Consider the following 53740-nt stretch of genomic DNA (forward strand, 5'->3'; position numbering starts at 1 on the left):
CTGCTGACGCTGGCGCGCTCCCCGCGCGCGGGCGGTGTGCTCGGGGCGCTCGGCGCACTGGTGAAGGGCTGGCCCGCGCTGGTGCTGCTGGGCACGCCCCGGGGCGCGGCGACGCGGAGCGCGTGGACCTGGGCGGCGGGCGCCGGGGCCGTCGTCCTGGGGCTGCTGTCCCTCGCGTTCCGGCATCCGCTGTCCTTCCTGGCGGAACAGGGCGGGCGCGGGGTGCAGATCGAGTCGCTGGGCGGCACGGCGCTCAACCTGGCCCGGCACGCGGGGTGGTCCGGCCGGCCCCATTACCAGTACGGCGCCATCGAGTTGGTGGGTCCGTACGTGCCCGTCGTCGCCGCCGTGTCCCTCGCGCTGACGGCGGTCGCGTTCGGGCTGCTGGTGCTGTGGCGGGTGCGGGCGCGCCGCTGGACCGAGGCGACGGCGGCCGACGCGGCGCTGTGCGCGGTGCTGCTGTTCACGGTGACCAGCCGGGTGATCAGCCCGCAGTACATGGTCTGGCTGATCGGGCTCGCCGCGGTGTGCCTGGTCTCGCGGCACACCGGTCAGCGCCCGGTGGCGGTGCTGGTCCTGGCGGCGTCGGCGCTGAGCACGGTGGTGTATCCGCTGTGCTACGGGCAGGTGATCGGGGGGAGTTGGGCCGGCTGTCTGCTGATGCTGGGCCGCAACGGGCTGCTGACGGCCGCGGCGGTGCTGTCCTTCGTCAGGCTGTGGCGGGCCACGGCCGCACCGAAGGTAAATGGTAGGCAAAGAACACAACCTTGCCCTGATTCCGACCGTCTACCAAACCGAGCACTAAGCATCTCTTAACGGAGTATTACCGAACATTTCTACGCTCCCGGCCTGTGGACCCCATGCTTCCCGACTCGCCCGCCCAGTCAGAGAACACAGAGAACACACAGACCCCACAGCGCACTCCGCGCACCGGCGCCGTCGGCGTCGTCGTGATCGGCTACAACGACCGTGCCCATGTGGCCGACGCCGTGCGTTCGGCGCTCGCGCAGGGATCCTCGGTCGCTGAGGTCGTCGCGGTGGACGACCGGTCCACGGACGGCAGCGCCGAGTCGCTCGACCGGATGGCCGCCGACGACGCCCGGTTGCGGGTGATCCGGCGGGACGTCAACAGCGGTGGCTGCGGCAGTCCGCGCAACACCGGGATCGACGCGGTGACGGCGCCGTACGTGATGTTCCTGGACAGCGACGACGTGCTGCCGCCCGGCGCGGTGGACGCGCTGCTGGCGGCCGCCGAGGGGGCGGGTGCCGCGGTGGCGAGCGGGCTGTGTGTGCGCCGGGAGCTGCCCTCGGGGCGTGAACAGCCCTGGCAGGAGCCCCTCTACACGGCGCACTCCGTTCTCGCGCGCCCCGCCCAGCGGCCGCTTCTGGTCCACGACACGCTGTGCGTCAACAAGCTGTACCGCACCGACTTCCTGCGCGAGCACGGCATCCGCTTCCCCGAAGGCCGGTTCCTCTACGAGGACTTCGTCTTCACCGCCCGGGTCCTGGCCGCGGGCCCGCGCATCGCGCTGGTGCCGGACCGCGTCTACGTCTGGCATGTGCGCCGCGCCGCCGAGCGGCTGTCGCTCTCCCTCGACCGGGGGCACATCGACAACTGGGAGGCGCGCACGCGGGCGTGTGCGCTGGCGTACGACACTCTGCTGGCCGCCGGTCAGAAGGAGCTGGCGCGGGCGGCGCGGGCGAAGTTCCTCGACCATGACGTGCGGATGTACGCACGGGAGCTGGGCCTGCGCGACGCGGAGTACCGGCGCGCCTGGTGGGCGCACACCCGTGCGTACCTCGGGCGTTACGACGCCGCCGACTGGGAGCAGGACCCGGGCTCCCCCGGCCGGCTGCTGGGCCGGCTGCTCCTGGAGTCGCCCGAGCCACGCGATCTGCCCCGGCTGCGGGACCTGGCCGCGCGTCCCGGCCGGCTGCTCCCGCCGTACGCCCGTACCCCGGACGGCGCCCCGGTCTGGTCCGCGGACCTGCCCCAGGTGTCCCTCGCCCCTTTCCTGACCGATCCCGTCGAGACGCTCCCCCTCGCACTGGACGCGGAGGTGCGCCCGCGGGCGGGCACCGGGGCGCTCACGCTGCGGCTGCACGAGCTGTACGGCAGGGTGGCGCAGGCGGGGCCGCGCGAGGTGGAGGTGCGCTGGGAGTCCCGGGACGACGCGCGCACCCGGGGGCGTACGACGGCCGCCCTCGCCCCCGCCGGGCCGGATCTCTGGTCGGCCGAACTGCCCCTGGACGTGGGCGCGTTCGGCGCGGGTGTCTGGGATCTGCGGCTGGCCGTGCGTTTCGCGGACGGCGCGGAACGCGAGGTCACGGCGGCCGCCCGGACGGGGGCCGGACGGTTGCGCCGACGTGTCGTGCCCGACCTCCGGCACGGCGTGCTGCTCGTACAGCCGTACGCGACGCACTCCGGCGCGCTGGCGCTGCGCGTGGCGACGGGGGTGCGCGGGCTCGCCCGGATACTGCGCGGACGGCTGCGGCGGCTGCTGCGCTGACGTGCGGCGGGCCGCTTGCCCGTACCGTGTCCGGAACTACTGGGTCGTCCGGAACTGCTGGGTCATCTGGATCTGCTGAGCCGTCTGGAACTACTGGGTCTGGAACGAGACCGGGAAGAGAATCAACGTGTCTGTCCTCATCGCCGGTGGAGCGGGTTACATCGGAAGCACCGTCGCGTCGGCCTGTCTGGACGCGGGCATCACCCCGGTGATCCTCGACAGCCTGGTCCGCGGCCGTGCCGAGTTCACCGAGGGGCGGGTCTTCTACGAGGGCGACATCGCGGACGGCGCCCTGGTCGACCGGATCTTCGCCGAGCACCCGGACATCTCCGCGGTGGTGCACTGCGCGGCGCTGATCGTGGTGCCGGAGTCGGTGGCGGATCCGATCGGCTACTACGAGGCGAACGTCGCCAAGAGCCTGGCCTTCGTCGGGCATCTGCGGCGCAACGGGTGCGACCGCCTCGTCTTCAGCAGTTCGGCGTCCATCTACCGGGCCGAGGACGGCTCGCCCGTCACCGAGGACTCGCCGCTGGCGCCGCAGAGCCCGTACGCGCGGACCAAGGCGGTGTGCGAGGGGATGTTCGCGGACATCGCCGCGGCCGGGGAGATGCGGGTGCTGTCCCTGCGGTACTTCAACCCGGTCGGCGCGGACCCCCTGCTGCGCACCGGTCTCCAGCTCAAGCGGCCCAGCCATGCGCTGGGGATGCTGATCCAGGCCCATCAGGCGGGGACGCCGTTCCCGGTCACCGGCGTGAACTACCCGACCCGCGACGGCACGGGCATCCGTGACTACGTGCATGTGTGGGACCTCGCGGCGGCCCACGTCGCGGCGATCGAGCGCTTCGACTCCGTCCTCACCGCGTCCGCGCCGTCGATCGCGATCAACCTGGGCACGGGCTCCGGTACGACGGTCCGCGAGCTCTGCGCGGCCTTCAACAACGTCGTGAGCACGCCCCTGGCCACGATCGACACGGATCCCCGGCCCGGGGACGTGGCCGGCGGCTACACCACGAGCGACCGCGCGTCCCGCCTGCTCGGCTGGACCCCGGCCCTCTCCCTGGAAGAGGGCATCCGCTCGGCCCTGGAATGGATCCCGGTCCGCGACAAGATGCTGCGGGACTGAGCGGGGACGCGCCGTAGGGGGCGCGGGGCGTATGCCGGGGGCGCGCTGTAAGGGGCGCAGGGCGTACGCCGGAGGCGCGCCGTAAGGGGCGCAGGTCGTACGCCGGGTGCGGATACGCCGTGGCTCGTCGCGCAGTTCCCCGCGCCCCTGAGGGAACTGCGCCTACCGCCCGCCGAGAACGGGGCGGCGCTGCGCCCCGCCCCCCCCTCACAACGCCTTCAGCGCCCCCGCCGTAGCCCGTGCCAGTTTCTCCAGGTAGCCCTTCGGCGGCTTCGGGGAGCGGATGACCACCGAGCGCCAGTAGAGCGGGCCGGAGATGAGGTCCAGGGCGAGGTCGGGGTCGAGGTCGGGGGTGAGTTCGCCGCGGGCCGTCGCCGCCGCGATGACCTTGCTGGCCACGCCCTCCTGACCGTCCCGCAGCGCCTTCTGGAACGCTTCGGCGATCTCGGGGTTGCGGGCCGCCTCGGCCTGGAGGTCGGGGATGATCTGGGAGGCCACGGGGTGGCGCAGCGCGCGCGAGGTCACCTCGTAGAGGAGCCGCAGATCGCCCTCCAGGGAGCCCGTGTCCGGCGCCGGCAGGCCGAGGACCGCCATCGCGGAGACCACGTCGAGCACCAGGTGCAGCTTGGAGCGCCAGCGCCGGTACACCGCCGTCTTGCCGACCCCCGCCCGCCGCGCGATCCCCTCGATGCTCATGCGCGCGTAGCCGACCGCGGCCAGTTCCTCGAAGACGGCCGCCCGGATGGCCTCGGTCACATCCGGACGCAGCACCGCGGCCCCGGCAGGGGTACGGCGGCGTGCGCGCTGCGGCGGTTCGGCGGCGGGCCCGGCGGCGTTCGTGGTCATGGCATCCAGCATAGGGCGTTACGACGAAACGGTTGCGTTGCGACGTCACCACGTTCTACGCTCACGTCACGACGATACGGTCCCGTCCCGTCGTAAGAGAACGTGAAGAGAAACGTAAGGAAACGCCGGACGACGGGACCGGCCCGCCCTGGTTCCGGACACAGTCGGAGCCGTGGCACCCCCCTCCCCCCGAGCGAAAGCAGCGGATGTGAGCCAGGTCCTCGACACACCGCCCCCGATCCAGGCCCCGGCCGACGACCTCAAGGCGCTGGCCGCCCGGCACGGCCTGTCGGTCAGCGGCGCCCGCCCCTCCCTGCCGGAGTACATCCGCCAGCTGTGGGCCCGGCGCCACTTCATCACCGCCTTCGCCACCGCCAAGCTCACCGCGCAGTACAGCGAGGCGAAGCTCGGCCAGGTCTGGCAGGTCATGACCCCGCTGCTGAACGCGGCGGTCTACTACTTCATCTTCGGCGTCCTGCTCGGCACCAAGAGGGGCGTCCCGGACTACATCCCCTTCCTGGTCACCGGCGTGTTCGTATGGACGTTCACGCAGAGCTCGATCCAGGTCGGCACCCGGGCGATCTCCGGCAACCTCGGCCTGGTGCGCGCCCTGCACTTCCCGCGCGCCGCCCTGCCGATCTCCTTCTGCATCCAGCAGCTCCAGCAGCTGCTGTTCTCGATGGCCGCCCTGGTCGTCATCCTGCTCTGCTTCGGCGTGCCGGTCAGCGCCTCCTGGCTGCTGGTGATCCCCGCCCTGATCCTCCAGTTCACCTTCAACGCCGGCGTGGCGATGATCATGGCGCGCTGGGGTGCCAAGACCCCCGACATCGCCCAGCTGATGCCGTTCATCCTGCGCACCTGGATGTATGTGTCCGGCGTGATGTGGAGCATCGACAAGCTCACCAAGAACGACCATCTGCCGCACGTCGTCACGGTGCTGCTCCAGACCAACCCGGCCGCGGTCTACATCGACCTCATGCGCTTCGCGCTGATCGACAGCTTCCACTCCAAGCAGCTGCCCCCGCACGTGTGGCCGATCGCCGTCGGCTGGGCCCTGCTCGCCGGTGTCGGCGGCTTCATCTACTTCTGGAAGGCAGAGGAGACGTACGGCCGTGGCTGAGCAGAGCGAGCGGATCCAGCAGACCCCCCAGCAGCCCCAGCAGACCCCCCATCGGACCCAGCAGACCGGGCAGAGCATGCAGAGCGAGCGGATCCCCACCGTCGTCGCCGACAGCGTCGACATCGTCTACCGGGTCAACGGCACCGGCACCGGCCGCGGCTCCGCCACCGCCGCCCTCAACCGCATCATGCGCCGCAAGCAGGCCGACAAGGCCGCCGGCGTGCGCCGGGTGCACGCGGTGAAGAAGGTGTCGTTCGTCGCCTACAAGGGCGAGGCGATCGGCCTCATCGGCACCAACGGCTCCGGCAAGTCCACCCTGCTCAAGGCCGTCGCCGGCCTGCTGCCGGTGGAGAGCGGCCACATCTACACCCACGGCCAGCCCTCCCTCCTCGGCGTCAACGCGGCGCTGATGAACGACCTCACCGGCGAGCGCAACGTCTACCTCGGCGGCCTCGCCATGGGCATGTCCCGCGAGCAGGTCAAGGAGCGCTACCAGGGCATCGTCGACTTCTCCGGGATCAACGAGAAGGGCGACTTCATCACCCTGCCGATGCGCACCTACTCCTCCGGCATGGCCGCCCGGCTGCGCTTCTCCATCGCCGCCGCCAAGGACCACGACGTCCTCCTCATCGACGAGGCCCTGGCCACCGGCGACCGCAGGTTCCAGGTGCGCTCGGAGGAGCGGATCCGCGAGCTGCGCGAGACGGCGGGCACCGTGTTCCTGGTCAGCCACAACAACAACTCGATCCGCGACACCTGCGAGCGGACGCTGTGGCTGGAGCGCGGCGAGCTGCGCCTGGACGGCCCCACCGAGGAGGTCCTCAAGGAGTACGAGGCCTTCACCGGCGACAAGGCGAAGAAGCCCGCCCCGAAGAAGGCCGCGTAACGCGCTCACAAACCCCTCACCACATGAAGGTGTCCGCGAGGGCAACCAGGGACCCGGGACGTCTGTCTAACACCCGGGTCCCTTTCTTCTTACCCCGAACGTGGTCATCCCTTTCATCCGCTTAGTGACAGTATGTTATGAAGGGTGATCCTCCACCGACGAGCCGAAGGAGTCCATCGCGATGCCCCAACTCAGCGTCATCGTCTACGGACCCAACGCGCAGGGGCATCTGACGGAACTGCTCGACTCCCTGGAAGCGCATCCCCTGTCCGACGCCGAGGTCGTGGTCGCCGCGGTCGGTGACTGGGCCCGGGAGGCGGCCGAGGCCCACGCCCCCGACACGGTCGTGGTCCCGCTGCCCGCCGGCACCACCGACGCGGCCGCGCGGGCCGCCGGCGCCGCCCGCGCCAGGGGCCGCTGGCTGCACTTCGTGCACGCCAAGGACGGACTGCCGGCCGGTGCGCCCCGCCTGATCGCCGAGCGCGCCGCCGAGCTGGACGACTCCGTGGACGTCCTCCTCCTCGACCACCTCACCACCACCTGGCAGGCCGCCGCCCGGCCCTCCCGCGACGGCCGCTTCCTCGCCGCCGTCGGCCGCGCCGCCCTCCCCCTGGAGGAGGCCGTCGACCTGCTCCGGCTGACCCCGCTGCTCGGCAACCGCGCCCTGCGCAGGGAGTTCTGGGCGGCCCACGAGGAGCGGCTGACCACCGACGACGAGCCGCGTGCCGCCCGCGCCGCCCTGCTGTGCGCGGGCCGCGTCGCCTGCCTCAACCAGGTGGCGTACGAGAACCGTGAGCTGCGCCCCGAGAGCCTGCCGCCGCTCGCCCCCGAGGACCGCTTCGAGCTGGTCGAGCGCTATGAGTCGCTGATGCCGCTCGCCCGCGAGCGGCGCGCCCCGCGCGTGGTGCTCTACGACCTGATGATGCGCGACCTGGTGCGCACCTTCGCCGGTGAGAACCTGCCCGACGAGGTGGCCCGCGAGTTCTTCCGCCGCGCCTCCCTCGCGGCGGTGCGCTGGCGGCCCGAGCGCCATGAGCGCCCGGCCGGCGTGGAGGGCGTACGGCACGCGCTGCTGGAGGAGGGCGCGTACACGAAGTACCGCGCGTTCCAGGCCGCCAACCGCACCCGCCGCGCCGCCCGCAAGGCCGTACGCGCCCGCAAGCGGCAGGTCGGCGCCAAGCTGCGCGAGCAGCAGTACCGGCGCGCCCTGAGCCGCCCGATCGACCCGGACCTCGCGGTGTTCGCGGCCTACTGGGAGCGCGGGGTGGCCTGCAACCCGGCCGCGATCGCCGCCGAGCTGGCCGAACTGGCCCCGCACATCCACCCGGTGTGGGTGGTGTCCAAGGACAACACGGCCCTGCTGCCGCCCGGCACCGACCATGTGGTGCCCGGCACCCGCCGCTACTGGGAGGTGCTGGCCACCGCCAAGTACCTCGTCAACAACGTCAACTTCCCCAACGCGGTGGTCAAACGGCCGGACGCGATCCACCTCCAGACCCATCACGGCACCCCGCTCAAGCGCATGGGCCTGGACCAGATCGAACACCCGGCCGCCGCCAAGGGACTGGACTTCGACGCGCTGCTGGCCCGCATCGACCGCTGGGACTACAGCGTCAGCGCCAACAGCCACTCCACCCGGATGTGGGAGCGCGCCTACCCGGCCCGCTACACCTCGCTGGACCACGGCTATCCACGCAACGACGTCTTCTACACCAGCGGCGCCGACGCGGTCCGCGCCGCCCGCGCCCGGCTCGGCATCGCCCCCGGCAAGACGGCGATCCTCTACGCCCCCACCCACCGCGACTACGAGGCCGGCTTCACCCCCCGCCTCGACCTCGCCGAACTCGCCGACCGGCTCGGCGAGGACACGGTCCTGCTGGTGCGCGCCCACTACTTCTACGGCGGCGCCACCTCCCCGCTGACCGGCCTGCGCCGCTCCGGGCGGCTCATCGACGTCTCCTCCTACGACCCCGTCGAGGAGCTGTGCCTGGCCGCCGACGCGCTGGTCACGGACTACTCGTCGATCATGTTCGACTACGCCAACCTGGACCGCCCGATCGTCGTCTACGCCGACGACTGGGAGACCTACCGCACCACCCGCGGCGTCTACTTCGACCTGATGACCGACCATCCGGGCCAGGTCGCCCGCACCCAGGAGGAGCTGACGGAGATCTTCCGCTCCGGCGCCTGGCGCGACGAGACCGCGGCCAAGGCCCGCACCGCCTTCCGGCGCCGGTTCTGCGAGTACGACGACGGCCGCGCCGCCGAACGGGTCGTACGACGGGTGTTCCTGGGCGAGCCGGAGGACGCCCTGCCCCCGGTGCTGCCGATCGAGGACCGCACCCCCGCTCCGACCCCCGAGGAGGCCACGGCATGACGACCCCGGCCACGACCCCCGACGTCACGGTCACCGTCATCGTGTTCAACGACGCGGACCGCCTGCCCCGGGCGGTCGCCTCGCTGCGCGCGCAGACGCACGCCAATATCGAGATCGTCATCAGCGACGACCACTCCACCGACGACACGCCCGCGGTGGCGCGCCGTCTGGAGGCGGAGGACCCGCGGGTGCGCTATCTCCGGCTGCCGGAGAACAGCGGCGGGTGCAGCGCGCCGCGCAACCGGGCCATCGAGATCGCCCGCGCGCCCTATCTGATGTTCCTGGACAGCGACGACGAACTCCCGCCGCAGGCCGTGGAGTTGCTGCTGGCCGCGCACCGCGAGCGCGAGGTCGACTTCACCATGGGCGCGGTGCGCCGGGTACGGGTGGACAACGGCCGTCGTACGACATGGATGCCGCACCTGGTCGCGGAGCGGCGCACGGTCGAGGGCATCGAGGCGGACCCCCGGCTGCTGTTCGAGCACCTGTCGACCAGCAAGATGTACGCGCGTTCCTTCCTGGACCGGCACGAACTGCGCTTCCCCGAGGGCATCCACTACGAGGACCAGCTGTTCTCGGCCCAGGCGTACTGCCTGGCGAAGGCGTTCACGATCATCCCGGACCCGGTGTACGTCTGGTACATCGACCCGTTCGCGGCGGCCGCGTCGGCGTCCATCTCCAACCAGCGGCACAAGGTCACCAATGTGCGCGACCGGGTCCATGTGCAGCGGCTCATCGACGACTTCCTGGTGGCGAGCGGGCACTCCGGGCTGCGCGAGGACAAGGACTTCAAGTTCCTCAAGCACGACTTCCGGATGTACGCGGGCGATCTGCCCTACCGGGACGAGGAGTGGCTGGCCGCGTTCGCGGACATCATGAACCCCTACCTCGACACCCTGGCCCCGGGCGCGTTCGCCCGGCTGCCCCGGCCCGAGCGGGTGGTCCTCGAACTGCTGCGCTCCGGACGCCTCGCCGACGCGCGGCTCGCGGCGCGGGGGCTGGGCCAGGAGGTGGCGCCGCGCCAGGTCACGACGGACGCGGCGGGCGTGCCGTACTGGGGCGGGAGCGTCCCGGACACCGAGCGCGGCCGACGTGAGCTGTCCGTCGCCGACCTGGAGCTGGAGACCCGGCCGTTCCCGACGGCGCAGTTCCGGCACGAGATCACGGACGTGAGCCGGGGCCCCGGGGCGACCCTGACGCTCGCCGTCCGGACGTACGACCCCGGGCTGCGGCTCCCGGTCGGGCCGCAGCGCGCCGGTCTGATCGTCTCCCCCGGCGGGCGCCGGATGACGGTGCCCTTCCGGCTCGACCCGGTCAGCCCCGGTGTCTTCGAGGGCACGGTGCGGCTGGATCTCTCCGCCGCGCGGATCCCCCTCCAGGGTTTCCAGGGCATCCGGCATCCGCTGGTCCGCCTGAACCAGCAGGGCCTGTGGAACTCCGGGGTCCTGCTGGCCCCCCTGGACTTCCCCCCGGCCACGACCCGCGTCGACTACCGCTCCGGTGCCTCGCCGCACGCGGTCACGGTGGAGCCGGAGGGCCGCAACCCCGGCCGCCTGCAGCTCCGCTGGGAGCCGGTGGGGGTGACGGCGGTGATCCGGCCGGTCCTGCACAAGGTGGCGCGGCCGCGGGTGCGCAAGGCGGCGAAGCTGGTGGCGAGTCTGCTGAAGTAGCGCCGTCGGGCTTGAGCTGCGTGGGCGGCTGCGACTGCGTCGTGGCCGCTCGCGCAGTTCCCCGCGCCCCTTACGGGGCGCTCCAGCTCAGGGCACTACCCGGTAAAGGACCTGCTCTCCGGGTCCCGTCGTCACCTTGCGCAGGCCCGGTCCGGCCAGGTCGGCCGAGGCGACGACCCACCGCACGCCGTACTCCCGCAGGATCCCCCGCCGCTCCGCCGCCGACGTCCCGCCCGCGAAGAACCGGTCCACCGCCTCCGCCCGCCGCGCCGAGTCCCGCAGGAACACATCCGGATAGCCCGGCGCCACGGTGTACCCCCCGTAGGCCGGGATCTGCCGCGCCGCGATCGTCCGCGCCATCACCACGTCCCCGTACCGCACCCACGGGGTGATCCAGTGATAACCGGTCCACGGAGTCTCGTACTTGTCCGCGAGCGCCGACGGCAGCGCGGACCGCCCCGTCGCGTACCCGAGCGTCCCCGCCTGCCCCCAGAAGCCCGCCGCCAGCGCGAGCCCGAGCACACACGCCCAGCCGGCCCGTACCGCCCGCCGCCCCGCGGACACCGTCTCCAGCGCGGCCGCGAGCTGCGCCGGGATCAGCGCGGCGGGCATCGCGCGGCCCCAGGAGTAGTGCCCGGTCAGCCCGCCCGCCGCGACGACCAGGGCGCCCAGCGCGAAGAACAGCGCCAGCGCGTCCCACCGGTCGCGCCGCAGCCGGAGCGCCAGCGCCACCACGCCCAGCAGCACCAGCCCGAACCGCGCGAACAGATGCTGGTAGAGCGACTTGTGGATGGCCTCCAGATCCGCCCCGGCGGAGAACAGCGAGAAGAAGTCGTAGTACGGCCACACCCACAGCAGCATCGCCCCGAGCAGCAGCCCGGCGCCGAGCCGGAGCCACACCTGGCGGCCCGGACGGGCGGAGACGACCATGGCCAGCGCCCCGAGCGTGGCGACGACGCCCGTGAACTGGTGGCAGAGCAGGATCAGCGCCCACAGCAGCCCGAGGGCGAGCCACCGCGCCCAGGACGCCCGCTCGCGCAGCGCCCGGGTGAGCCAGGCCCAGAAGTGGAAGCTCAGACCGAGCGCGAACACGCTCGGGTAGGAGATGGTCAGGGCGAGCGAGTGCAGCCCGATGAACCCGCTCCAGTTCAGGACGGCCGTCCCCCACAGCAGCACCAGGCTCAGCAGCGCGAGCGCCGGCGCCGCGCGATGGGCGCTGAGCGTCCGGACGTACCGCCAGACCCCGGTGACCAGCAGGGTCAGCCCGACCAGCGCCCCGATGCGCAGCACCACGAACACCGACAGGCCACTCACCTTGGCGAGCGCGCCCAGCAGCAGCATCCACGGCGAGTAGTAAGGACTCGGTGTGTCCGCGTCGACCAGCGGATTGCCGGGGTGCAGCAGGCTGTGGCCGAGCCGCTGGATCGTGGCCGCGTGCATGCCGAGGTCGCCGATCCACGGCAGCCGGACGATCACCGCCAGCAGCAGCGCCACCACCAGCACCGCGGCCGCCTGCGGCACCGCGCGGGCCACCCGCACACCACCACCCCGCGGCTCCGGGGTGCTCAGCTGTTCTTCGAGGTCGGACTGTGCTGCGTGCATTCTGCTGGAACACCCAATCGCGGAAGCCCAGGTAATTACAGCGCAGACCCTATCCGAAACGCACCGATAAGCAGGAAACGGTAAATCCGCCTATCTCCTTTGTACAAAGGACGGCAAGAAAAGGAACGCCCCGGACCGATTCTCCATCGGCCCGGGGCGTCCCACCCGCTGACGCGGCAGCGCTACGAGTGCGTGCGCAGCAGCGTCCGCATCGTCCGCATCGCCACCGACAGGTTGGCGAGGTCGAAGGCGTCCGAACTGCGGATCTCCTCCAGGGTGGTGCGCGCCCGGCCCAGGATCGGGGCGTTCTTCTGCTCCCAGTCCCCGAACCGCTGCTCCGGCGACGCGGTGCCGTTGCCCGCCGCGAGCACGTCCGCGGTGAGCGCCGCGTGCGCCGCGTAGAGGTCCTCGCGGATGGAGGCGCGGGCCATGGACTGCCAGCGGTCGTTGCGGGGCAGCTCGATGATGCGGTCCATCAGCTGGGTGATGCCGAGGCGGTCGGCGAGGTCGTAGTAGACCTCGGCGACGTCCAGCGGCTCCTTGCCCATGCGGTCGGCCACCGAGACGATGTCGAGCGCCGGGAAGGCGGAGGAGAACCCGGCCACACGGGTGGCGAGTTCGTCCGGGACGCCGGCCGCGGACAGCTCGTCGTACACATGCTGGTACCACTCCAGGTCCGCGCCGCGCACCAGCTTGGGCAGCTGCTGCCAGACCTGCTCGACGCGCTCGGCGAAGAACTCCACCGTCTCGGCGAGCTGGAGCGGCTGCGGCCGGTTGTTGAGCAGCCAGCGGGTGCCGCGCTCGATCAGGCGCCGCGAGTGCAGCCGGATGCGGGTCTGCACGGCCGCGTCGACCTGGTTGTCCAGGGCCTCCACCGCGTCCCATACCGGGGCCGAGCAGAAGATCGCACGGGCCGCGGTCTGCGCGCGGACGATCTCCTCCAGGGAGGCACCGGTCTCCTCGCGCAGCCGGTGCAGATAGGTCGTACCGCCCGTGTTGACCGTGTCGTTGACCAGCACCGTGGTGGTGATCTCGCGGCGCAGCGGGTGGTTGTCGACGGCCTCCGAGAACCGCTCGCGCAGATCGGACGGGAAGTACGCGTGCAGCAGGCCCCGCAGATACGGGTCGTCGGGCAGCGAGGTGGCCAGCAGCTCCTCGGCGACCGTGATCTTCGTGTACGCCATGACGACGGCCGTCTCCGGGCCGGTCAGGCCCTGGCCCTGGTTCAGGCGCTCGCGGATCTGGCGGTCGGTGGGCAGGAACTCCAGCGCCCGGTCCAGATGGCCCTCGCGCACCAGGTGGCGCAGGAAGCGCTGCTGGGCGTGGAGCATGTCCTTGGCCTGGAACAGCGCGTTGGCGAGCGCGGTGTTCTGCGCGTAGTTGTTGCGCAGCACCAGCGCGCCGACCTCGTCGGTCATCCCGGCGAGCAGCTTGTTGCGCTGCTTGACGGTCATGTCGCCGTCCGCGACCAGGCCGTTCAGCAGGATCTTGATGTTCACCTCGTGGTCGGAGGTGTCCACACCGGCGCTGTTGTCGATCGCGTCGGTGTTGATCTTGCCGCCCTGGTGGGCGAACTCGATGCGGCCGAGCTGGGTCAGGCCCAGGTTGCCGCCCTCGCCGACGACCTTCACGCGCAGATCGGCGCCGTCGACGCGGATGGCGTCGTTGGCCTTGTCGCCGACATCCGCGTTCGACTCGGCGGACGACTTCACATAGGTGCCGATGCCGCCGTTCCACAGCAGGTCGACCGGCGCCTCAAGGATCGTCTTCATCAGGTCGGCCGGGGTCATCTTGGCGACCTTGCCCTCGATGCCGAGGGCCTCGCGGATGTGCGCGTTGAGCTGGATCGACTTGGCGCTGCGCGGGAAGATCCCGCCGCCCGCCGAGAGCAGCTCGGTGTTGTAGTCGGCCCAGCTGGAGCGGGGCAGCTCGAACAGGCGGCGGCGCTCGGCGTATCCGGTCGCCGCGTCCGGGTTCGGGTCGATGAAGATGTGCCGGTGGTCGAAGGCGGCGACCAGGCGGATGTGCTCGGACAGCAGCATGCCGTTGCCGAACACGTCACCGGACATGTCGCCGATGCCGACGACCGTGAAGTCCTCGGACTGGGTGTCCACGCCCAGCTCGCGGAAGTGCCGCTTGACGGACTCCCACGCGCCGCGCGCGGTGATGCCCATGCCCTTGTGGTCGTAGCCCGCCGAACCACCGGAGGCGAAGGCGTCGCCGAGCCAGAAGTTGTACTTCTCGGCGACCCCGTTGGCGATGTCGGAGAAGGTGGCGGTGCCCTTGTCGGCCGCGACGACCAGGTAGGTGTCGTCGCCGTCGTGCCGCACCACGTCCTTGGGCGGGACGACCTCGCCGCCGACCATGTTGTCGGTGATGTCCAGCAGCGCCGAGATGAACGTCTTGTAGCTGGCGACGCCCTCCGCGAGCCACGCGTCCCGGTCCTGCGCCGGGTCCGGCAGCTGCTTGGCGACGAAGCCGCCCTTGGCGCCGACCGGCACGATGACGGTGTTCTTCACCATCTGCGCCTTGACCAGGCCGAGGATCTCGGTACGGAAGTCCTCACGCCGGTCGGACCAGCGCAGACCACCGCGCGCGACCTTGCCGAAGCGCAGGTGCACGCCCTCGACGCGCGGCGAGTACACCCAGATCTCGAACGCCGGGCGCGGCGCGGGCAGGTCCGGGATGGCCTGCGGGTCGAACTTCATCGACACGTAGTCGTGGGGGTGGCCGTCGGGGCGCCGCTGGAAGAAGTTGGTCCGCAGGGTCGCCTTGATGACGGTCAGGAAGGAGCGCAGGATGCGGTCCTCGTCCAGGCTCGCCACCTGGTCCAGGGCCGCGTCCAGCTCCTCCAGCAGCGCGTCCGTCAGCTCCAGGCCGGCCCCCTGCCGCTCGGGCGACATCCGCGCCTCGAACAGGGAGACGAGCAGCCGGGTGGTGTGGACGTTGTTGCGGAGGGTGTCCTCCATGTAGTCCTGCGAGAAGGTCGAACCGGCCTGGCGCAGGTACTTGGCGTAGGCGCGCAGCACCATCGCCTCGCGCCAGTTCAGTCCGGCGCTGAGCACGAGGGAGTTGAAGCCGTCGTTCTCGGCGCGGCCGGTCCAGGTCGCGGCGAACGCCTCCTGGAAGCGCTCACGGCCGTCGTCGCCCAGGTAGTCGCCGCCGGCGCCGGCGGGCGACTTGGGGATGCGCAGTCCGAAGTCGTAGATCCAGCCGGTGGTGCGGTCCGAGCAGCGCAGCTCGTACGGCCGCTCGTCCACGACCTCGACGCCGATGCGCTGGAGGACCGGCAGCACGGCGGACAGGGAGACGGAGGAGCCCTTGCGGTAGATCTTGAAACGGCGCTCGTCGGGGGCGGCGCCGACCGGCTCGTACAGGCTCAGCGCGAAGTCGTTGCCCGGCTCCTCGGTCAGCCGCTCCAGGTGCACGAGGTCGGCCACGGCCGCGCGCGGGGTGTGGTCGGCCTTGTAGCCCTCGGGGAAGGCGTTGGTGTAGCGGCGCAGCAGCTCGGCGGCGCGCTCCTCGCCCAGCTCGGCGTTGAGCGCCTCGGCGAACCCGTCCGCCCAGGAGCGGGCGGCCTCGACCAGGCGGGTCTCGATGCGGTCCTTGTCGGCGTCCGACAGCTCGGGCAGCTCGGTGCCCTGCGGGACGCGGACGACGAAGTGCAGCCGGGACAGGATCGACTCGGTGTTCCAGGCGGTGAAGTCGACGTTGGTGCCGCCGAGCTCCTCCTTCAGGATGTCGATGATCCGCAGGCGCACGCCGGTGGTGTAGCGGTCGCGCGGCAGGTAGACGAGGGCCGAGTAGTAGCGGCCGTACTCGTCCTGGCGCAGGTACAGGCGCAGCCGGCGGCGCTCCTGGAGGTAGAGCACGCTGGTGACGATCGACTGGAGCTCGGCGGCGGGCGTCTGGAACAGCTCGTCGCGCGGGTAGGTCTCCAGGATCTGGAGCAGGTCGCGGCCGTCGTGGCTGTTGGGCGAGAACCCGGCGCGGTCGAGGACCTCGGCGACCTTGCGGCGGATCACCGGGACGCGGCGCACCGACTCGGTGTACGCGGCCGAGGAGAACAGGCCGAGGAAGCGGCGCTCCCCGACGACATTGCCGTCCTTGTCGAACTTCTTGACGCCGATGTAGTCCAGGTACGACGGCCGGTGCACGGTGGCCCGGCTGTTCGCCTTGGTCAGCACCAGCAGCTTGTGCTCGCGGGCCTTGGCGCGGGCGTCGGCCGGCAGCCGCTCGAAGGAGGGGCTGACCGGGTGCTGGTCGTCCTCGGCGTGCTGCGGGTCGGAGCGCAGGATGCCGAGGCCGGTGCCGGGCACGGCGGCCAGGGTGTCGTCGCCGCGCAGTTCGTACTCGCGAAAGCCCAGGAAGGTGAAGTGGTCGGTGGCGAGCCAGCGCAGCAGCTCGCGGGCCTCCTCGACCTCGGCCTTCGGCAGGTCGGCCGGGATCGGCTCGCTCTCCAGCTCGCCGGCGACCCGGGCCGCCGCCTCCCGCATCTTGTCCCAGTCCTCGACGGCCTCACGGACGTCGGAGAGCACGCGCAGCAGGTCGGAGGTGATCTGCTTGAGGTCGGCGCGGTCGGTCTCGCGGTCGATCTCGACGTGGATCCACGACTCGACGTGCGCGTCGTGCGGCAGCTCGGCGGAGGGGGCCGGGGTCGGCAGGATCTCCAGCAGCTTGCCGGTGATGTCGCGGCGGACCACGAACTGGGGGTGGATCACGACATGGATGCCGCGCCCGCCCCGGGTCAGCTCATTGGTGACGGAGTCGACCAGGAACGGCATGTCGTCGGTCACGACCTCGACGACCGTGTGGCTGCACGTCCAGCCGTTCTCCTCGACCGTCGGGGTGTGCACCCGGACGTTCGCGGTGCCCTGGGGGCGGTTCTCGGCGAGGCGGTAGTGCGAGACCGCGGCGCCGAAGGCGTCCACCGGGTCGCGGCCGGTGAGGTCTTCCGGTGCGGTGTGCAGGTAGTAGCGCTGGAGGAACGCGAGGGTTGACTCACTGTCCGGGGTGTCCGGGGAGCCCTCGCCCGTCGACCCGGTCGGTAGGTTCCCCCCGACCGGGCTGTTCTCAGCTACCCGAGCGGCCCGTTCGAGCATCTCGGCCTTGGCTTCGTCCAGCTTGGTCTGCATTGTCCTCTGGCTCCTGTCGCGCGCCGTTGCGTGACGTAGAAGGAAGTACTGGCTCTTCCCCTGCGGCTCGACGCCACGGCCCGGAGTTTCCGGTCCGTTCCGACGCTATGCCGACAGGTGAGATGAGCGGGGGGTATTCGGCCATTTCCGACACGACCATGGGATGTGACGCTGCTCTCGGCACCGTCGTGTTCCGGGCCGGCCTCGGCGTCCTGGGGGCTGCGGCGCCCCCGTCCCGCCCGCGCGGACCAGCGACTGCCGCCCGGTCACGGAGGTCCTCCGTGCAACCCGGGCGCAGGGCGGGAGCCTGATCGCTCCCGCGAGCTATCGCGCTGATCACGCCACAAGGCTATCGCCCCTCACCCCGGAACCGTCATGAGCCGTATGTGTACAAAACAGGGGGTCAAACTTTGACGTTCTGCACAGCATCGGAGGCCGCCCGGGTGGCGTAACCGGATTCGGCCAGGTGAGAGGCGGGGTGGGGTAGCGGCCCCGCCTCTTCCGCCGCACCCTGGGAGCTACGACCCCGGGGGACCGGCCGAGGGGTCCGTCCCCGTCCGTCCCCGTCTGTCCCGAGGAGCGCCGACATGCCCGCGAAGATCCTCATCGTCACCGGCGACGCCGCGGAGTCCCTGGAGGTCATGTACCCCTACCAGCGGCTGCGCGAGGAGGGCTACGACGTCGACATCGCGGCCCCCTCCCGCAAGACGCTGCGTTTCGTGGTGCACGACTTCGAGCCCGGCTACGACACGTACACCGAGAAGCCCGGGTACACCTGGCCGGCCGATCTCTCCTTCGCCGAGGTGGACCCCGGCGCGTACGCCGCCCTGGTCATCCCCGGCGGCCGGGCCCCCGAGTACCTGCGCAACGACCCCGAACTGCGCAAGATCCTCAAGGCCTTCTTCGACGCGGACAAGCCGGTCGCCCAGATCTGCCACGGCCCGCTGCTCACCGCCGCGATCGACACCCTGCGCGGCCGCCGCGTCACGGCCTATCCGGCCCTGGAACCCGACATGCAGGCGGCGGGCGCGAGCTTCCAGGACACGGAGACGGTGACGGACGGCACCCTGGTGTCCGCACGGGCCTGGCCGGACCACCCGTCCTGGATGCGGGAGTTCATCAAGGTGCTGCGGGCGAAGGCGCCGGTGAACTGAGACCCGCGAGGGCTCCTCACAGGGCTGTTCGCCGCGTGGCCTCGCACGGCTGTTCGCGGGACCTCACACGGCTATTCGCTGCGCGACCTCCACCGCCTCGGCCAGCGTGTCCACCACCGGGACGCCGACCTCCTCCAGGCTGGCCCTGCTGTGCGACCCTCCGGTGTACAGCACCGCCCCGGCCCCCACATGCCGCGCCGCGACCGCGTCGTCCGCCGCGTCCCCGATCACCACGGTCCGCCCCGGCTCCACAGCGCCCGTGAGCCGCGACAGATGCCGCACCATGTGCTCCGCCTTGCTCCCGCCGGACGGCCCCGTCCGCCCGTCGACGCGCACGAACTGCTCCTCGATCCCGAACCCCCGCACGAGCGGCACCAGTTCCGCGTGTCCGTACATGCTCAGCAGCGACTGGCTGTGCCCCGCCGTCCGCCAGCCGCTGAGCAGCTCCGCCGCCCCGTCGGTCAGCGCGCACCGCGCCCGCCGCTCCGTGTACCGCTGATGGAATATCCCGTCCATCAGCTCCCACTCGGCCTGGCTCGGCAGCCGCCCCATCAGCCGCTCGTAGAACTTCGGCACCGGCACGCAGTACAGCGCGCGGTACTGCTCCAGCGTGATCGGCGCCAGGCCCAGCTCCGCGAAGGCGGCGTTGGTCGCCTCGATGATCGCCTCGTTGTCATGGAACAGCGTGCCGTTCCAGTCCCAGACGATGTGCGCGCGTGCGTGCTTCCCCATGCCCAAGACCGTACCCGCCCCCACTGACAATCCCGGGGGGCGGCCGATCCTGCCTGGTCAGGCCCGTCCGAGGAGGTTGGGGAGCTCCTGCGTGGCGAACCACAGCAGCTCGTGGTCCTCCGCCTCGTCCACGGCGGTCCCCGCGGTCTCGTCCCCGCCGTCCGCCGCCGCCAGCGCCCGCGCCGCCGCGGTCACGGCCCGCTCGGCGTCCTCGGCGTCGGCGTGGACCGCCGCCGCCTTGGCGAGCGGGACCGTCACCTTCACGGTCACCTCGCCCGGCTCGGCCCCGCTGTCGGACGCGGCCGTGACCGCGCCGTCGGCCACGTCCACGGCCACCACGATCCGGCGCCGCGGCGCGTCCTCGTCGGCCGCGAGCAGGCGCAGGGAGGCCAGCGCGGCCCGGCCGAGCGCGGCGTACTCGAGCTCCTCGACGTCGTCGGAGCGGTACCAGGCGCGCAGGGCGGGCGTGACGGCGTACCCGGCGAAGGGGCCGGCCCCCAGCTCACCGGTCCTGTGCGCCTCGGCGAGACCGGGGAGGGTCAGGGGGACGTAGACGCGCATGCTCGCCGCTCTTTCCTGGTCGTTCCGGGGGGCTTCAGGATACGTGCGGCTGTCCCCTTTCGAGTCCCTGCCCACACCCCGTAAGTGTCAGCCCCATGCGGCGTACTTCACCCGGTACACCCGCGTGATCTCGGGGCTCAGCCCTCTGTCCATCCCCCCGGAGGGTGAATCCCCTCGCGCCCTCGCCACCACCGCCCGCGTCCTTGCCGCGCGGTCCCCGGCCCCGTACAAGATCCCCACCACCTAGTTACCGCCCGGTATCCCCCGGGCCGTCGAACGGGGACCCCCATGAACAAGGTCATGAGCCGCACCCCTCACCCCCGCCCCCGGCACCGCCCGCCGACCCGCCACGACACCCGCCGCCCCTCCCCGGGCCCCCGCCGCACGTCCACCGACAGCCGTACGGCCGCGGCCACCCGTACGGCACGCCCCCAGCCGCCCCGTACGGCCCCTCAGGAGCCCGCCCGGCCCACTCGCCCCACGGACCTCTTCGCGGACCGTCTGGTGGCCGTCCTCAGCGGTCAGCGCCCGGTCCACTGGATGCTCCGCCACACCGCGGGCCGCGCCTACGACGAGCTGGCCCGTCTCGCCGCCGACGGCCCCCTGCGCACCCGGGGCACCCGCCCGGTCGTGCGCGACATCGGCTACTACGTCGCCGGTGAGGGCGCGCTGGAGGTCTTCGCCCGCATCGCCGCGGGCAGCAGGCTCCGCGCCCTGGCCTTCCGCCTCGAACGGGGCGCGGACCTGCGCTGGCGCTGCACAGCGGTGGAGACGGGCCCGCGGCCTACGCCATAGCCGGGAGGGCGCTCCTGTGCGCCGCCGGGTGCGGCTCCGTCGTGGCCGTTCGCGCCGTTCCCCGCCCCTCTTCGCAAGCGACCGGCGACTTCACAAGCGACCGGCGACGCAAAGGGGGCCGGGCTCCGAAGGAACCCGGCCCCGCTCAGGGAGTGCGCGTCACTTCTTGCGACGCCGCCCGCCCTTCGCCTGCTTGCGCCGCTCCGCCCGCGTCAGCCCGTCCGACTCGGACCGCACCGGCCCGTCGTCCTCCAGGTCGCGCTCGACGATGCCGCCCTCGCCGTCCACCGTCGGCGCGGAGAAGTGCAGATCACGGCGCTGCGGAACATCGAGCCCCTTGGCGCGGATCTCCGGACGGCCCGCACCGGCCTGCGCCGGCACCGCGTCCTCGACACCCTCGCCGACCTGCTCGGCCTCCTCGACCGGCACCTCCTCGACCTGCTGCTCGACCTGGACCTCCAGGTTGAACAGATAGCCGACGGACTCCTCCTTGATGCCCTCCATCATCGCGGTGAACATGTCGAAGCCCTCGCGCTGGTACTCGACCAGCGGGTCCTTCTGCGCCATCGCGCGCAGGCCGATGCCCTCCTGGAGGTAGTCCATCTCGTAGAGGTGCTCGCGCCACTTGCGGTCGAGGACCGACAGCACGACCCGACGCTCCAGCTCACGCATGATCTCGGAGCCGAGCTGGCTCTCACGGGCCTCGTACTGCTGGTAGATGTCCTCCTTGATGGACTCCGAGATGAACTCGGCGGTCAGACCGGCACGGTCACCGGCCGCCTCCTCCAGCTCCTCGACGGTGACCTTCACCGGGTAGAGCTGCTTGAAGGCGCCCCACAGCCGGTCCAGGTCCCAGTCCTCGGGGAAGCCCTCGGCGGTCTCCGCGGCGACGTACGCGTCGATCGTGTCGTCCATGAAGTGCTGGATCTGCTCGTGCAGGTCCTCGCCCTCCAGCACCCGTCGGCGCTCGCCGTAGATGACCTCGCGCTGGCGGTTGAGCACCTCGTCGTACTTCAGGACGTTCTTACGCGTCTCGAAGTTCTGCTGCTCGACCTGCGACTGCGCGGAGGCGATCGCGCGGGTGACCATCTTGTTCTCGATCGGCACGTCGTCCGGCACGTTCGCCATGGACATCACGCGCTCGACCATCTGGGCCTTGAACAGGCGCATCAGGTCGTCGCCGAGGGAGAGGTAGAAGCGGGACTCGCCGGGGTCGCCCTGACGGCCGGAACGACCGCGCAGCTGGTTGTCGATGCGCCGCGACTCGTGCCGCTCGGTGCCCAGCACGTACAGGCCGCCGAGATCCTCGACCTCGTCCTTCTCCGCCTTGACGGCCTGCTCGGCCTTCTCCAGGGCGGCGGGCAGCGCCGCGGCCCACTCCTCGATGTGCTCCTCGGGGTCGAGGCCGCGCTGGCGCAGCTCCGCCTCGGCGAGGTCCTCGGGGTTGCCGCCGAGCTTGATGTCCGTACCGCGGCCGGCCATGTTGGTGGCGACCGTGACGGCGCCCTTGCGGCCGGCCTGGGCGACGATCGACGCCTCACGCTCATGGTGCTTGGCGTTCAGCACCTCGTGCTGGATGCCGCGCTTGCTGAGCTGCTGCGAGAGGTACTCGGACTTCTCGACCGAGGTGGTGCCGACGAGGATCGGCTGGCCCTTCTCGTGCTTCTCGGCGATGTCGTCGACGACCGCCTCGAACTTGGCCACCTCGGTGCGGTAGATCAGGTCCGACTGGTCCATGCGCACCATCGGCTTGTTGGTCGGGATGGGGACCACGCCGAGCTTGTAGATCTGGTGGAACTCGGCGGCCTCGGTCATCGCCGTACCGGTCATGCCGGAGAGCTTGTTGTAGAGGCGGAAGAAGTTCTGGAGGGTGATGGTGGCGAGGGTCTGGTTCTCGTCCTTGATGTCCACCCCTTCCTTCGCCTCGATCGCCTGGTGCATGCCCTCGTTGTAGCGGCGGCCGGCGAGGATACGGCCGGTGTGCTCGTCGACGATCATGACCTCGCCGTCGATGACGACGTAGTCCTTGTCCTTCTTGAACAGTTCCTTCGCCTTGATGGCGTTGTTCAGGTAGCCGACGAGCGGGGTGTTCACCGACTCGTAGAGGTTGTCGATGCCCAGCCAGTCCTCGACCTTGCTGACACCGGGCTCATGGATGGCGACCGTGCGCTTCTTCTCGTCCACGTCGTAGTCGCCGGTTTCCTCGACGCCCTTGAGCGGGTTTCCGGCCTCGCCCTTCTTCAGGCGCAGGACGAGCTTGGCGAAGTCGCCGTACCACTTGGTGGCCTGGTCGGCCGGGCCGGAGATGATCAGCGGCGTACGGGCCTCGTCCACGAGGATGGAGTCGACCTCGTCCACGATGGCGAAGTTGTGGCCGCGCTGCACCAGTTCGTCCTGCGACCACGCCATGTTGTCGCGCAGATAGTCGAAGCCGAACTCGTTGTTGGTGCCGTACGTGATGTCGCAGGCGTACTGCTCGCGGCGCTGGGCCGGCGTCATGTTGGCGAGGATCACGCCGACGTCGAGGCCCAGGAACTTGTGGACGCGACCCATCATCTCGGAGTCGCGCTCGGCCAGGTAGTCGTTGACCGTGACGATGTGGACACCGTCGCCGGACAGCGCGTTCAGGTACGCGGGCAGGGTGCCGACGAGGGTCTTGCCCTCGCCGGTCTTCATCTCGGCCACATAGCCGAGGTGGAGCGCGGCGCCGCCCATCATCTGCACGTCGTAGTGACGCTGGCCGAGGACGCGCTTGGCGGCCTCGCGGACGGTGGCGAACGCCTCGGGGAGCAGGTCGTCCAGGCTCTCACCATCGGCGTACCGCTGCTTGTACTCCTCGGTGAGGGCCCGCAGCTCGGCGTCGGAGAGGTCGACGAAGTCCTCTTCGATGGAGTTGACCTGGTCCGCGATGCGGTGCAGCTTGCGCAGGATCTTGCCTTCGCCTGCACGCATGATCTTCGAGAGGACGGACACGGGGGCTGGTCTCCTTGCCGGTCGGGCCTGGGACGGTCGGGTTTCCATGTGACGTACTGAGCAACGGCCATCGTATGCGAGGACCCCGCCGCGCCGGGAGTGCCTGGTGCTCCGGCCGCTGCTTCACAGGAACAACGGACGGGATATGCGGATAGTGCCGCATCGGCGCAGGGATTTGTGCGAAATGTGATCGCGTGCTCACGGATCGTGGAAATCGATGGCCGTCGCCAGGTGGTACGAGCAGAATCGCCCGATGGAACCCGTCACGCTCACCACCGGCCGTCTTCGTCTGCGCGCCGTCGGACCGGCCGACACCGAGGCCGTGCACGAGGCCGCCCAGGACCCCGACATCCAGCGCTGGACCACGATCCCCTCCCCGTACCTGCCCGAGCACGCGCGCGGCTTCACCCACGAGATGGTCCCGGACGGCTGGGCGCACGGCGCGATGTTCACCTGGGGGATCTTCCTCGCCGGCGGGGAGCTGGCCGGCATGCTCAGCCTGACCATGCGCGCCCCCGCGGCTGCGGAGGTCGGCTTCTGGGCCGCCAAGGAGCACCGCGGCCTCGGCTACGTCACGGAGGCCGTGCTCGCCGCCTGCCGCTGGATCTTCACCGGCCTGGGCGTCGACCGGGTCGAGTGGCGCGCCGAGGTCGGCAACCACGGCTCGCGCGGGGTCGCCGAACGCGCGGGCTTCACCCTGGAGGGCACCCTGCGCTCCGCCATCAACAACAAGGGGGTGCGCCGGGACTGCTGGATCGCCTCCCTGCTGCCCTCGGACCTCGGCCTGCCGTCCACCGCCCCCTATCTGCCGGGGCCGGTTCGGTGAACCGCAGCTCAGGACGGACTGTCAGTGGCGCCCACTATCGTCCGGGGCATGACGACCCTGCCGCGCCCGACCATCACGCTCACCGCGGACGACGCCCGCCGTATCGCCCTGCGGGCCCAGGGCCTGCTGGGCGCGCCCGACCGGCGGGCCGGGGTGCGCGGGGTGCTGCGCCACCTCGGCGCGGTCCAGCTCGACACGATCTCCGTCCTCGCCCGGTCGCACGAACTGGTGCCGTACGCCCGTCTCGGCGCCGTGGGCCGCACCACGGTGGAGGACGCCTACTGGAAGGACACGCACGCCTTCGAGTACTGGTCGCACGCCGCCTGTCTGCTGCCCGCCGAGGAGTGGCCGCACTTCGCCTTCCGCCGCCGCGCCTACCGCAACCGCCCGCACTGGAACCACGAACTCCCGGACGGGGTCTATGAGCAGGTCGTCAAGCAGCTGCGCACCGAGGGCCCGCTGACGGCGACCGAACTGGGCGGCGCGAAGCGCACCAGCGAGTGGTGGGACTGGTCGGGCACCAAGGTCGCGGTCGAACGGGCGCTGATGTACGGCGAGGTGGTGTGCGTCGAACGCCGCGGCTGGAAGCGGGTGTACGACCTCGCCGAGCGCGCCGTCCCCACCGCGCTGCTGCATGACGAGCTGGACGACGCCGAGTGCCTGCGCCGCCTGGTCCGGCTGGCCGGCGAGTCCCTGGGCGTGGGCACCCGCTCGGACATCGCCGACTATCACCGGCTGAAGGGCGAGCAGGTGGACGCGGTGCTCGCGGACTCGGGTCTGGTGCCGGTCGAGGTGGCGGGCTGGGGCAAGCCGGCCTGGGCGGATCCGGCGGCTCTCGCGACCCCACCGCGCGGCCGCCACCGCACCACCCTGCTCTCGCCGTTCGACTCGCTGATCTGGGAACGGGCGCGCACGGAACGGATCTTCGGCTTCACCCACCGCCTGGAGGCGTACACCCCCAAGCCCAAGCGGGTGTACGGCTACTTCGCCATGCCGGTGCTCGCGGGCGGCCGCCTCGTCGGGCGTGTCGACCCGGCCCGGGAGGGCCGCACCCTGGTGGCCCGGCAGGTCACCCTGGACGGATCCAGGGCGGTCCCCGCGGTCGCCCAGGCATTGCTGGAAGCCGCCACCTGGGTGAACTGCACGAACATCCGGGTGGAGCGCGTGGACGACCCCGCGCTGCGCGGACCGCTCACCGCGGAACTCGCCCGCGCCCTCGGCTGAGGGGCGGGGCAGGGCGGCTAGCGGATCTCCAGGATCTTCTCCCGCATCGCATAGACCACGGCTTCCATCCGGGAGTGCAGCTGGAGTTTCTCCAGGATGTTGCGGACGTGGTTCTTCACGGTGTTCTCGGAGATGAACAACTCCTTGGCGATGTCCCGGTTGTTCATGCCCGTGGCGACGAGTTTGAGGACTTCCAGTTCGCGGTCGGTCAGCCGGGGCGCGGGCACCAGCCGGCGCTCGTCGGTGCGCTGGATCATCGACTTGAACTCGGTGAGGAGTTTCGACGCCATGGACGGGCTGATCTGCGACTGCCCGTCGGCGACCGCGCGAATGGCGGTGGCCACCTCGTCGGTGGAGATCTCCTTGAGCAGATATCCGGTGGCGCCCGCCTTGATCGCGTCGTAGAGGTCGGCCTCCTCGTCGCTGATCGTCAGCATGATGATCTTCGCGCTGGGGGCGACCTCCTTGATGGAGGTGCACGCCTCGATCCCCCCGCGCCGGGGCATCCGGACGTCCATCAGCACGATGTCCGGCAGCAGATCGGCGGCCTTGTCCACGGCCTCGGCGCCGTCGCCCGCCTCGCCGACGACCTGGATGTCCTCCTCGGCCGCGAGCACGATCTCCAGGCCGCGTCTGAAGAGCGCGTGGTCGTCCACCACCAGGACTCTGATCGGTTCATCCCGCGAAGAGCCCCCGTCAAGGCACCTGCCGAGTACACCGTCGTCGGTGTCGTCGGCCTCCTCGCTCCGCATCGGTCCGAAGGTGTCCGCCATCGTTCCTCCCCCTGAAGGCTGTGGCCTGTGTGGTCCCGTGCCATCGCCAACCCAAGGCAGCGGCCCACCGGTTGGGCCCTTGCGGCCATGATTTCATGCCGGAACGACACCGAGGCGCCGTGCGCGGCGCGAAGTGGTCGCACACTGGTGCCCCGGGGGCGCACGCGCGCTCCAGGGGCACCGGTCGGGCTTCGATCCCGGGCGGTCAGCCGCCCAGCGTGCCCCCTGCCGCTGGGGGCTGCGCCTCGGCGACCATCGGGTCCGTGCTGAGGTGGATCACGCCGTAGTCGTAGGCGTGGCGCCGGTAGACGACGCTCGGCTCCTTCGTCTCGGAGTCGACGAACAAGTAGAAGTCATGGCCGACCAGTTCCATCTCGTAGAGGGCCTGGTCCAGGCTCATCGGGGAGGCGACGTGGGTCTTCTCGCGGACCACGAGGGGGCCTTCGCCCTTGACCTCGAGCGAGCCGATCTTCGTGGTCGGCACTCCGTCCGTCTCGTCCTCCGCCACCGGGACGCCGTTTCCGTTCAGCGTCGCCGCGCCCGGGACGTGGTCGGGGACCTCCGCCGCCGAGATCCGCCGTGCGCCGCGGCGCGAGAACCGCTTGTCGTGCTGCTTGCGCAGTCGCGCGTCCAGCTTTTCCGCCGCCATGTCGAGTGCCGCGTACGGGTCGCTGGCCGCTGCCTCCGCCCGGATCACCGGGCCCCGGGAGCGGAGCGTGATCTCCACCCGGTCGCAGCGGTCGGCCTGTCGAGGGTTGGGCTCCTTGGACACCTCGACGTCGAGGCTGATCACCTTGCCGTCGAGCTTCTGGATCTTCTCCAGCTTCAGCTTCTCGGCCACGTGCTTGCGGAACCGCTCGGGCACCTCGGTCTTGCGGCCTTTGACGACGATGTCCACGCAGAACTCCGTTCCCGGATCGCTCCGCTGCTTCGGCGGAGCATCTCCCTTTTGCACCAGGTCCGGTGAGCACCGGACCTCGGACTCGGTGACGTCCACCTCCTCCTCCCCCAAGGGCGGGATCTCCACCCACCGGCGCGGGTGATTGCGCAAAACCCGCAGCACGGCATTCGGATATGAGAGGTGTGGCCTGCGCCTCTTTCCTCACAACCGAACATATCTCGCCCGGACGGATGTCGTCACCCTCTACTGCGGCGTACCTCCGTTCAGGTGAATAAACCCTCTCACTACCTGCAACGATGCAGGTCGGCGGTCAGTTCCTGTTTATTTCGAAAGAATCCGCAGGAGCGGCGATCACGGCCGCGCGCAGCGGCGGTCCGAGGGCGTTCGCCACGGTCTTTTTCGCTGCACCATGCACCCACTTCCCCTTCTCCCACTTCGCCTTCTCCGGTCCTCCGGTACTTCGTTCCTCCCTTCCTTCCCGAGTTGCGTTCTTGTACACAGCTCTTGACTCGCCGATTCGCAGGGCCCGTGCCGCCTCCGCCAGACTGGCTCCGGTGGTGACGAGGTCGTCGACGAGCACGACCCGGCCCCCGGCGAGCAGCCGGTCCCCGCCCGCCGTCATCTCCAGCGCGCCCGCCATGTTCGCCAGTCGTCGCCGCGCGTCCAGCCCCGCCTGGTCCGCCACGGGCCCGCGCTGGCGCAGCACCGCCGCCACCCGGGCCGGTGTCCCGGCGCGCCGCAGCTCCCCGGCCGCCGCGAGCGCCATCCGCCGTACCGGATCGTGCCCCCGCGCCCGCACGGCCCATCGCGCGGAGGGCACCGGCACGAGCACGACGGTCCCCGAAGCCCCGGTCCCGGCCGACGCGTCGAGGCCCGCCCGCACGGTCCCCGCCAAGGCCGTACCCAGCGCTCCGGTGAGCGTCAGCGCGCCCCGCTCCTTGTGCGCGAGAAGCAGCGCGCGCACCGCCTCCGCGTACGGCGCCGACGCGTACACCGCGGGAAGTCCCGGCGGCTCCGGCCGCGGCCGCACCCGCCGGGGCGCGCTCCCGGCCAGCGCGGTCCGGCAGCGCGCGCAGAGCGGCGTACGAGGTGCTCCACAGCCCGCGCAGTCGGTCGGCAGCACCAGGTCGGTGAGGTCCCGCCACCACCCCCGCATGACCACCACTGTGCCAAGGCCGGAGCCGGCCCACCACCCCTGTGGACAACGGCCTGTGGACAACTCGCACGGGCCGTTGCCGGGCTGGGGCCGGGGTCCTTCGGCCAGGCTCTTTCGACCAGCGCTGTCGGCCCTGCGGGTCTTGTCGGCCCTGTCGGCCCGGATAGATCGGCCCGGTCAGCCCGGATAGACCGGTGCCGTCCCGTCCTTGTCGACCTTCTGCCACTGCGCCCCGGTCGGCAGCCGAACGATCCCGTCGTCCGAGTAGGCCACCAGCGGCACCCGGTCGTCCTCGGAGGCGGCGATCGCCTTCACTCCGGGCAGCGTGCCGGGCGCCGGGCCGTCGAGGGTGGCGCCGTCGACCTGGACGTAGCGCATCTGCTGCACCCCGCCCTGCTCCTGGCCGACCACCAGCAGCTGGCTGTCACCGGCCCAGGTCATGGCGCTGACCTGCTCCAAGTCGGGTGCGGCAGGACGGAGTTCGACCACCGAGGGCGCCTCCCCGGTCCGGTCCTCGCGCTCGATCCGGCCGATCTGCAGGGACTGCTTGCCGTCCTTCTCCACGACCAGCGCGATCCGCACGCCGTCGGCGGCCACCCGGACGTCCTTGATCCGGCCGGGCAGGGACGGGACGGTGACCTTCTCCGCCTTGGCGACGCCGTGCTCCACGACGTACAGACCCGTGGCCTGCGGGTCGCGGTCGGCCACCCACAGGTCGCCGCGCGCGTCCCAGCTGGGTGTGGTCAGCCGGTCGGCGGGCGTCGGGCCCTTGCTGGTGACCAGCGCGTTGCCGAGCGAGCCGTCCGAGGTCAGCGATGTCACGCGCAGCGTCGCGCCGTAGTCGTCGACCGCGGCCGCGCTGCGCTCGTCCCGCGACACGGCCACCGACTGGAGCGTCTTGTCGCCCTCGCCGAGCGCGCCCGGCACCTGCACCGACTCGGTGCCGGTGCTCCCGGTCGGCATCTGCACCAGCCGGTGCTTGCCGTCGACGTAGTACAGGTATTCGGGCCGCTTGGACGAGCCGTGCCAGGCGGCGGACTCGGCGCGCTGCTCGGTCAGATCGCACAACCGGTGGCCGCCGGTGCCCTGCAACTCGACGGATTCCAGGGTCGGCGCCAGGTTCCGCAGCGTGAACAGCAGCTGGGTGGCCATCTCGGTGCACTTGGACGCCGAGACGCGCGACGCCTTGAGGTTCAGGGGCACCGTCAGCCGGTTCTGGTCGTCCGGCGCCAGCCCGGACACGCCCTTCTGGAGGGCCGTACCGGTCGGGAAGCTGGAGCGCACCACCGGACGGAGCCAGCGGGACGGCCGGCCCAGCACCGAGCGGACCATCTGCGTCATCGCGTCGACCTTGCTGCGCACGAACACCGGATCGGCGACCGCCACCGGCTCCCCGGCCGACCCGACCGACGTGCCGGAGGCGAAGTAGTACTTGTCGACGGACGTGTAGTTGCGCTGGAAGTCCGACTTGCCCATGACCACGCCGTCGGGCAGCTCGTCGATGCGCCACTGCCTGGTCTTGCTGTCCCGGGTCAGATGCACCTTCTTGCGATAGGTGCCGGCCGCGGGCTCGTACGCCTGCTCCGCGTCGACCGTGGCCACCTCGGTGCCGCTCAGCACACAGGTGGAGGTGGTGCTGTCGGCCACCTCCCGGCTGCCTTGGCTGCAGTCGGTCTCGATGCTCCGCCCGTTCGCGAGCACCGTGGTCGACCTCTCCGGCCGCCAGGTGCGCGCGGCGTCGTCCGTCAGGTACTTGCGGGCCGTGTCGTACGCCGGGTCGTCGCTGGTCAGCGCCTCCAGGAAGCCCTGCATGATCTCGCCCGGGCTGGCGTCCTCGGAGGGCGGCATGGCGAACACCCGTACCCCGGTGTCCTGTCGGGGCGTGGACTCCACGTCCCGCAGATCACCGCTGTCGGGCATGGATGCGCACCCGGCCAGCAGAACGACCCCCAAGGCGGTGTACGCCGCCGCGCGCCACGACTTCCGCCGGGCGCCCCCCTCGCGGTCAGCGCCCACGAAATGCCTCCCCTGGCTCGGTCGAATCCTCCGGCCGCGCCGTCCCCCGCCGCTCGGATTCTGGTCGTACGGCCCCGGTGTCCGCCCCCGGATCCGCCGCGGGCCGCTCCTCCGGCCGCCGTACCGGCCCCGTGGGCCGGGGCACCACGCGCGCGCCGTTGCCGTTGCCCGGCAGCGCGGTCGGGTCGGCGGTGGGCGCGACGGGGGCGCGCGGGGGCAGTGCGGACGCGCGGCCGCCGCTCTGCTGCGCCGGAACGGTCGCCCGCTTCTCCGTGCGCGGCGTCCCGGAGTCGTCGGGGCGGCGCCTGCGACGCGCGTCCTTGGGCTCCAGCGGTATCGGCGAGCCCCGCAGCGGCTCGTCCGCGGTCCTGGGCAGCGTCAGCCGGAACTGCGAACCGCCGCCGGGCTCGCCCCAGGCCTGGAGCCAGCCGCCGTGCAGCCGCGCGTCCTCCAGGGCGATCGACAGCCCGAGGCCGGTGCCGCCGGTGGTGCGGGCGCGGGCCGGGTCGGCCCGCCAGAAGCGGCTGAACACGCGGGTCGCCTCGCCCGGCTTGAGCCCGACGCCGTAGTCGCGCACCGCGACGGCGACCGCGCCGCCTGCGGAGGCCAGCTTGACGATGACGTCCTTGCCCTCGCCGTGCTCGACGGCGTTGACGACGAGATTGCGCAGCACCCGCTCCACCCGCCGGGCATCTGCCTCGGCGACCACGGGCTGGAGGTCGCCGACCACCCGTATCCGGGTGCCCTTGCGCTCGGCGAGCGGCTCGGCGCCGCCGACCACGCGCCGTACGACCTCCCTGAGGTCGATCGGTTCGGCCTCCAGGGCCGCCGCGCCCGCGTCGAAGCGGCTGATCTCCAGCAGGTCCGCGAGCAGCGACTCGAAGCGGTCCAGCTGGTCGGCGAGCAGCTCGGCGGAGCGCGCGGTCACCGGGTCGAAGTCCTGGCGGGCCTCATGGATGACATCGGCGGCCATCCGGACCGTCGTCAGCGGGGTGCGCAGCTCGTGCGAGACGTCCGAGACGAACCGGCGCTGCATCCGCGACAGGTCCTCCAGCTGCTGGATCTTGCCCTGGAGGTTCTGCGCCATCTTGTTGAACGCCTCGCCCAACCGGGCGATGTCGTCCTCGCCGGTGACCTTCATGCGCTCCTGGAGCTGACCGGCGGACAGCCGCTCGGCGATCCCGGCCGCCATCCGCACCGGCGTGACGACTTGCCGCACCACCAGCCAGGCGATGGCGCCCAGCAGGACGACGACGAACAGCCCGGCGGTCGCCAGGGTGCCCTTGACCAGGCTGAGGGACTTCTCCTCCTGCGTGAGCGGGAAGAGGTAGTACAGCTCGTACGGCCGCCCGTTCGGGTCGTTGACCTGCTTGCCGATGACCAGCGCGGGCTGCGCGTCCTTGCCGTTGGAGTAGATGATCCGGGTGTAGCTCTGGGCGGCCGTCGTGCCGTTGTTCACCCGGTGGCGCAGGTCGGAGGGGACGCTGGAGGTCGGGTTGACGTTGCCGGAGCCGCGCGGGCTGCGGCCGCCGCCGCTGTCGTCGCCGACGGGCAGCGTCACCACGTCGAAGGCGCCCGCGCCGCCGCTGGACAGCGACTCCACGAGGTCACTCATCCACTGGATGACGTTCTGCGTGGGCCGGCCGTCCGCGCCCGCGGTGCCGTCCGTGCTGCCATCAGCGGTACCGGTACCCGTGCCGTTGGTGCCCGCCGCCTCGTCGGCACGCTGCTTGGCCACCGCGAAACCGCCCGTGGCCTGGCTCTGCGAGGCGCGCACCTTCGCGTCCAGCAGGCCGTTGCGCACCTGCCCGATCACGACGAAGCCGAGCAGCAGGACGACGCCCAGCGACATCAGCAGCGTGGTGGCGACGACCCTGAGCTGGATGTTGCGCCGCCACAGCCGCATCACCGGCAGCAGCGGACGGCGCACCCAGCGCAGGAAGAGCCGCAGGACCGGGCTGCCCTGCACCCCGCCCTGAAGCAGTCCGCCCTCGAAGAGGCGCCTCAAGCGAGTACCCGCCGCCGTCCGGCCGACAGGCCGCTTCGGACGGTCCCCGGGCATGCCGGACCCCGAAGCGACACTGTCCCCGGACATGTCAGCTCGGTCCCGCCTTGTAACCGACACCACGGACGGTCACCACGATCTCCGGCCGCTCCGGGTCCTTCTCGACCTTGGAGCGCAGCCGCTGGACATGCACGTTGACCAGGCGGGTGTCGGCGGCATGGCGGTAGCCCCACACCTGTTCCAGCAGCACCTCACGGGTGAAGACCTGCCAGGGCTTGCGGGCGAGCGCGACCAGCAGGTCGAACTCCAGCGGGGTCAGCGCGATCGACTGCCCGTCCCGCTTCACCGAGTGCCCGGCCACATCGATGACCAGGTCACCGATGGTCAGCTGCTCGGGCGCCGGCTCCTCGGAGCGCCGCAGCCGCGCCCGGATCCGCGCCACCAGTTCCTTCGGCTTGAACGGCTTGACGATGTAGTCGTCCGCGCCCGATTCCAGGCCGACCACGACATCCACGGTGTCGCTCTTGGCCGTGAGCATCACGATCGGCACGCCGGACTCGGCGCGGATCAGCCGGCACACCTCGATGCCGTCCCGTCCGGGCAGCATCAGGTCCAGCAGCACCAGATCGGGCTTGCTCTCACGGAACGCGGCCAGCGCCTTGTCGCCGTCGGCTACGAAAGACGGCTCAAAACCTTCACCACGCAGCACGATGCCGAGCATCTCGGCCAGTGCGGTGTCGTCGTCGACGACAAGGACTCGTCCCTTCATAAACGACATCATCCCATTCTCGTAACGACGGCAGAGGCGCAGGTGAGCAGGCTCACTGGCCTGTGACGATAGTCGTACGGGACCGTCACTGTCTGCCTCTGTCCGCCGGCGTTGATGTCAGCCGCAGATGTCAGGCTGTCGCCGCAGTCAGTGCCGGGGCCGCGGCGCTGCCCATCGTTCGGGCTACGTCGGGTCTGAGACGATGAGCTTGGCGGGCATTTGTTGGCCGCCCGGAGCCGCCCTCGTCCGGCTCCGTTTGCCCCTGTTAGTGTCGGCTGTTGGTGTCAGACGGCAACGGCCAGGGCCGCCAGCTCTCAGCTCGTACCCTTGCGTAGCCCTCGGAGGTAGCCCCGCATCTGGCGCCGCACGGTGCTTCGTCTCTGAGGATCTCTGAGGAGTACTTGACGCTTGACTCCGTCTTCTTCCTCCCGAAGCCAAGCAACACACTCGGCTGCGGCTTCAAGGGGCTTCAGCCCGTCCTCCTCCCGATCCAGGCACCACTCTTCAACGAGGTCAGCCTCGTCGTAGACCCCTCCGTTGGCATTCTGGAACTCGAAGGTCGGTACCACGACACGACTGAAGTGGTGGACCCGGCGCTGTAGGAGCAAGTTAAGCCCGAAGTCACTGAGGCATGCCTGCCGAGTGCCGGCCTCAAGCTGCTCTGGCGAGACGTGATAGCACGCGTCGAAGAAGGCGGCGCTCGGCTGCTTCGGCCCCTCCGCTCCGGGGAACGGAGAGGGCAGGAAGAAGCGGTTGTAGAACCCCTCCCACTTGCCCGGTTGCCGGTGGCGGACCTCGGCAACGGTCAAACGAGGCATCAGGTTCACGCCGTCGGTACGCAACGAGCAGGGGTGGTCTAGAACCATGACCGTCTTGTGCCGCTTGGTGCCGTCCGTGTCTATGAGCTGAACGCCATCAAACACGTCGCCGGTCAGTATCGGGCGTTCGGCTGCAACGTCGTCGCCGCAGGCCCGATACAGGTCTTCCGGGTCTGCCGGCTTCTCCATCTGATGGGTCACTCGTCACGCCTTCTTGGACCGAATGGACATGGCGCCATCTGACTCGAGGTACACCTCAAAGTCCGACCGGTAGCGCTCGCGCCAGTCCGGGTCGTACGCGGTGAGAATCGCCTCTTCGTCGCTGTGCCCGCTTGCGTGCTCCAGGACCAACCTCGGCTGGCCATCGACATACATGTCGATCGGCGTGATCGGAGCGCTGGCGGTGAGAGGCATCTCAAACCAGGACGCCACTTCCTGAATGTGGTAACGCTCCGTGATCTCATCGCACAGCGCGAGCAAGCTGGCGAGTCTCCGGCGGTTCTCACCTGAGACTCCGCCAGCCCTGCGCCACTTTTGAACGGCAGGGACGCTTACTCCGATCATGCACGCTACATCGCGCCAGGCAAATCCCAGATCAGCGATCTCTTCAAGGAGCACCTTGGGCGCAAGCTTGCCCCTCTCACTGATGCGGTGCTGCCAGGACTGGAAGAGTACTTTCTGGTGCAGCTCACTCGTGCTCTCAGCCATGAACCTGCTGGTGCTGCGCAGGGAGCCGGCCTCCTCGGCAAGCTCATCCAGTTGGCTGGCGACTGTTGTAACCGGCTCAATCGGTTCGATGAGGTTGGATGACGGCACGGTCGTTGCCGGGGTGGAAAGTCGAGTTTCACTGGTCACGGCGTAGAACCTCCCGGCGGTACTTGTCGGTGATCAGCTGCTCGAAGAGAGCATGGGCATTCAGCGCAGCAGTGTCGTACCTGGACTCGATGCTGTCCCAGTCGAATGTCGGCGTCTCACCTTCCGGCGACCAGTAGCTATCAAGGTCGATAAGGTAGAAGGGCCCTGGGGGCGGAGTGGGACGTCGAAGGTCGCCGCTGGGATTCACCGCGTAACCCTCCAGGTTGCCGTGGCGAAGCACCACCCCCTCTTGCTGATCTCCGAAGACGGCCATGCCTTGCCATGATCGAGCAGGGCCAGTGGCGCCAGCCTCTAGGCCGGCGATGTTTGTAAGGTCTGGGCTGATCCACTGGGCCCAGTCTGCAGGCCCTTCAATGCCAACCCGCACCTCGTTGATGTATCGGACGCCAAGACGCGTCACACCATCGGCGGCTGCAACCTTCTGACGTGCATCGGCTGCGAGACGCAACAGCTCACGCAGCGCGCTGCGCCTCACGTACCGAGTTGTCTCGACAGCAATGGCGTCACGTCGGAACGTAATCGACGCAGTGTTGTCGCGCGTCATGTAGCGCGGGATGGGCGGTGTCTGTTCGTTGGTGACCCCCGCTGGCGTCACCGTCATGTTGACCGCACCCGGAGCCGGACGGGCGAGCGGAAACACCTCCGCGAGGTGACTCTTCAGAGCGGCCTGCTGGGCTTCACTCAGGGCGGCTGTGACCGGATGGCGGAGTTCGACGACCGCTAGTGTTAGCGGCGGATTCGGATAGATCTCGCGAGGCCCCATGCCTGTAAACTTACCGAGATGAAACCAAAACTACAACCGGTCCTGCAACCGACTCGCTACCCGCGTAAGTGATCGAGCGGCCATAACGAGACGGCATGCCACACACCTACATGAACCACCACCCTCTCTAGCTCCCATCCCGTCCGCCGTCGACCCACACACCGTGGAGCGGGCGTGGTTCATGGCGTCCAGGTGGAGCGCGCCACTGTACGAACGACCTGGACGCCATGGGCCGCGTCTGCTCGGCTTTGCCTGGGTCGACGGTGGACGGGATGGGAGCTCCCCCGCGCACGCCACAACGGACCCGAGGCCGGGAACGGCGCCCCCTCCATCCCGGTGCCGGCCGATCCCCCGCCGGAGGCATTGTTCTGACCTCACTGCCTCCGCAGCACCCCAACCCATCACGTCGTCCGCCTGGCCCCATCGGACACCGCCAACGACGGTTTCTCCGCTCAGGTGCTTCGGCTCGTCTTCGTGGTCTGCCGTCTTCCTGGTGGTGGTTCGGCTGCGGGCTCAGTCCTGGTTGGTGGAGGGGTGGGTGTCAGCGCTCGGTCCGGCGCATCGTCCCTGGCGGGCCAAAGCGTGAAGCGGGATCACCTCGGGGCAACTTGGTGGCGCGGGGCCGGGGCCGGGGCGGCGCGGGCCGGAGGCAGGAGCGGAGCCCCGAGTCCCGAGCCCGCGCAGGCCCGTAGGACGGGCCTGCGGGGTGTGATCTCGTAGCGGCGGCTGGAATAGCCGATTGGCCAGCGCGCCGGATGCCCGAAGGGGCAAGAGCCCCCACCCCGCTCACCTACCGGATCAAGAGCCCCGATGGCCGTGGACCTGCCGTTGCGATGAAGGTGTGGGTGGGAACTGCGCTGTCGCCGCCGCGGCTGCCCTGGTGTGGCAGGCCACTAGGACGTTGTCGTGCATCCGCTTCGAGCACTGCTCGGAAGGCACCTCGGACGCCCCCTCCCCCTTCCCCGCCCGAGAGGGCGGGGCTTGATGAGGTAGAGAAACCTGTAACAGCTCATGGCCGATACGGTTCTTGGCGCTGCTCACTCCTCCGTGGTGGTCTGGGATCAGAGGGCACGCGCGAGGGGGCAGGGTGCAGCCGTTACCGGATGACTTGGCACGGAACAGGCCGGGCGACGCGGTGCGCCGCAAGATCCGGGAGTTACAGCCGAACCCGGTGCTGAGGCTGATCGACCGCCGGCGCCCCGGCTCGGACATCCGTAGTTGGGCGGACGGGCTCGCCGGGGAACGCCTCACTGGACGCCAGTTGAGCAAGCTTCGGCGCCGTGGCTGGTTCACCCTCCACGCGATCCAATGGCCGAGCGGTGCGGACATCGACCACCTTGCCATCGGTCCCGCCGGCGTCTTCTCCATCAACTCCAAGCGGCACCTCGGAAAGACCGTCTGGTATGGCGATACTGCCGTCACGGTGAACGGCTCCCCGACCCGCCACATCGCGGTCAGCCAGTCCGAGGCCCGGCGTGTCTCGCGGGCCTTGTCCGCGCGCTGTGGAGTCGACGTTCCCGTCAGGCCCGTGATCTCCGTGGTGCACGCGGCGAAGCTCACGGTCAAGGGTGCTAACCCGCCGGTGCTCGTCCTGGCGGTCGAGCACCTCGGTCGGGTCCTGTCTGGACTGTCGCCGACGCTCCCGCCTGACCAGGTTGCGCGTATCTACAGCGTGGCGCGGGATGCCCAGACCTGGGCCGGTTGATCAGGCGTCGAAGTCGTACTCCAGTACGTAGGCGGCGGAGTCGAGAGTCATTTCGTTCACCTCGACCGGGCGCCCCTCGTCCGCGAACGCCGTGCGGCAAATCATGATCACAGGCGTCCCCATGGAGAGCTGAAGGCGGCTCGCCTCCTCCTGAGACGGCATCCGGGACCGGATCTCCTCGCGGAAGTGCACGGGCTTGTAGCCCAGCTCGGCCAGCCGGGCATACGTCCCGCCGGGTCCGGTGTCCTCCTGGGTGATCGCCGAACCTGCTACGAGATCAGCAGGCAGGTAGGACGTGGACAGCAGGACGGGCTTGTCATCCAGGACGAAGCGGCGGCTACGTACGCACACGGGTGCGTCTGCCTCGACGCCAAGCACCTGACTGATCCGTTCGGGTGATGCCGCCTCGTAGACCTGCGCCTGGTCGACCACCAAGGTGCGGTCCTCGATGTCCGCCGACCAAATGGACCGTCCCGAACCCCACTGATCGCGGGACAGCCGCTGAATGCCTCGCCGTCTGAGCGGCTTGAAGGCGCGGACGAACACGCCGGCACCCTTGCGGGACTCGGCAAGGCCCTCGTTCTGGAGCACACCGAGCGCCTGCCGGGCGGTCATGCGGGCCACCTCGTACGTGGCCATGAGGTCGTTCTCTCCCGGTAGCCGATCACCTGGGCCGTACTCGCCGGCCTGGATCGCTTCCCTCAGTTCGTCCGCGATGCGCTGGTACTTCGGCTGGCGTCCGCTGCCCTGGGTGGCCATGTGATCCCTCCTTTCCTCTCTAGACACCTTAGGGGCGTTCGCACGTTCGCCCCAACCGGCGGCTCGCCTCTGTAGCCCATCCGAAACCTCTCTAGAGATGTATTGACATCTCTAGAGAGGTGCAGTTCTATTGAGTCATCTCTAGAGAGGTTGCTCACAAGGGAGCGGCCGCAAAGGTGAGGGGACAGCTATGCCGTCGTTCAAGATCGACGTTTCGACCGCTGTGGTGTTCGTGGCGACCGCGCCGACGCCGAAGCTGGCCAACGCGAAGACGGGTGAGCGTGCGATGGACCGGGAGACCGGGGCGGGCCTGTCGACGGTGGGGCTGCTGGTCTCGGACGAGGGAGAGGGGAACCTGTATCAGGTGACGATCCCGGAGACGGGTCTTCCCGAGGGTCTGGCGCCGGGTATGCCGGTGAAGGTCGTGGGCCTGAAGGCGCGGGACTGGGAGAACGAGTTCAACGGGCAGAAGCGGCACAGCATCTCGTTCCGTGCGGTCGCGATCACCTCGGCGGTCTGACCATGACGGATCTGTCCATGGCTCTGGAGGCCACCGCAGGCTTAGCGGCCGTTGGCGGTGTCGGGTTCGCGAAGGTGCGTGCTCCTCGTGCGTACTGGGCGCTGGTGGGCCTGCCGGCGGCGCTGGCGCGGTTCGGGTACTCGTACCGGTCGACGATGGATGTGTGCGGGCTGACGGTGCAGCCGTCGGGTCTGCGGGCGTTCATGGCCCGGAACGTGGCCCGGCGTGAGGTGCAGCCCATTCCGCCGAAGATCCGCCGGGTGCGGGGCACGTCGACCGGGCTGCGGGTGACCCTGCGGCTCCCGGCCGGTCTGGAGCCCGCCGACGTGGCCGCCGCGTCCGAACGGCTGCGGCACGCGTGGGGTGTGCACTCGGTGACCGTGGCGGAGACGAAGCCGGGGTTCCTGGAACTGCGGATGACCGGCTATGACGTGCTGCGCCGGGTCCGGATGCCTCGTAATGCGGTGCCGCACGACATGGTCGTGCCGGTCGCCCTGCGGGAGGACGGGACTGCCTTCGAGCGGGACTACCGCAAGGCGCCGATGGCCCTCACGCTGGGCGCGAACCAGTCCGGCAAGTCCATGTACCAGCGCAACCTGATCAAGGGCCTGGCCCAACTCCCGGTCGCGCTGGTCGGGGTGGACTGCAAGCGCGGTGTCGAACAGTCCGGCTACGCGCCGCGCCTGTCGGCCCTGGTGACCAATCCGGACGACGCCGCTTCCCTGTTCGGGTTCCTGGTCGCGGAGATGGAGGACCGCTTCGACCTGCTGAGCACGGCAGGTGCCTCCGAAATCTGGGACCTGCCCGCTCCGCAGCGGCCGGTGCCCGTGATCGTCCTCGTGGACGAGGTCGCGGAACTCTTCCTGATCTCCTCGAAGAAGGACGAGGAGCGCCGCGAGCGGATCGTGACGTCGCTGATCCGGCTGGCGCAGATGGCTCGTGCGGTCGGGATCTACCTGGAGATCTGCGGTCAGCGGTTCGGCTCCGATCTGGGCAAGGGTGCCACCATGCTCCGGGCCCAGCTCACCGGCCGGGTCGTGCACCGGGTCAACGACAAGCAGACCGCCGAGATGGGTCTCGCCGACATCGCCCCGGACGCGGTCCCGGCCGCGAGTCTGATCCCGATGGAACGCCCCGGTACCGCCGTCGCGGCGGACACCTCCGGCGGCTGGTCGAAGATCCGCACCCCGGCCGTCACCCGTGACGAAGTGACCGCTGTCTGCCGTGACTTCGCGCACATGGTCCCGGACCTGCCGTTCCTCGAACCCTTCCGGCCCTGGGCGCCCGCTGAGGCGCCGGTGGACGGTCCGTCGCTGGTCAAGCCGCGACCGGTCACCGACTGACATCTCCTCCCTGTTCCACGGTCGGCGCGGCCGCACCTCGCGCCAGGTCCCTACCCCTGCCATGTCTGAATCGAAGGGAAAGATCACATGTCCAGCTACCGCGACCGCCGCGAAAGCCCTGCCCGCAGGGACAGCGACCTGACCGGACAGATCATCAACGCCACCATGGGCTACCTCAACGGCGGCGGCAACGTGGACGAGGAGTTCGCCCGCGTCGTCCTCGACGGCTGCACCAGCGGCAAGGGCAAGGACTACCCGCCCGAGGGTCACGGCTACCCGCGCACCGGTCGGTGACCACATGACTGCTCGGAAGAACAGCGCGCCTCGCTCGTCCCTCCGCCCGGACGCCGTTCTCGTTCAGGCCGTGATCGCTGGTGCGCTGTCCTTCGCCCATCTGCACGACCTGGCTGGAGCAGCTGGTCAGTCCGGGTGGAAAGCCTGGGCCTACCCGGTCTCCGTCGACCTGCTGTTGGTCGCCGCGTGGCGCCGACTGCGCAACGCCCGGCGTGACCGTTCGGCCTGGACCTGGTTCGTCATCGCCCTGGGCGCCTCGCTCGGCGCCAACATCGCCACCGCCGGACTCCTCGACCTGCACCAGGTGCCCGCTTGGCTGCGGATTCTCGTGGCCGGCTGGCCCGCCCTGGCCTTCCTCGGCGGCACTCTGCTCGTCCACTCACCCATCTCTACCCCGCCCCCCGGCCCTGCTCCGGCTGAGCCGGAAGAAGAACAGCCGGTCGTGCCGGAAGTCGAGATCGAGCGCTCCGACGAACCCTCGCCCACACCGCCTGCGGAGCTGGCTCCCGCGCCGGAACCGGCACCCGTGACGCCCGCGGCCCCTGTCCCGGTCGTCCCTGCGGCTCTGCTGGATCACGCCCGCAAGCTCACCGAAGCCCACCGGGCCTCCACCGGATCCGCGATGCCCGCCGACGTGCTCTCCGCACGCCTCGGCCTGCCCGAGGACATGACCCGTTCCATCGCCGCCCAACTCCAACTCGCCTGATTTAAAAGGGGATTGACCGTGACCGCTCGCCGCCGCTTCCGCGACGTGATCCGTATCGGCCCCGTCCAGGTCGCCACCTCCTTCGACGGCCGTGGCCGCGACAAGCACACCGCCGCCTGCACCGCCCCGCGCTGCGGCTTCTCCGCCGACTACGACAGCCGCGCCGCCGCCGAACTCGCCGCCCGCACCCACCGCTGCCAGATCTGAAAGGGGAGATCCCGACGTGAACGTTCCGCTCTGGCTCGCCATCGCCGCGATCGGCTACCTCGGCATCAAGCACGTCCGCCCGCCGTGGTGGCTCGTGGCCCTGCTCCTCCTCGGCGGCTACCTCGTCGCCCACAGCACCCTCGGCCCCGTCGTCGGCTCCTTCATCCACTAACCCGAAGGGAATCCCGCTGTGTTCACCCCGAAGTACCCGCCCAACGACACCGCCCCGACCCCGACCGTCATCCAGCCGCAGACCCTCACCCCGGCCCCTGCCCAGAGCCACGTCCCGGTCCCGGTCGCCCCGCCGGCCCCGGCCTCGAACCGGCCGACCGTCCAGCTCACCCCCGGCAGCACGCTCGCCCTCGTCGCCGGCGGAGGCGCCGCCGTCCTCGTCGTCGGCACGGTCCTGGTCTCCATGCTCCTCGCCGTCGCCGTCACCGGGGTTTCCGTCGCCGTGGTCGCGATCGTTCTGCGTCTGCTCGTCAAAGACCTCCACAAGGAGCGGTGACGGCATGGACACCCAACTGATCGCGGCCGGCTTACCGTCGCTGGGCTGGGCCGTGCACGGCGGACTGCTCCTGCGCCGTCTGGCCACCGCCCGCCGCGACCCCCTGACCGGCCTGCACACCCGCGCCGGCTGGACCATCCGCGCCGAACACCTGCTCACCAAGCACCCCGGCGCCCTGGTGATTCTGATCGACCTGGACGACTTCAAGGCCATCAACGACACCCACGGCCACGCCGCCGGCGACACGGTCCTCACCACGACCGCCCGCCGCCTGAGCACCTGGTACGGCCACCACGGCATCGCCGCCCGCCTCGGAGGCGACGAGTTCGCCGCCATCGTCACCAGCCCCGACCACACGGCCGACCTCGACGCCCTTCGCCAGGTTCTGGCTCAGCCCGTCGAACACGACGGGCACACCCTGCCGGTCTCCGCCTCCGTGGGCTCCTGCCACCGCACGGACCTGCCCGCGCCGTCCCTCACCGACGCCCTGTCCGCCGCCGACGCGGCGATGTACGCGGCCAAGGGCCACGGCCGACGCAACACCCACCACTGACCCCGAAAGGCCCCCCCATGGGCATCTTCAACCGCAAGGCGAACCCCGAGCCCGCCCGCAACGAGGAGATGGTCGAACTCGGCCGCGAGTACGCCATCGCCCGCCGCCACCGCGACACGAAGGCCATGAACCGGATCATGCGCCAGGTCGGCAACGACAAGGACGTCACGGACCTGAGCGACTTCCGCAGCGGCCAGGAGTCCTACGACTCCATCCCGCCCATCCCGCGCGCTCGCAACCGCCGCCGCTGAACGGCCCCGGGGCGGCTCTCTCGCCAAAGAACCGCCGCCCCGGCGCCTGCACCACTTCCAGGACCCAACGGACCCGAAAGGGAAGCCCCATCATGCCTCAGCACTCCCTGAACACGCCCATCTGCGGCGACTGCGACGGCTTCGCCACCGCCGCGATCACCGCCGGCACCCGCAACACCGACGGCACGCGCAACACGCTCACCGTCACCTGCCTGGCCTGTAAGGGCACCGGCCACACGGCCTCCGCCCAGGCGCTCGTCCGGACCGGGAAGTGACTGCCGTGGCGCTCCTCGACTGGCGCTCCGCCGAACACTTCGACTCCTCCGGCGACAAGCCGTGCGTCCTCTGCACCAAGCCCACCCCGCTCCGCTCCGACAACGGCAAGCCCGTCCACAAGGTGTGCGCGGAGCAGTGGATCGACGCCCACACGCCGCAGGAGGACGACAAGTGACCGCCACGAACCGTCGGCGTGTGCTCGATCTGTTCTCCTGCTCCGGTGGCGCCGGCAAGGGCTACAACCTCGCGGGGTTCGAGGTCGACGGCTGCGGCATCGCCGACCGCCCCCGCTACCCCTTCGCCTACCACCGAGGTGACGCGCTCGCATACCTCGCCCATCTGATCACCACCGGTGAGATCGGCCGCTACAGCCTCGTCCACGCTTCTCCGCCCTGCCAGGCCAAGAACACGTTGACCGTGGGCACCAACGCCTCGCGGGGTTGGGGTGGCGCGCACGTCGACCTGGTGGCACCGACCCGCGAACTCCTCGACGCGACCGGCCTGCCCTACGTGATCGAGCAGCCCAACGGACGCGCGCAGATCCGCAAAGACCTCTGCCTGTGCGGTGAGATGTTCGGGCTCGGCGTGCTGCGCCACCGCAACTTCGAACTCGGCCGCTGGGCCACCCTCAAGCCCACCCACCCCCGACACCGGGGCTACGTACGGGGCCACCGCCACGGCGTCCACCGCGACGGTCCCTACGTCGCCGCCTACGGCAACGGCGGAGGCAAGGCCACCGTGCCCGAGATGCAGCGGGCCATGGGCATCACCTGGACCGACGTGCGCGAGGAACTCACCGAGGCCATCCCGCCCGCCTACACCCGCTTCATCGGCCACGCCTTCCTGACTGCCCGTCAGGAGGTACTCGCGTGACCGACCCCGCCACCACGGCGGGCCTGGACCCGGCCACCCTCGCTGATGTGCTGAGGCTGGCCGGGTCCACCGGCTTCGACCGCATCCAAGACCAGATCCGCCGCACCGGCGGCTGCTCCGACCCCATCCACCTGCAAGGCTCCGTCGTCGTCCGCGACGCACACACCCACCACGTCCTGCACCGGTACTCGACCGACACCGAACCCGACGGACGCCTCCGGATCGCCTGCGGCAACCGCCGCGCCTCCCGCTGCCCCTCCTGCGCCTGGACCTACGCCGGGGACACCTACCACCTCATCCGCGCCGGCCTCGTCGGCGACTCCGTCAAAGGCACCCCGCACACGATCCGGGATCACCCCCGCGTCTTCGCCACCCTCACCGCCCCCTCGTTCGGCCCGGTCCACAACCGGCCCGGAAACCGGCCCTGCCGCTGCGGCACCCGTCACCCCGAGGACGCACCCGAACTCGGCACCCCCCCTCGACCCCGAGTCCTACGACTACGCGGGCGCGGTGCTGTGGAACAACCACGCCTCCGATCTGTGGCGCTACTTCACGATCTACCTGCGCCGCGAGATCGCCCGCCGAGCCGGCCTCACCCAGAAAGCCGCCCACGCGCAGTCCCGCGTGTCCTTCGGCAAGGTCGCCGAGTACCAGAAGCGCGGTGCCGTCCACTTCCACGCCGTCATCCGCTTCGACGGCCCCGAGGGACCCGACAGCCTGCCCCCGCCCTGGGCCACCCTCGATCTGCTCACCGATGCCATCCACGCCGCAGCCGCCCGCGTCGCGGTCGACGTCGACCCCGCCGGGGACCAGCCGGCCCGCGCCCTCAGCTGGGGCACCCAGCTCGACGTCCGCCCGATCCGCGCCTTCGGCGACGGCTCCGAGATCACCGAACAGGCCGTCGCCTCCTACGTCGCCAAGTACGCCACCAAAGCCGCCGAAACCACCGGCACCGTCGACCGCCGCATCGGCAACAAGGAAGCCCTGGCCCTGCTCGGCGTACCCGACCACCCCGCCCGGCTCATCGCCGCGTGCCTCGACCTCCACGCCCTCTATCCGGACCGCAAGCTCCGCGACTGGGCCCACATGCTCGGCTTCCGCGGCCACTTCTCCACCAAGTCCCGCAAGTACTCGACCACCCTGGGCGCCCTCCGCCAGGTCCGCACCGACTACCGCGCCGCCCAGCAACGAGCCGCTCTCGGCCTGCCCGACCCCGACGACGACACCGAGACCACCACCCTCACCCTCGCCCACTGGACCTACGCCGGCCACGGCCACACCCCCGGCGAATCCTGGCTCGCCGCCAACACCCGCCGCGACATCCAACACAACCGCGAAACCGCCCGCGAGGAACTACCGGCCCTGCTCCACCTGGAAGGGGCCACCACATGACCACTGCCACGCCCGAGCTGCTGACCGTGCCGGAGGTCATGGCGCGACTTCGCTTCAGCCGCTCGAAGGTCTACGACCTGATCCGTTCGAAGCGGCTCGCGTCGTTCACCGAGGGGCGGTGCAGGCGTATCCCCGAAAGTGCCCTTCGGGAGTACATCCGCGCACAACTTGAGGGGGTCTCGTAGTGCCTCCTCGCAAGCGAAATCCCAACGGCTCAGGCACCGTCACGAAGCGCGCTGACGGCCGGTACCAAGCGGCGGTGTACGTCCCCCAGCCGGACGGCACCACGAAGCGGAAGTACGCGTATGGCAAGACCTATGACGAATGCGACGCCAAGCGCCGTGAGCTGATCGACCGGTCCAACGGGGGAATCCCCACCCCGACACGGGACATGACCTTGGGTCAGTGGTTCGACTATTGGCTCGAAGTCGTCGTGAAACCGAACCTTGCGGTGAACAGCTATCGGGCATACGAGACTGCCGTGCGTCACCACCTGCGTCCGCGCCTGGGCTCCAAAGTCATGGTCAAGCTCGGCGTCAAGGAACTGCGCGGGGTCATACAGGCGCTCGCGGAGGACCAAGGGGCCAAGACCGCCAAGCGCGCGCTGCGGGTCCTCTCAGCGGCTCTCACGGCCGCGATGGTCGAGGACATCGGCCTGACCCGTAATGTGACGAAGCTCGTCCATGTGCGCGCCTCCGCAGACAGCGGTAAGAGCTGGGACGCCGTGACCGTGCTGCGCTTCCTGGCAGCCGCCCGGCGCTCCACTCCGTACTACCCGACGTTCCTCCTGCTCTGTCTCCTGGGCCTGCGCCGGGCCGAGGTGTGCGGGCTTCGCTGGGAGAACGTCGACCTGGACAACCGAACCATCTGGGTGGAACAGCAGCGGCAACGAGCAAGCGCCGGCACCATCGACACGGACCTTAAGACCGACACGTCCAAGGCCCCCTTGCCCCTGCCCGCACAGTGCATCGCGCCGTTGCGCTGGACACGGATGCGCACGGCCATGCTGCGGGAGCGGGCGATCAGCAGGGGACGGTTCTGGTTCGAGGATCCCGACGGCCACGTCTTCGTCACGCGTACCGGCCGGCCGCTCTCGCCGGATCATCTCTACCTGGTGTTGCAACGGATAGTCAGGGCAGAGGGGTTGGGCAAGATGAATCCGAAGGGGCTTCGCAAGTCCTGTGGCACCTTGCTGGTCCACCTCCGAGTTCACCCGCGCATCGTCAAGACGATCCTTCGGCACAGCCGGATCGCGACGACCATGGACATCTACGCTGAGGCTCTGGACCCGGACGTCGTTGAGGCCGTGGGGCAGCTCGATCGCCTGCTTCGGCAGCCGGCTCGCCTGCGGGAACTGGAAGCCTCTTCGGCCCTGGAATCCGCCGCTTGATGTAGGCCGCTGATGTCACGGCTCCTCTCCCCGCGCATCGTCGCTGGTAGAGGGGCCGTTGCCGTTGATCAGGCTGGGAGCATCCCATTCTCGTAACGACGGCAGAGGCGCAGGTGAGCAGGCTCACTGGCCTGTGACGATAGTCGTACGGGACCGTCACTGTCTGCCCCCGGCCGTCTCGCGGAGCGCCCCGCGGCGCCGGATCCAGGCCCGGCGCCGCGCTCCGGTCAGCCGGCCGCCGCCTCGCGCGCCCGCTTGCAGACCCCCGCGAGCGCCTCGCCCGACACCGGCGTGACGGCACCCTCCTCGGTGACGATGGCCGTCACCAGCTCGGGCGGGGTCACATCGAACGCCGGGTTGTACGCCTGCGTCCCCAACGGTGCCACCGGGATCCCACCGCCGGGCCCCGTGATCTGCGCCTGCGGTGCCATCACCTCGGTCACCTCGAAGCCGGGACGCTGCTCGACCTCGATGGACGCGCCGTCCAGGGTGTCCGGGTCGATGGTGGTCAGCGGCGCCACCACGATGAACGGCACCCCGTGGTGGCGCGCGAGCACGGCGAGCGGGTAACTGCCCACCTTGTTCGCCACCGAGCCGTCCGCCGCGATCCGGTCCGCCCCGATCAGCACCGCGTCCACCTCACCCGCCGCGAACAGCGAGCCCGCCGCGTTGTCGGTGAGCAGGGTGTACGCAATCCCGTTGCGGGCCGCCTCGTACGCCGTCAGACGCGCGCCCTGGAGCAGCGGACGCGTCTCGTCCACCCACAGCCGCCGCAGCCGCCCCACGCGGTGCGCCGCGAGCGCCACCGCGAAGGCCGTGCCCTCCCCACCCGAGACCAGTGCCCCGGTGTTGCAGTGGGTGAGGATCCGGTGCCCGCCGCCGGGCAGCAGCTCGTCCAGCAGCGCCAGACCGTGGGCCGCCATCCGGGCACTGGCCTCGGCGTCCTGCCGGTGCAGCGTCCGCGCGGCGGCCAGCGCCGACCCGGCCGCCGCGGCCGGGTCGCCGCCACGGGCCAGCTCCGCCTCGTACGCGGCCCGCGCCCGGCGCACCCCGACGGACAGGTTCACCGCGGTGGGCCGGGCCTCCTCGATGGAGCGCGCCGCCTCGGGCACGTCGAAGCCCCGCGCGGCGGCGAGCGCGACGCCGTACGCCCCCGCGATACCGAGCAGCGGCGCCCCGCGCACGGCGAGCGAACGGATCGCCTCCACCAGCGCCGACGCGTCCGTGCACACCAGCTCGACCTCCTCCGCGGGAAGCCTCGTCTGATCGAGAAGGACCAGTACAGGACCTTCGGGTGGTTCCTCCCATCGGATCGCCGGTATCCCGGACGGCCGTTCGTCCCCGCCGCTTCGTGCCTGATGATCAGCCATGCCGTCAGTCTGCCCCGGACACGACGGCCAACTGAAGACATCCGGCCCGTACCTCGCCCGGACCCGACTTGACCACGCCATGGCACGATATCCACCAACCTGCCGCCGCGACCGCGGACGGGCACCGAGAAGGAGCTCCGATGACAGACACTCCGGGCTGGGCCTCGCCCGGATCCGACCCGACGCCCGAGGGACGGGAACCCGGCGCGTCCGACACCGCCGACCAGCCCGCAGACGGCTCCGGCGCACCCGCGCCGCAGCCGGGCCCGCAGCCGCAGGGCCCAGGCGCGCAGTGGTCCGGCCAGCAGCCGCCACCCGGCCAGTGGTCGACGCCCACCGGTGCCCCCCACCAGGCCCCGCCGCCCGGCCCGGGCTGGGCCGGACCGCGGCCCGGGGCACCCGGTGGCGGCTACGGAGGCCCTCCTGGCTACGGCGCCCCCGGCTACGGGGCGCCCCACGGATACGGAGCCTGGGGCGGCGGCTGGGGCGGTCCCCCGCCCGCGGCCAAGCCCGGCGTCATCCCGCTGCGCCCGCTCGGCGTCGGCGAGATCCTCGACGGCGCCGTCTCGACCCTGCGCACCTACTGGCGCACGGTCCTCGGCATATCCCTCGCGCTCGCGGTGGTCACGGAGGTCATCGCGGTCCTCGTCCAGGGCTACTTCCTGAACAGGACCGTCGAAAAGACGTCCCTCGGCGACCCGACCATGCCGCCCGCCGAGGCGCTGCGCGTCATGGGCGAGTCCTTCCTCAGCTCCATCGTCCTGGGCCTGATCACCCTGATCGGCACCCTCATCGCCACCGCGATGCTGACCAGCGTGACCAGCCGCGCGGTCCTCGGCAGGCCGGCCACCCTGGGCGAGGCATGGCGGGAGGCCCGCCCGCAGCTGCTGAAGCTGTTCGGCCAGATGCTCCTGCTCGGTCTCCTCGGCCTCGGCGTCATGCTCGTCGCCTCGGTGCCCGGCGTCATCGGCTTCCTCGCCGGCGGCCGGGTCGCCGGAATCGCGCTCCTGGTCCTCGGCTTCGGCGCCGGGATGGTCGTACTCATGTGGCTGACGGTGCGTTTCTCGCTGGCCGCGCCCGCGCTGATGCTGGAGAAGCAGGGCATCCTGCACTCCCTGCGCCGTTCCGCCAAGCTGGTGCACGGCTCCTGGTGGCGCATCCTCGGCATCCAGCTGCTCGCCGGACTCATCGTCGGTGTCGTCAGGGTGGTCATCTCGATCCCCTTCACCGTCATCGCCCTGATCACGAGCGACGACGGCCTGTCCGGCCTGCTGGGCCAGGGCGGCGGACACCTCAGCTGGACCTTCCTGGTGATCGTCGGCATCGGCGCGGTGATCGGCACCACCATCACCCTGCCGATCTCCGCCTGCGTCACCGTGTTCCTCTACATCGACCAGCGCATCCGGCGCGAGGGCCTCGACCTCGAACTGGCCCGCGCCGCCGATGTCCAGGGCACCCCCGCGCCCGTCGGCGCCCCCGGCCCGGTCCCAGGGAGCTGACCGGGTGCTCTTCACGGGGGGATCGCTCACGGCGCCGGGTTCGCCCGGCGCCGTGGCCGCAGTCGTACACGGCCTGCTGCGCGGCTCGGGCACGTCCGTCCTCGCGGTCGGCGGCCCCGGTGACACACCGCCGGTGACCGTCCCGCGCGACCCCGCCCGCGAGGCGGCCCGGCGCGAACTGGCCAAGCGCATGTACCACGAGAACGACCCCAGCCTGTTCGAGCGCGCCCTGAAGGCGTTCTGGAACTGGCTCGACGACCTGTTCGGCAGCGCCGCCGGACCGACCCCCGGCGGCGCGATCGGCCTCCTGGTCGTGATCCTCTTCGTCCTCGCCGTGCTGGCCGCCCTGTGGTGGCGCCTGGGCACCCCGCGCCGCCGCCCGGCCCGCACCGCCGCCGTCCTGTTCGACGACGGCCCGCGCAGCGCCGCCGAACACCGCGCGGCCGCCGAGGCACACGCCGCCCAGAGCCACTGGAGCCAGGCCGTCCAGGAACGCATGCGCGCCGTCGTCCGCTCCCTGGAGGAGCGCGCCGTGCTCGACATCCGGCCGGGCCGCACCGCCGACGAGGCCGCCGCCGAAGCCGGCCGCGCCCTGCCCGCGCACACCGGCCGACTGCGCGCCGCCGCCCGGGAGTTCGACGACGTGACATACGGCGGACGCGCCGCGAGCGAGCAGTCGTACCAGCGCCTCACCGAACTCGACCGCGACCTGGAACGCGCCAGGCCCGCCCACGCCGACAGCGCGGCCGCCACGGCCCACAGCAGCCAGGGGGCCGCCGAGTGACCACCGAGGCCGCGGCGCCGACCGCCGCCACCTCCACCGCGCCCACGGCCCGCACGGTGTGGACCCGGACGCGAGGCATCGTCCTCGCCGCCGTCCTGCTCCTGGCCGCGGCCGTCGCCATCGCCGCCGTACGCTCCACCGAGCGGCACGGCCGGCTGGACCCGCGCTCCGCCGACCCCTACGGCAGCCGCGCCGTCGCCCAGTTGCTGGCCGACCGCGGGGTCACCACGCGCGTGGTCACCACGCTGCGCGCCGCCCGCGCCGCCGCGGGCCCCGACACCACCCTCGTGGTCGCCGTCCCCGACCGGCTCACCGACGGTCAGCAGAGCGAACTGCACCGGGCGACCGCACCCTCCGGCGGGCGCACCGTCCTCGTCGCGGCGAGCGGCTGGTCCATCGGCCGGCTCGCCCCCGGGGTCAGCGCCGACCCCGCCGACAGCCTCGGCTCCACCCTGGCCCCCGCCTGCGCCCTGCCCGAGGCCCGGCGCGCGGGCAGCGCCGACACCGGCGGCGTCCGCTACACCACCACCCGGCTCGACGCCGACTCCTGCTACCCCAGCGCACGGCTCGCCACCCTGCTGCGCGTCCCGGCCGCCTCCGGGGGCGACACCGTCGTGCTCGGCGCCCCCGACATCCTCTACAACGACCGCCTCGACAAGCGGGGCAACGCCTCGCTCGCCCTGCAACTCCTCGGCTCCCGGCCCCATCTGGTCTGGTACCTCCCCTCGCTCTCCGACACCCCCGCCGCCGGCGACGACGACGACGACAAGAGCTTCTTCGACCTGATCCCCTCGGGCTGGTCCTGGGCCACCCTCCAGTTGTTCATCGCGGCCGTGCTGGCCGCCTTCTGGCGGGGACGCCGCTTCGGACCCCTGGTGCCCGAGCGGCTCCCCGTCGCGATCCGCGCCTCCGAGACCGCCGAAGGCCGCGCCCGCCTCTACCGCAAGGCCAACGCCCGCGACCGCGCCGCCGCCGCGCTGCGCGCCGCCGCCCGCACCCGCCTCGCCCCGCTCGTCGGGGTGCCCGTGGCCCAGGCGCACGCGCCCGAGGCCCTGCTCCCCGCGCTGTCCGCCCATCTCGCCGCAGACGGACAGGACTTGCGCCCCCTGCTCTTCGGGCCGCCACCCGGCGACGACACGGCCCTGATCGCACTCACCGACCAACTCGACGCCCTCGAAAGAGAGGTACGCCGTTCATGACGGACCCGACCACCGACAACGCCGGGCTCACCAAGCTCGCGGGTGACCCCCGCGCCTCCCTGGAGTCCCTGCGCGCCGAGATCGCCAAAGCCGTGGTCGGCCAGGACCCCGCCGTGACCGGCCTCGTCGTCGCCCTCCTGTGCCGCGGGCACGTCCTGCTCGAAGGCGTCCCCGGAGTCGCCAAGACGCTGCTGGTGCGCGCCCTCGCGTCCGCCCTCGAACTCGACACCAAGCGCGTCCAGTTCACCCCCGATCTGATGCCGAGCGACATCACCGGCTCCCTCGTCTACGACACCCGGTCCGCCGAGTTCTCCTTCCAGCCCGGCCCGGTCTTCACCAACCTCCTGCTCGCGGACGAGATCAACCGCACCCCGCCCAAGACCCAGTCCTCCCTCCTGGAGGCCATGGAGGAGCGCCAGGTCACGGTCGACGGCACACCCCGTCCGCTCCCCGAACCGTTCCTCGTCGCCGCGACGCAGAACCCGGTCGAGTACGAGGGCACCTACCCCCTCCCCGAGGCCCAACTGGACCGGTTCCTGCTCAAGTTGACGATCCCGCTGCCCTCCCGCGAGAACGAGATCGACGTCCTCACCCGCCACGCCTCGGGCTTCAACCCCCGTGATCTGCGCGCCGCGGGCATACGTCCCGTCGCCGGACCCGCCGACCTGGAGGCGGCCCGTGCCGCGGTCGCCGGGACGACCGTCTCCTCCGAGATCACGGCCTATGTCGTCGATATCTGCCGTGCCACCCGCGAATCCCCCTCCCTCACCATGGGCGTGTCCCCTCGTGGGGCCACGGCCCTTCTGTCCACCGCTCGTGCCTGGGCCTGGCTGACCGGCCGGGACTACGTCATCCCGGACGACGTCAAGGCCCTCGCCCTGCCGACGCTGCGCCATCGCGTCCAGCTGCGCCCGGAGGCGGAGATGGAAGGCGTGACGGCCGACTCGGTCATCAACGCCGTCCTCGCCCATGTCCCGGTTCCCCGCTGATGGCGCTCACCGGACGCGCCGCCCTGCTCGCGGCCCTCGGCTCCCTCCCGGTCGGCATCCTGGAGCCGGGCTGGACGGGCATCCTCGCGGTCAACGGCCCGCTGGCCCTGGCCTGCGCCTGCGACTTCGCGCTGGCCGCGCCCGTACGACGCCTGGTCCTGAACCGCTCGGGCGACACCACCGCCCGGCTCGGTGAAGCCGCGGATGTGACGCTCACGGTCGCCAACCCGTCGCGACGGGTGCTGCGGGCGAAGCTCCGGGACGGCTGGCCGCCCAGCAGCTGGCTGTCCGGGACGGAGGTCGAGTCGTCCCGGCACCAGCTGACCGTGCCTTCAGGTGAGCGCAGACGGGTCACCACCCGGCTGCGTCCCACCCGCCGGGGTGACCGCCAGGCCGACCGTGTGACGATCCGCTCCTACGGCCCCCTCGGGCTGTTCTCCCGCCAGGGCGCCCATCGGGTGCCCTGGTCTGTACGGGTTCTGCCCCCGTTCACGAGCCGAAAGCATCTTCCGTCGAAACTCGCTCGATTGCGTGAACTCGACGGTCGTACAAGCGTTTTGACGCGCGGTGAGGGAACGGAATTCGACAGCCTTCGCGAGTACGTTCCCGGTGACGACACCCGCTCGATCGACTGGCGGGCCACCGCTCGGCAGTCCACGGTCGCCGTGCGCACCTGGCGCCCCGAACGTGACCGCCGCATCCTTCTCGTGCTGGACACCGGTCGCACCTCGGCGGGCCGGCTGGGCGACGCCCCTCGGCTGGACGCTGCCATGGACGCGGCGCTGCTGCTCGCGGCGCTCGCCTCCCGGGCCGGCGACCGCGTGGACCTGCTCGCCTACGACCGCCGGGCACGCGCCCTGGTCCAGGGCCGCTCCGCCAACGAGCTGCTGCCCTCCCTCGTCAACGCGATGGCCACGCTCGAACCGGAGCTCGTGGAGACCGACAGTCGGGGCCTGACCTCCATGGCGCTGCGCACGGCGCCCCGGCGTTCCCTGATCGTCCTGCTCACCACGTTGGACGCAGCGCCGGTGGAACAGGGACTGCTCCCGGTACTCCCCCAGCTCACGCACCGCCATACGGTCCTGGTCGCCGCGGTGGCCGACCCGTACATCGCCGACATGGCGAACGCCCGGGGCAGTGCGGAGTCGGTGTACGAGGCCGCGGCGGCGGCCCAGGCGCAGAACGAACGTCAGCGCACCGCCGACAAGTTGCGCCGGCACGGTGTCACCGTGGTCGACGCGACCCCGGAGGATCTGGCGCCGGCCCTGGCGGACGCGTATCTGGCTCTGAAGGCGGCGGGTCGGCTGTAAGCGGCCGCCGATTCGCTGCCCTTCTGGGTGCCACCGTGCCGGAAACTGTCCCTGAAAACTGTCCTTGAACGCAGAAAACCCCCGCACCATCGGTGCGGGGGTTTCCCTAAAAATTGTTCGGCGGCGTCCTACTCTCCCACAGGGTCCCCCCTGCAGTACCATCGGCGCTGAAAGGCTTAGCTTCCGGGTTCGGAATGTAAC

The 53740-nt window shown here is 70.8% G+C and carries 48 protein-coding genes, 1 rRNA gene and 1 pseudogene (1 of these 50 running past the window's edge); 32 read left to right on the forward strand and 18 right to left on the reverse strand.

The annotated features are described in order from the left end of the window. The 3 genes from AB0N90_RS34780 to galE form a co-directional block, all read left to right on the forward strand. Positions 1–816 carry the 3' portion of a glycosyltransferase 87 family protein gene (locus tag AB0N90_RS34780; RefSeq protein WP_365203195.1) on the forward strand. The gene continues 456 nt to the left of window position 1, outside the view, so only the last 816 of its 1272 coding nucleotides appear in the window; the start codon falls outside the window, past its left edge; the stop codon is at positions 814–816. Positions 817–860: 44 nt separating this feature from the next. Beyond that, positions 861–2510: a glycosyltransferase family A protein gene (locus AB0N90_RS34785; RefSeq protein WP_365203259.1), complete on the forward strand. Its 1650-nt coding sequence runs from the start codon at positions 861–863 to the stop codon at positions 2508–2510. Positions 2511–2637: 127 nt separating this feature from the next. Next, positions 2638–3633 (forward strand): UDP-glucose 4-epimerase GalE, encoded by a 996-nt coding sequence (gene galE / locus AB0N90_RS34790; protein ID WP_365203197.1) that lies wholly within the window; start codon positions 2638–2640, stop codon positions 3631–3633. A 207-nt stretch (positions 3634–3840) separates the two neighbouring features. Here galE and AB0N90_RS34795 read toward each other — a convergent pair whose 3' ends face one another. Beyond that, a complete protein-coding gene (locus AB0N90_RS34795) occupies positions 3841–4479 on the reverse strand; it encodes a TetR/AcrR family transcriptional regulator (RefSeq protein ID WP_085568553.1) in 639 nt (212 codons plus the stop codon). 208 nt (positions 4480–4687) lie between these two features. Here AB0N90_RS34795 and AB0N90_RS34800 point away from each other — a divergent pair, with 208 nt between their 5' ends. The 4 genes from AB0N90_RS34800 to AB0N90_RS34815 all read left to right on the forward strand — a co-directional run bounded on the left by AB0N90_RS34800 (position 4688) and on the right by AB0N90_RS34815 (position 10532). Beyond that, positions 4688–5599: an ABC transporter permease gene (locus tag AB0N90_RS34800; RefSeq protein ID WP_365203199.1), complete on the forward strand. Its 912-nt coding sequence runs from the start codon at positions 4688–4690 to the stop codon at positions 5597–5599. 76 nt (positions 5600–5675) lie between these two features. After that, positions 5676–6485, forward strand: a complete 810-nt coding sequence (locus AB0N90_RS34805; RefSeq protein ID WP_037661676.1) for an ABC transporter ATP-binding protein — start codon at positions 5676–5678, stop codon at positions 6483–6485. 181 nt (positions 6486–6666) lie between these two features. Next, on the forward strand, positions 6667–8862 hold the full coding sequence (locus AB0N90_RS34810; protein ID WP_365203201.1) for a CDP-glycerol glycerophosphotransferase family protein: 2196 nt from the start codon (positions 6667–6669) through the stop codon (positions 8860–8862). Beyond that, positions 8859–10532 carry a glycosyltransferase family 2 protein gene (locus AB0N90_RS34815; protein WP_365203202.1) on the forward strand — a complete coding sequence of 558 codons (1674 nt, stop codon included), beginning with the start codon at positions 8859–8861 and terminating at the stop codon, positions 10530–10532. Before AB0N90_RS34810 ends, AB0N90_RS34815 begins: the two co-directional genes overlap by 4 nt. 87 nt (positions 10533–10619) lie before the next feature. Here AB0N90_RS34815 and AB0N90_RS34820 read toward each other — a convergent pair whose 3' ends face one another. Both AB0N90_RS34820 and AB0N90_RS34825 read right to left on the reverse strand, forming a co-directional pair. Further along, positions 10620–12134 (reverse strand): hypothetical protein, encoded by a 1515-nt coding sequence (locus tag AB0N90_RS34820; protein WP_365203204.1) that lies wholly within the window; start codon positions 12132–12134, stop codon positions 10620–10622. 182 nt (positions 12135–12316) lie between these two features. Then, the gene (locus AB0N90_RS34825) at positions 12317–17269 is read right to left on the reverse strand and encodes an NAD-glutamate dehydrogenase (RefSeq protein ID WP_361668817.1); all 4953 of its coding nucleotides are present in this window, start codon (positions 17267–17269) and stop codon (positions 12317–12319) included. A 587-nt stretch (positions 17270–17856) separates the two neighbouring features. Between AB0N90_RS34825 and AB0N90_RS34830 the strand changes: the two genes are divergently transcribed. Continuing rightward, positions 17857–18423 (forward strand): DJ-1/PfpI family protein, encoded by a 567-nt coding sequence (locus tag AB0N90_RS34830; RefSeq protein WP_361668819.1) that lies wholly within the window; start codon positions 17857–17859, stop codon positions 18421–18423. Positions 18424–18486: 63 nt separating this feature from the next. Here the strand turns inward: AB0N90_RS34830 and AB0N90_RS34835 are convergent, their stop codons facing one another. Together AB0N90_RS34835 and AB0N90_RS34840 are read right to left on the reverse strand one after the other, a co-directional pair. Beyond that, the gene (locus AB0N90_RS34835; protein ID WP_365203206.1) at positions 18487–19155 is read right to left on the reverse strand and encodes an HAD family hydrolase; all 669 of its coding nucleotides are present in this window, start codon (positions 19153–19155) and stop codon (positions 18487–18489) included. Between the two features lie 57 nt (positions 19156–19212). After that, positions 19213–19716, reverse strand: a complete 504-nt coding sequence (locus tag AB0N90_RS34840) for a hypothetical protein (RefSeq protein WP_361668824.1) — start codon at positions 19714–19716, stop codon at positions 19213–19215. Between the two features lie 288 nt (positions 19717–20004). Between AB0N90_RS34840 and AB0N90_RS34845 the strand changes: the two genes are divergently transcribed. Next, the gene (locus AB0N90_RS34845) at positions 20005–20511 is read left to right on the forward strand and encodes an Rv3235 family protein (RefSeq protein WP_365203208.1); all 507 of its coding nucleotides are present in this window, start codon (positions 20005–20007) and stop codon (positions 20509–20511) included. Between the two features lie 159 nt (positions 20512–20670). Here AB0N90_RS34845 and secA read toward each other — a convergent pair whose 3' ends face one another. Continuing rightward, entirely contained in the window at positions 20671–23484 is a 2814-nt protein-coding gene (secA, locus tag AB0N90_RS34850; protein WP_365203210.1) for a preprotein translocase subunit SecA, read from the reverse strand. Positions 23485–23737: 253 nt separating this feature from the next. On the opposite strand from secA, the gene AB0N90_RS34855 reads away from it, so the two are divergent. Together AB0N90_RS34855 and AB0N90_RS34860 are read left to right on the forward strand one after the other, a co-directional pair. After that, a complete protein-coding gene (locus tag AB0N90_RS34855; protein WP_361668830.1) occupies positions 23738–24310 on the forward strand; it encodes a GNAT family N-acetyltransferase in 573 nt (190 codons plus the stop codon). A 48-nt stretch (positions 24311–24358) separates the two neighbouring features. Continuing rightward, a complete protein-coding gene (locus AB0N90_RS34860) occupies positions 24359–25534 on the forward strand; it encodes a crosslink repair DNA glycosylase YcaQ family protein (protein WP_365203212.1) in 1176 nt (391 codons plus the stop codon). Between the two features lie 17 nt (positions 25535–25551). Here the strand turns inward: AB0N90_RS34860 and AB0N90_RS34865 are convergent, their stop codons facing one another. From AB0N90_RS34865 to AB0N90_RS34905, 9 genes are all read right to left on the reverse strand, one after another. Then, complete coding sequence (locus AB0N90_RS34865) at positions 25552–26307, reverse strand: response regulator transcription factor (protein ID WP_037661626.1); 756 nt, start codon at positions 26305–26307, stop codon at positions 25552–25554. Positions 26308–26512: 205 nt separating this feature from the next. Further along, on the reverse strand, positions 26513–27205 hold the full coding sequence (gene raiA, locus AB0N90_RS34870; RefSeq protein WP_107430054.1) for a ribosome-associated translation inhibitor RaiA: 693 nt from the start codon (positions 27203–27205) through the stop codon (positions 26513–26515). A gap of 313 nt (positions 27206–27518) precedes the next feature. Continuing rightward, positions 27519–28364: a ComF family protein gene (locus AB0N90_RS34875; RefSeq protein WP_365203214.1), complete on the reverse strand. Its 846-nt coding sequence runs from the start codon at positions 28362–28364 to the stop codon at positions 27519–27521. 177 nt (positions 28365–28541) lie between these two features. Next, positions 28542–30284 (reverse strand): LpqB family beta-propeller domain-containing protein, encoded by a 1743-nt coding sequence (locus AB0N90_RS34880; RefSeq protein ID WP_361668838.1) that lies wholly within the window; start codon positions 30282–30284, stop codon positions 28542–28544. A gap of 85 nt (positions 30285–30369) precedes the next feature. Continuing rightward, on the reverse strand, positions 30370–32475 hold the full coding sequence (gene mtrB / locus AB0N90_RS34885) for an MtrAB system histidine kinase MtrB (protein ID WP_365203216.1): 2106 nt from the start codon (positions 32473–32475) through the stop codon (positions 30370–30372). Position 32476: 1 nt separating this feature from the next. After that, the gene (mtrA, locus tag AB0N90_RS34890; protein ID WP_187279108.1) at positions 32477–33166 is read right to left on the reverse strand and encodes a two-component system response regulator MtrA; all 690 of its coding nucleotides are present in this window, start codon (positions 33164–33166) and stop codon (positions 32477–32479) included. Between the two features lie 302 nt (positions 33167–33468). Next, positions 33469–34173 carry a hypothetical protein gene (locus tag AB0N90_RS34895; protein ID WP_365203218.1) on the reverse strand — a complete coding sequence of 235 codons (705 nt, stop codon included), beginning with the start codon at positions 34171–34173 and terminating at the stop codon, positions 33469–33471. A 3-nt stretch (positions 34174–34176) separates the two neighbouring features. Then, complete coding sequence (locus AB0N90_RS34900; protein WP_365203220.1) at positions 34177–34827, reverse strand: hypothetical protein; 651 nt, start codon at positions 34825–34827, stop codon at positions 34177–34179. Continuing rightward, positions 34817–35611 (reverse strand): TIGR04255 family protein, encoded by a 795-nt coding sequence (locus AB0N90_RS34905; protein WP_365203222.1) that lies wholly within the window; start codon positions 35609–35611, stop codon positions 34817–34819. The genes AB0N90_RS34900 and AB0N90_RS34905 overlap by 11 nt, the downstream gene beginning before the upstream one ends. 1135 nt (positions 35612–36746) lie before the next feature. On the opposite strand from AB0N90_RS34905, the gene AB0N90_RS34910 reads away from it, so the two are divergent. Then, entirely contained in the window at positions 36747–37316 is a 570-nt protein-coding gene (locus AB0N90_RS34910) for a nuclease-related domain-containing protein (RefSeq protein ID WP_365203223.1), read from the forward strand. Here the strand turns inward: AB0N90_RS34910 and AB0N90_RS34915 are convergent, their stop codons facing one another. Beyond that, positions 37317–38075: a GntR family transcriptional regulator gene (locus tag AB0N90_RS34915; RefSeq protein ID WP_365203225.1), complete on the reverse strand. Its 759-nt coding sequence runs from the start codon at positions 38073–38075 to the stop codon at positions 37317–37319. 190 nt (positions 38076–38265) lie between these two features. Between AB0N90_RS34915 and AB0N90_RS34920 the strand changes: the two genes are divergently transcribed. The 15 genes and pseudogenes from AB0N90_RS34920 to AB0N90_RS34990 all read left to right on the forward strand — a co-directional run bounded on the left by AB0N90_RS34920 (position 38266) and on the right by AB0N90_RS34990 (position 46388). Next, positions 38266–38595, forward strand: a complete 330-nt coding sequence (locus AB0N90_RS34920; RefSeq protein WP_365203227.1) for a hypothetical protein — start codon at positions 38266–38268, stop codon at positions 38593–38595. Positions 38596–38597: 2 nt separating this feature from the next. Continuing rightward, positions 38598–39938, forward strand: coding sequence for an FtsK/SpoIIIE domain-containing protein (locus AB0N90_RS34925; RefSeq protein WP_365203229.1), 1341 nt, complete (start codon positions 38598–38600; stop codon positions 39936–39938). Between the two features lie 87 nt (positions 39939–40025). Beyond that, on the forward strand, positions 40026–40232 hold the full coding sequence (locus AB0N90_RS34930) for a hypothetical protein (protein ID WP_365203231.1): 207 nt from the start codon (positions 40026–40028) through the stop codon (positions 40230–40232). 4 nt (positions 40233–40236) lie between these two features. Continuing rightward, positions 40237–40938 (forward strand): DUF2637 domain-containing protein, encoded by a 702-nt coding sequence (locus AB0N90_RS34935; RefSeq protein WP_365203232.1) that lies wholly within the window; start codon positions 40237–40239, stop codon positions 40936–40938. Between the two features lie 18 nt (positions 40939–40956). Then, positions 40957–41145, forward strand: a complete 189-nt coding sequence (locus tag AB0N90_RS34940) for a mobile element transfer protein (RefSeq protein ID WP_365203234.1) — start codon at positions 40957–40959, stop codon at positions 41143–41145. 16 nt (positions 41146–41161) lie between these two features. Next, complete coding sequence (locus AB0N90_RS34945) at positions 41162–41317, forward strand: hypothetical protein (RefSeq protein WP_232989168.1); 156 nt, start codon at positions 41162–41164, stop codon at positions 41315–41317. Between the two features lie 18 nt (positions 41318–41335). Beyond that, positions 41336–41653, forward strand: a complete 318-nt coding sequence (locus AB0N90_RS34950) for a SpdD protein (RefSeq protein WP_365203235.1) — start codon at positions 41336–41338, stop codon at positions 41651–41653. 4 nt (positions 41654–41657) lie between these two features. After that, complete coding sequence (locus AB0N90_RS34955; protein WP_365203237.1) at positions 41658–42206, forward strand: GGDEF domain-containing protein; 549 nt, start codon at positions 41658–41660, stop codon at positions 42204–42206. A gap of 17 nt (positions 42207–42223) precedes the next feature. Then, complete coding sequence (locus tag AB0N90_RS34960) at positions 42224–42457, forward strand: hypothetical protein (protein ID WP_365203239.1); 234 nt, start codon at positions 42224–42226, stop codon at positions 42455–42457. Positions 42458–42549: 92 nt separating this feature from the next. Beyond that, positions 42550–42732, forward strand: a complete 183-nt coding sequence (locus AB0N90_RS34965; protein ID WP_365203241.1) for a hypothetical protein — start codon at positions 42550–42552, stop codon at positions 42730–42732. Further along, positions 42729–42908: a hypothetical protein gene (locus tag AB0N90_RS34970; RefSeq protein ID WP_365203262.1), complete on the forward strand. Its 180-nt coding sequence runs from the start codon at positions 42729–42731 to the stop codon at positions 42906–42908. Before AB0N90_RS34965 ends, AB0N90_RS34970 begins: the two co-directional genes overlap by 4 nt. After that, positions 42905–43606 (forward strand): DNA methylase, encoded by a 702-nt coding sequence (locus tag AB0N90_RS34975; RefSeq protein WP_365203243.1) that lies wholly within the window; start codon positions 42905–42907, stop codon positions 43604–43606. The genes AB0N90_RS34970 and AB0N90_RS34975 overlap by 4 nt, the downstream gene beginning before the upstream one ends. Positions 43607–43653: 47 nt before the next feature. After that, positions 43654–44998 (forward strand): annotated as a pseudogene (gene repSA, locus AB0N90_RS34980) (replication initiator protein RepSA). Continuing rightward, positions 44995–45183 (forward strand): helix-turn-helix domain-containing protein, encoded by a 189-nt coding sequence (locus AB0N90_RS34985; RefSeq protein WP_361526764.1) that lies wholly within the window; start codon positions 44995–44997, stop codon positions 45181–45183. The pseudogene repSA and the gene AB0N90_RS34985 overlap by 4 nt, the downstream one beginning before the upstream one ends. 74 nt (positions 45184–45257) lie before the next feature. Then, on the forward strand, positions 45258–46388 hold the full coding sequence (locus tag AB0N90_RS34990; protein ID WP_365203245.1) for a tyrosine-type recombinase/integrase: 1131 nt from the start codon (positions 45258–45260) through the stop codon (positions 46386–46388). A 227-nt stretch (positions 46389–46615) separates the two neighbouring features. Here AB0N90_RS34990 and mtnA read toward each other — a convergent pair whose 3' ends face one another. Next, a complete protein-coding gene (gene mtnA / locus AB0N90_RS34995) occupies positions 46616–47758 on the reverse strand; it encodes an S-methyl-5-thioribose-1-phosphate isomerase (RefSeq protein WP_365203246.1) in 1143 nt (380 codons plus the stop codon). A 140-nt stretch (positions 47759–47898) separates the two neighbouring features. Between mtnA and AB0N90_RS35000 the strand changes: the two genes are divergently transcribed. The 5 genes from AB0N90_RS35000 to AB0N90_RS35020 all read left to right on the forward strand — a co-directional run bounded on the left by AB0N90_RS35000 (position 47899) and on the right by AB0N90_RS35020 (position 53539). Beyond that, the gene (locus AB0N90_RS35000; protein ID WP_365203248.1) at positions 47899–49257 is read left to right on the forward strand and encodes a hypothetical protein; all 1359 of its coding nucleotides are present in this window, start codon (positions 47899–47901) and stop codon (positions 49255–49257) included. A gap of 73 nt (positions 49258–49330) precedes the next feature. Further along, positions 49331–50041: a DUF4129 domain-containing protein gene (locus tag AB0N90_RS35005; protein ID WP_365203261.1), complete on the forward strand. Its 711-nt coding sequence runs from the start codon at positions 49331–49333 to the stop codon at positions 50039–50041. Then, the gene (locus tag AB0N90_RS35010; protein WP_365203250.1) at positions 50038–51240 is read left to right on the forward strand and encodes a DUF4350 domain-containing protein; all 1203 of its coding nucleotides are present in this window, start codon (positions 50038–50040) and stop codon (positions 51238–51240) included. The genes AB0N90_RS35005 and AB0N90_RS35010 overlap by 4 nt, the downstream gene beginning before the upstream one ends. After that, the gene (locus AB0N90_RS35015; RefSeq protein WP_365203251.1) at positions 51237–52229 is read left to right on the forward strand and encodes a MoxR family ATPase; all 993 of its coding nucleotides are present in this window, start codon (positions 51237–51239) and stop codon (positions 52227–52229) included. The genes AB0N90_RS35010 and AB0N90_RS35015 overlap by 4 nt, the downstream gene beginning before the upstream one ends. After that, positions 52229–53539 (forward strand): DUF58 domain-containing protein, encoded by a 1311-nt coding sequence (locus tag AB0N90_RS35020; RefSeq protein ID WP_365203253.1) that lies wholly within the window; start codon positions 52229–52231, stop codon positions 53537–53539. The genes AB0N90_RS35015 and AB0N90_RS35020 overlap by 1 nt, the downstream gene beginning before the upstream one ends. 115 nt (positions 53540–53654) lie before the next feature. Here AB0N90_RS35020 and rrf read toward each other — a convergent pair. Beyond that, positions 53655–53740, reverse strand: a 5S ribosomal RNA gene (gene rrf, locus AB0N90_RS35025); the annotation flags it as partial.

The sequence above is a fragment of the Streptomyces sp. NPDC093018 genome (assembly GCF_040684035.1).
GTDB lineage: Bacteria > Actinomycetota > Actinomycetes > Streptomycetales > Streptomycetaceae > Streptomyces > Streptomyces murinus.

What these genes read in the sequence shown, in the direction of transcription:
- AB0N90_RS34855 (WP_361668830.1), top strand. Translation starts at nt 23,738, where the DNA reads ATGGAACCCGTCACGCTCACCACCGGCCGTCTTCGTCTGCGCGCCGTC.
- AB0N90_RS34965 (WP_365203241.1), top strand. Translation starts at nt 42,550, where the DNA reads ATGCCTCAGCACTCCCTGAACACGCCCATCTGCGGCGACTGCGACGGC.
- AB0N90_RS34920 (WP_365203227.1), top strand. Translation starts at nt 38,266, where the DNA reads ATGCCGTCGTTCAAGATCGACGTTTCGACCGCTGTGGTGTTCGTGGCG.
- AB0N90_RS34835 (WP_365203206.1), bottom strand. Translation starts at nt 19,155, where the DNA reads ATGGGGAAGCACGCACGCGCGCACATCGTCTGGGACTGGAACGGCACG.
- AB0N90_RS34930 (WP_365203231.1), top strand. Translation starts at nt 40,026, where the DNA reads ATGTCCAGCTACCGCGACCGCCGCGAAAGCCCTGCCCGCAGGGACAGC.
- AB0N90_RS34865 (WP_037661626.1), bottom strand. Translation starts at nt 26,307, where the DNA reads ATGGCGGACACCTTCGGACCGATGCGGAGCGAGGAGGCCGACGACACC.
- mtrA (WP_187279108.1), bottom strand. Translation starts at nt 33,166, where the DNA reads ATGATGTCGTTTATGAAGGGACGAGTCCTTGTCGTCGACGACGACACC.
- AB0N90_RS34845 (WP_365203208.1), top strand. Translation starts at nt 20,005, where the DNA reads ATGAACAAGGTCATGAGCCGCACCCCTCACCCCCGCCCCCGGCACCGC.
- AB0N90_RS34860 (WP_365203212.1), top strand. Translation starts at nt 24,359, where the DNA reads ATGACGACCCTGCCGCGCCCGACCATCACGCTCACCGCGGACGACGCC.
- AB0N90_RS34925 (WP_365203229.1), top strand. Translation starts at nt 38,598, where the DNA reads ATGACGGATCTGTCCATGGCTCTGGAGGCCACCGCAGGCTTAGCGGCC.
- AB0N90_RS34825 (WP_361668817.1), bottom strand. Translation starts at nt 17,269, where the DNA reads ATGCAGACCAAGCTGGACGAAGCCAAGGCCGAGATGCTCGAACGGGCC.
- AB0N90_RS34795 (WP_085568553.1), bottom strand. Translation starts at nt 4,479, where the DNA reads ATGACCACGAACGCCGCCGGGCCCGCCGCCGAACCGCCGCAGCGCGCA.
- AB0N90_RS35015 (WP_365203251.1), top strand. Translation starts at nt 51,237, where the DNA reads ATGACGGACCCGACCACCGACAACGCCGGGCTCACCAAGCTCGCGGGT.
- AB0N90_RS34985 (WP_361526764.1), top strand. Translation starts at nt 44,995, where the DNA reads ATGACCACTGCCACGCCCGAGCTGCTGACCGTGCCGGAGGTCATGGCG.
- AB0N90_RS34935 (WP_365203232.1), top strand. Translation starts at nt 40,237, where the DNA reads ATGACTGCTCGGAAGAACAGCGCGCCTCGCTCGTCCCTCCGCCCGGAC.
- AB0N90_RS34960 (WP_365203239.1), top strand. Translation starts at nt 42,224, where the DNA reads ATGGGCATCTTCAACCGCAAGGCGAACCCCGAGCCCGCCCGCAACGAG.
- AB0N90_RS35020 (WP_365203253.1), top strand. Translation starts at nt 52,229, where the DNA reads ATGGCGCTCACCGGACGCGCCGCCCTGCTCGCGGCCCTCGGCTCCCTC.
- AB0N90_RS34820 (WP_365203204.1), bottom strand. Translation starts at nt 12,134, where the DNA reads ATGCACGCAGCACAGTCCGACCTCGAAGAACAGCTGAGCACCCCGGAG.
- AB0N90_RS34905 (WP_365203222.1), bottom strand. Translation starts at nt 35,611, where the DNA reads ATGGGGCCTCGCGAGATCTATCCGAATCCGCCGCTAACACTAGCGGTC.
- AB0N90_RS34915 (WP_365203225.1), bottom strand. Translation starts at nt 38,075, where the DNA reads ATGGCCACCCAGGGCAGCGGACGCCAGCCGAAGTACCAGCGCATCGCG.
- mtrB (WP_365203216.1), bottom strand. Translation starts at nt 32,475, where the DNA reads ATGTCCGGGGACAGTGTCGCTTCGGGGTCCGGCATGCCCGGGGACCGT.
- AB0N90_RS34880 (WP_361668838.1), bottom strand. Translation starts at nt 30,284, where the DNA reads ATGCCCGACAGCGGTGATCTGCGGGACGTGGAGTCCACGCCCCGACAG.
- AB0N90_RS34955 (WP_365203237.1), top strand. Translation starts at nt 41,658, where the DNA reads ATGGACACCCAACTGATCGCGGCCGGCTTACCGTCGCTGGGCTGGGCC.
- AB0N90_RS34785 (WP_365203259.1), top strand. Translation starts at nt 861, where the DNA reads ATGCTTCCCGACTCGCCCGCCCAGTCAGAGAACACAGAGAACACACAG.
- AB0N90_RS34830 (WP_361668819.1), top strand. Translation starts at nt 17,857, where the DNA reads ATGCCCGCGAAGATCCTCATCGTCACCGGCGACGCCGCGGAGTCCCTG.
- AB0N90_RS34875 (WP_365203214.1), bottom strand. Translation starts at nt 28,364, where the DNA reads ATGCGGGGGTGGTGGCGGGACCTCACCGACCTGGTGCTGCCGACCGAC.
- AB0N90_RS35000 (WP_365203248.1), top strand. Translation starts at nt 47,899, where the DNA reads ATGACAGACACTCCGGGCTGGGCCTCGCCCGGATCCGACCCGACGCCC.
- AB0N90_RS34840 (WP_361668824.1), bottom strand. Translation starts at nt 19,716, where the DNA reads ATGCGCGTCTACGTCCCCCTGACCCTCCCCGGTCTCGCCGAGGCGCAC.
- mtnA (WP_365203246.1), bottom strand. Translation starts at nt 47,758, where the DNA reads ATGGCTGATCATCAGGCACGAAGCGGCGGGGACGAACGGCCGTCCGGG.
- AB0N90_RS34815 (WP_365203202.1), top strand. Translation starts at nt 8,859, where the DNA reads ATGACGACCCCGGCCACGACCCCCGACGTCACGGTCACCGTCATCGTG.
- AB0N90_RS34810 (WP_365203201.1), top strand. Translation starts at nt 6,667, where the DNA reads ATGCCCCAACTCAGCGTCATCGTCTACGGACCCAACGCGCAGGGGCAT.
- AB0N90_RS34805 (WP_037661676.1), top strand. Translation starts at nt 5,676, where the DNA reads ATGCAGAGCGAGCGGATCCCCACCGTCGTCGCCGACAGCGTCGACATC.